Raw genomic sequence first — 57,287 nt, 5'->3', positions numbered from 1 at the left:
CACCGTCGACGTACAGCCTCATCTCCTGCCTGGTGTTGTCGAAGACGCCGACCAGGTGTGTCCACGTCCCCAGCCGTGAGGATGCGCAGGCGGTGTCGCCGGTCGGGCAGGCGGGTTGTGAGGCGCGAGAGATGCCCGGGGACGAGGCATCGACGCTGTGCCGCAGGAACTGCCAGCCGCCCAGCGCCGGGGAGTAGTAGATCTCGAAGCCGCTGGTGTTGGCGCCGGCCTGCGAGAGGGCCACGACCGGGGTGCCTGGCTGGGTGGCGGGCAGCTTGGCCCACGTCGCCACGGAGAAGCTCTTGGCCGTGTTGAGCACCGGGGAGGTGGTGGCGGCGTAGTCATCGGTGCCGTCGAAGTGAAGGCCGTGGCCCACGACTCCATCTCCGCCCGGCGTGGCGCCGTTCAACTGGGCGGGCCACTCCCCGCCCACACCGCTCACCGTGGCCGAGCCGGCCGCCTCGTTGAGCTTCATGTTGAGCCGGTCGGGCTGGCCTGCGTTGACCCGGAACTGGTAGGTGCGGATCTCACTGCCGTTGCCCGCGGTGTCGAATGCCTGCGCCGTGATGAAGTTGACACCGGATTTCGTCGGCATGAACTTCGTCGTCTGCGCGGCGCCGCCGGACGTGGTCAGCGTGTGCGCGCTGGTCGGGTCGCCGTTGATGCCGAACCAGTACTTGGACACGTCCGTGGACGAGGAGTCGATGGCGAAGGTTCCGTACCGGCCCACCCCGTCCAGCCAGGGGTCGTTCGGGTCCTCGGGGTCCGAGGCGGGGTACTGGGTGGAGGTGATCGAGGGGCCGGCGGGCACGCTCGTGTCATAGACCAGGACGCAGTCGGTCGCCGAACCGGAATAGCTCCACGGGGACCACTGCGCGCTGTCGTAGGAGCGCACATGCCAGCCGACGGTCTTGTTCTTGGGGATGCTCGTCGGAAGCGAGGTCGAGAAATCGGAGCCGGACTTCTTGTAGGTGGTCCGGGCCGAGGTCCAGCGTGCCGTGTAGCCCTTGCCGTCACCGGTGTCCCAGGACGCCTGGAACTGCACGGCGATGTTGTCGCCGTCCGGGTCCGTGACGTCGTTCGCCCGGATCTTGGGCAGGATACGGACCCGCTTGGCGGTCGAGGAGCAGGCGCCACCGGGGTCCTGTGTCAGCTGAGACATACGGATCTGCGTCGGCGGACGGTTGTACTGCACCCGCAGCCACGCGTCGTCGGAGAATCGCTTCCACGACAGCGCGTCGTTCTCGTCCCGGGCCTTCAGCCCGAACGTCGTGGTCGACCAGCCATTGGCCGCAGCCTGCTGCACCGCACGCAGCGCCCAGAACTCCAGACTGCCGCCCGGGCAGTCACCGCTGAAGCCCTTCGCCTCGCTCAGCGTCTTCTGCAGATCAATCCAGAAACCGCCGGCGGTCTGCGTGTTCCACGTGGTCGAGGAGTTGATCCCCTTCGTGCGATACAACTGCACATCGGTCTTGGTACAGCTGTAGGAGTGCGTCTCGTTGACCACGAACTCCGCTGACAGGATCGACTTGCCCGCGAAGCGTGAGGTCGGGATCGTGTAGAAGATCCGCTTGATGTCCTCGGGCGCGCAGCGCGCGTCACCCACGCAGTAGCCCATGCCCGAGTCGGAGTTGCCGTTGAACTTCCACTGCGGGGACGAGGCCCAGTAGCGGGAGACGAAGGTCCACCCTCCAGCCTTCGGTGAGTACCACTGCGGGTCTATGTAGACCGGGAACGTGGCGCTCTTCAGCAGCTCCTGGTCCGGCTTCAGCACCAGCGCGTCATCTTCCGGGGGGATGCTCACGCCGATGGGCGCGACCTTCGCGGACTCGCCGGGCCCATGCGTCGGATCGGCGGCCGGGGCCGCCTCTGCCGCCTTCCCGGCCGCCGTGCGTGCGGCGCCGGCGGAGGCGCCCTTGCTGGAGTCCCACATCATCGGCCGCGGGGCCTCGAATACCGATCCTCCGGCGCCCTTGTCGAACGCCGCGAGGCCACCGTCCGGCGTGGTGCGTACGTCCATGCCGTCCGCGTCCATGGCCAGCCTCAGCTCGGTCAGCTCCGGATTCGCCGCCGCTTCGGGTGTCTTGACGACCAGCACCTCCGAGGCGCCGTCGACGCTCGCCTTCACCCGAAGGTCAACGTCCTTCAGCACCGACGGATACGTCGCCGTGTCCCCGTCGATCACCGGCTCCGGCAGCGCGGCCGGCCAGGACAGAGACAGCTTCCGGCCCGCTCGCTCCAGCGTGATCAGCGGCTGCTTCGGCCCACCGCCGGAGAACGCGATACCCATCGTTGTCACCTTGGGCGCGATGCTGCCGTCCGCGCGCTTCTCCAGCGCGGTGTCTACCGCCTTCCACGCGCCACCCACCCTCGCCCGCACCGGGCGCAGATGCTCGACGGCCTCGAAATTGCCATTCGGCAGGGCGTACGTCTCGCTGGATTCGCCACGAAGCGAGGTGATCTCCACCTTGCTTCCCGAACGGGCGGCCTGACCGAATGCGGCGCTTTCCGTGTCTTTCGCCGCCGCGGCCTCCTGGGCCGCCTCCTGCTGCGCCCGCGGAGCGGCGACCGCCACCCCCGTGAAGGCCGGCAGGACCCCGCCCAGCAATGTCAGACCTGCAAAGGCGCTCACTGCGCGTGCAGCGGCGCGGCCCCCTCTGGGAACCCTCATCCCCAGCCCTCCCCAGGACTCATCGCCGAAAGACGATCAAGCTATTCGGCCAGTCGAAGTTAAAGGGGAGGGAACAACCGGTCCAGATCAATGAATAGGCAAATCCCGGGATTTGACCGACAAGCCACATGAAGAATCTACGTGACACACATCACAATATCTACACTTCGCCATTACAACACCGGGAAAGGAAAGCGTAATCCGAAATACAGAAGGCCTCAAGGTGAACCTGACATGTACTGCCTACATCATCGCGGGACCTCGATTCCACAACGGGGCGCCATCACGACTTGCGTGCTGAATCCCCTGAGCTCGACAGAGCCACCGCCGGCAAGCGGGAAACGCGCCTTGCGTCACGCGCCCGTCCGCCTCCCGCACTTCGAGCACACCGCCGTTCCGGGCAGCGGCGAAGCCAGCCTGCCGTTACGGGTCGGGTACCTTCATGCCCGTTTCCCCACAGGGCGCCGCCGGAACCGGCCCCCGCACCACCTCGGCGCGCAGCGCGTTCTTGGCTGCAGCTGGGCCAGGTTGGACGCACCGTGCGACAGCGCGTCCGTGGAGTGACTTGTCCTGCAAGGAACTTGACGGATGCTCACTTTGCCCAACTGACAGCCCATCAACAGCCTCCCCTCCTACGGTGCCGTGTCCATGACAGACACTTCGAGGGAAACCCCCACCACGATCGGCCGCCGCACCGTGCTGATCGCCGCCGGCGCCGCGGCCGCCTCCCTGGCCGTCACCGCCGCCGCACCCGAAGCCCCCACAGCAGAGGCGGCCGAGGCGGCCGACACGGCACCCGTCGCCGCCGCGGCCGTCTGCACCCTCACCAAGGAGATGACCGAAGGCCCCTACTACCTCGACGGACAGCTCGTCCGCGCCGACATCAGCGAGGACAAGACCGGCATCCCGCTTAAGCTCACTCTCACCGTCGTCGACGACGACACCTGCGCGCCGCTGAACAGTGCCCTGGTGGAGATCTGGCACTGCGACGCCCTCGGCGAGTATTCGGGCTTCGTCGGCAACAACGGCCACGACGAGCCGGACAACGGCACGTTCCTGCGCGGTGGCGTGCTCACGGGGTCGGACGGTGTCGCGCGCATCACGACGGTGTACCCCGGCTGGTACCGCGGCCGCTGCGTCCACATCCACGTCAAGGTGCACACCGACGTCACGCTCACCGACGACGGCTCCTTCACCGGCGGCCAGGAACTCCACACCGGCCAGCTCTTCTTCGACGAGACGGTCACCACGAGAGTCGCCGCGCTCGCGACCTACGCCGCCAACACCGTCCCGCGCACCACCCTCGCCCAGGACGGCATCTACGACGACGGAGGCGCCGCGTCCGGGCTCCTCACCCTGACCGCCCTGGGCAGCAGCCCCTCGGCCGGCTACGCGGGGACGCTCACCCTCGGAGTGGAGAGCTGACCCGACCCCAACGGGACCAAGTGCCAGGCCGTGCCCGGCGTCCGCAGCACGCTGCGTCTCACCGGGCACGGCCTGACGTGTCCGCCGGGGGGTTACTTCTCCGGGCACTCCTTCCACGCCAGGTGGTACACCGTGCTGATGTCACCGTCGGTTGAGTCCATGGTCATGAAGCTGACCTTGCTCGGCGAGGACGAGCCGAGGTTCACTCTCAGCTCGGTGTTGATGTTGAAGTTGCGCTGCACTCCGCAGGGCGCCCAGACGAGCTGGGCCCAGTCGGTCTCGTCGGTGGCCTGCCAGTTGTCGTTGAGCGGGCCGCTGTAGGCGTGGTTGCGGAACTGCGTGTTCGGTGAGCCCTGGAAGTAGTACGAGGCTCTCTGTATGGCACTCGCGCCGGGCTGGAGGGCGGCGAAGCCGCGGTAGTCGGCGCTGGCGATGGCGTAGGTGAAGCCACCGGGGACGTGCACGACAAGGCTGAGCTGGCAGTTCTTACGGAACGCCGTGGGGTCGGAGTTGCCGCCGACCTGGGCGAGGTAGTCGCTGTACGTCACCGTGAACGCGGTGTTGTCCTCGGAGACGGCGACGGCGGTGGTGCCCTGGGGGCAGCCGGAACCGTTCACCGTGGCGACCTTGATGACGATCTTGTCCGGCGGCGGGTCTTCGAACGCCGGGGTCGCCTGCGCGGGCAGCGCCGCGGTGAGCAGAGCGGCGAGTGCGCCGCCGCTCAGCAGGAATCGCAGGAGTCCACGTGCCATGGAGCGCTCCTTGGGGATGGGGGGTGGCTGTGCCCCCGGCCCGCGCCCACCTGTTGAATCCTTGAAGAATCAGTGGGGTTTCTGTGAAGGCCGGAGGCGTACGCATCGTAGGAGTTGCGCGAGCGGCCGACAGGGTCAACTCCAGCCATTCACAACGCGGTTGAGCGACGCGTCCCCGGGTGGCCGATTCCGGTCGGTCAGGCGCCGACGGACTGCCGCCCCGGCACGGGCTCGGCCGCGGCCGCCCGCGACTCCTTCAGGTGGGCGCGGATCGAGTACGTCAGGGCGGCGGCCCACAGGCCGTACAGGGCGACGTACACCGCCACGGCCGTAGCCCCGGAAACCGTCAGCCAGTCACTGTTGAGCAGGGTGCGGACGTTGGTGACGAGGATGACGCCGCCCACCGCCGAGCCCAGGACGCGGGGCGGCAGGACGCGCACCAGCCAGGCGGCGATCGGCGCGGCGACCAGGCCGCCGGCGAGGAAGGCGGCGACCCAGACGAAGTCGATGCCCTGCGAGCCCAGCGAGAACAGGAAGCCGAGGCTCGCGGCGACCGCGACCAGAAACTCACTGGTGTCGATCGAGCCGATGACCTTGCGCGGCTCCATCCGGCCGGAGGCCAGCAGCGCCGGAGTCCCGACCGGGCCCCAGCCCCCGCCTCCCGTCGCGTCCAGGAAGCCGGCGACGAGACCGAGCGGGGTGAGGAAGCGGCGGCGCAGGGGCAGGCCCACGCGGTCCTTGGGCAGGCCGCGGAAGGTGAAGCGGGACATGACGTACACGCCGAGGCCGAGGAGGATCAGGGACATCAGCGGGGCGGCCACGTCGGTGGACAGCTTCGACAGGACGGTCGCGCCGAGGAAGGCACCGACCGCGCCGGGCACGCCGATCTTCCCGACGACCTTCCAGTCGACGTTCCCGAACCGCCAGTGCGAGGCGCCGGACATCAGCGTCGTACCGATCTCGGCGAGGTGGACCGTGGCGGAGGCGGCGGCCGGGTTGGTACCCAGGGCCAGCAGCAGCGTGGTCGAGGTCACCCCGTAGGCCATACCGAGGCTGCCGTCCACGAGCTGGGCCCCCAGGCCCGCGAGGGCGAGCAGTATCAGCGTGCGCATGCGGCCGGTCCCGTCTTTCCGAGGTTTCCTACCGGGTTGGTAGGGATGGACGGGACCGGACTTTAGGGCATCTGGCTGGGGGCAGGCCGTGAGTGTCCGAGGTGTGGGACGGATGTCCGAGGCGTGGACCCCCTGCCCCCGGACCCCGCGCCCCGGCCGACCTCAGCCCAGCCGGATCACGTTCCAGGACAGCGGTTCCAGTACGGCGGTGAGGCTGCCGTCCTTCAGCACCGTGCCCTCGACCGGGTGCGGGGCTACCCGCTCGGGGGCGTCGAGGGTGTTGCGGGCGTCAGGGTCGGCGTCCGCGAGGGCGCTGTGCTCGATGACCCGCGTCAGGTCGAGGCCGTTCAGGGCGGCCTCCAGGGGAAGTTCCTCGGTGCGGCTGCGGTTGACCGCGAACACGGTGACCGTGCCGTCCTCGGCGCGTACGGCGGTGGCGTGCAGCAGGTCGGCCTCGCCGTACTTCTTCGTCTCGTACGTCGGCGAGTCCACCCGGACGTCCAGGACCTGGCCGCGGCCGTACTTCGAGGCCTGGGCGAAGGGGAAGAACGTCGTCTGCCGCCAGGCCGGACCGCCCGGCTCGGTCATGATCGGGGCGATGACGTTGACCAGCTGCGCGAGGCAGGCGACGGTGACGCGGTCGGCGTGGCGGAGGAGAGCGATGAGGAGCGAACCGAAGACGACCGCGTCCAGGACGCTGTAGTTGTCCTCCAGGAGGCGCGGGGCCTCCGCCCAGTCCCGCGCGCCGGAGTTCTCGATCTCGTGCCACTCCGAGATGTACCAGACGTTCCACTCGTCGAAGGAGAGGTTGATCTTCTTCTTCGACTTCAGCTTCGCGCCGATGTGGTCGGCGGTGGCGACCACGTTCTCGATGAAGGACTCCATGTCCACGGCGGAGGCCAGGAAGGAGTCGACGTCACCGTCCTCGGGCTGGTAGTAGGCGTGCAGGGAGATGTGGTCGACGAGGTCGTACGTCTCCTCCAGGACCGTCGCCTCCCAGGCGGCGAAGGTCGGCATGGACTGGCTGGAGGAGCCGCAGGCGACGAGTTCGACGTTCGGGTCGATCTGGCGCATGGCGCGGGCCGTCTCGGCGGCGACGCGGCCGTACTCCTGGGCGGTCTTGTGGCCGGTCTGCCAGGGGCCGTCCATCTCGTTGCCCAGGCACCACAGCTTGATGCCGAAGGGGTCCTTGTCGCCGTGCGCGACGCGGAGGTCGGACAGGGCGGTGCCCTCCGGGTGGTTGGCGTACTCCTGCAGTTCGAGGGCCTCGGCGACGCCCCGGGTGCCGAGGTTGAGGGCCATCATGGGCTCGGCCTGGGGGCCGACCTTCTTCAGGAAGGCGATGTACTCGGAGAGGCCGAAGCGGTTCGACTCCGTCGAGCGCCAAGCGAGGTCGAGACGGCGAGGTCGGTCTTGAGCGGGCCCTACCGAGTCCTCCCACTTGTAGCCCGAGACGAAGTTGCCGCCGGGGTAGCGGATGGCGGTGACGCCGAGTTCACGGACGAGGTCGAGGACGTCCTGGCGGATGCCGTCCGCGTCCGCGGTGGGGTGGTCGGGTTCGAAGATGCCGGTGTATACGCAGCGGCCGAGGTGTTCGACGAAGCTGCCGAAGATTCGGGGGTTCACTTGACCGACGGTGAAGGCGGGGTCGAGGGTGACGCGGGCGGTGTGCATGGTCGCCTTTCGGGGTGGGTGGTTCCTGGTGCGTTGGCGGGTGCGGATGGTCGTGGGCTGGTCGCGCAGTTCCCCGCGCCCCTAAAAGACCTTGGGCCAGCCGCTTCTTGTCCAGCTGAGCCTGTTGAGGCCCAGCTTTGGCGTGCCCTCGTCCTCCGCGTCGTAGTAGTGGTACGCCAGGACATCGCGGCCCCTGTCCTTGAACACCGACTCGCCTCCCGTGCCGACGAACCGGCCGTGTCCTGCCAGCACCAGGTCTCCGCCGCCCTCCAGCAGCGGCTTGCCCTGACTGTCGGCGTACGGACCGGTGACCGACGTCGAGCGGCCCACCCTGATCTTGTACGTCGAGTTGACGCCCGAGCAGCACTGGTCGTACGACGCGAAGAGGTAGTAGAAGCGGCCGTGCTTCACGATGTACGGGCCCTCGACGGCGTACGGGGCGTCGGGGCGGGTGGCCAGGTGGTGGACCGGTGCTTGCGTGGCCGCCTTGCCGGTGTCGCGGTCGAGTTCCACCATGCGGATGCCCGTCCAGTACGAGCCGAAGGACATCCAGAGGCGGCCGTCGGCCTGGATGACGGCGGGGTCGATGGCGTTCCAGGTGTCGGTGGTCTCGGAGGTGAGGACCTTGCCGTGGTCGGTCCAGGTGCCGGGCAGGCCGGAGCGGGACGTCGCGACGCCGATCGCCGAGTGGTTGGTGCCCCAGCTGGAGACGGCGTAGTACAGCCAGTACCTGCCCGCGCGGTAGGAGATGTCCGGCGCCCACGGGTCACCCGTGTCGTTGTACTCGTACCACCAGGTCGGCGGCTCGGCGAAGGCGTTGCCCGCGTCGGTCCAGTTCCGCAGGTCCTTCGAGAGGCGGGCGCCGATCGCCCCGCCGGTCGAGTACGCCACGTACTGGCCGGACTTCAACCTCAGGACCGTCGGGTCGTGGATGATCTGCTGGCCGGTGAGGGGCAGCGGGTCGGGGTAACTCTCCGCCGCCTGGGCGGCGTTGGGGAGGAAGGCGAGGAAGGCCGCCGCGACCACGGCCGTCACCGCTCTGCGCACTCTCACTGGCCCGCCAATCCCGTGTGGGCCACGCCCGCCACGATCTGTCGCTGGAAGAAGACGAAGACGACGATCAGGGGGAGGCCCGCCATGAGGCCGCCGGCCATGAGCTGGGCCCACTGGATGCCGTAGGAGTTCATGACGGTCGCGATGCCGTTCGGCATGGTCATCAGGTCGGGGTTGTTGGTCACCATGTAGGGCCAGAGGAAGTTGTTCCAGGAGGCGATGAAGGTGAAGATGCCGACCGCCGCCAACGAGGGCCTCGCGAGCGGGACGACGATCGTGAAGAAGACCCGCCAGCGGCCCGCGCCGTCGATGAAGGCCGCCTCCTCCAGTTCGCGCGGGATGCCCTGGAAGAACTTGTAGAGGATGTAGACCATCGCGGCGGGCGCGCACTGGGGAAGGATCATGCCCCAGTAGGTGTCGACCATCCCCATCTGCTGGACCGTGGTGAACAGCGGGACGCCGAGGACCGCCGGGGAGATCATCAGGCCTCCCATGACGATGCCCATGAGGACGGTCTTGCCGCGGAACTCGGTGCGGGCGAAGCCGTATCCGGCGAGGGCGCTGACGGCCAGCACGACGGAGGTGACACAGACCGACACCACCAGGGAGTTGACGAACCAGTTGGTGATGTTGCCGGTCTCCCACAGCCCCTTCCACGCCTGGGCCGTCCAGTCCTGCGGCAGCCAGTGCGGCGGGATCGCGGCCGCCTCCGCCTCGGACTTGAACGAGGTGAGCAGGGCCGCGGCGATCGGGGCCACGAAGACGGCGGAGACGGCGACGCCGATCAGCGTGAGGACGATCTGGCTGGGCGTCCAGGGCCTGCGGGGGCTCTTGCGGACCTGTACGGCGGTGGTCATCGGCCGCTCTCCTCACGGTTGCGCAGCAGCCACATCCGCGCCAGGGCGACGACTGCGATGATCACGAAGAAGATGATGGACATCGCGGAGGCGTAGCCCACGCGGTAGCTGGTGAAGCCCTGTTCGAGGGTGTACTGGACGAAGGAGCGGGTGGCGAGCTCGGGTCCGGGGCTGAAGTCCATCATCACGACGGCCTGGTCGAAGAGCTGGAGCGAGGCGAGGATCTGGAGCGCGATCACCAGGCCGGTGATGTTGCGCAGCATCGGCAGGGTGATGTGGACGATGCGGTGCCAGGCGTTCGCGCCGTCGAGCTTCGCGGCCTCGTACAGGTGCTCCGGGATGCCCTGGAGGGCGGCGAGGTAGAGCAGGAAGCTGAAGCCGACGGTCCACCACAGGGTCTCGATGACGATGGCGAGCATCGCGTACGACTTGTCGGTCAGCCAGGGCGTGTCGAGCCCGAAGGTCTCGTTGATCAGGCCGATGCCCTGGGTGAACAACCACTGGAACATGTTGGCGGCGACGGTCGACGGCAGCAGGAACGGCACGAAGAAGCACAGCCGCCACAGCCACTTGCCGCGCTCGATGTTGTGGGCGAGCAGCGCGAGGAGGAGGGCGAGGACCGTGATGCAGGGGACGACCAGCAGCGTGAAGTAGGCGCTGTTTCCGAGCGCGTCCCACATCGCCGGGTCGTTCAGGGCCTCGCGGTAGTTGTCGAGGCCGACGAAGCTCGCGTCGTCGCCGGAGATGTTGGCGTCCGTGAAGCTGAGGTAGACGCCACGCAGCAACGGCCAGATCACGAACAGCGCGAAGAGCGCCAGGAACGGCGCGACGAACCAGCCTCCGTGCTGGAAGCCCTGCCTCCGCCGGACGGTCGCGGTGGCGGTGGCGGTCCTGGCGCGTGCCGGTGCCACGGCGGTCTGTGCTCCGGTCGTCATGTGCGCGCTGGTCGTCATGCGACCGCACCTCCCTGCGCGGCGGTTCTGCCGTCCATCGGGTTCTTCGAGGCGAGGAGCTTGGTGAGGTGGCTCTTCATCGTCCCCGCGACCTTGTCCGGCCTCGCGGAGCCCATCGTCGAGGAGACGACGACCGGGCCGAGATCCTGGGCGAGGACGCCCGTGGAGCCCGCGAACCACACCTTCGGCTCGGTGGCCTGGTGGTCCATGGCGCCGACGTACTCGTTCTGCGGGGTGAGCTTCTGGTACGCGGCCGTGGAGAGCGTCGGCGTGTACGCGGGGATGTGGCCGCCGGCCGCCCACTGGAGGGCGTGCTTGACGACGTAGGCGGCGAGTTCGTGGGCGCCCTCGTTGGTGGCGCCGCCGCGGTCCGACTGGTGCGGCAGGACGAAGGCGTGCGACTCGGCGTGGGTGGCCTGGCTGCCGAAGACGGGCGGCAGCGGGGTCGCGCCGTAGTCGAGTTTCGCGCCCGAGAAGACCGGCACGGACCAGTTGCCCTCCCAGGTGAAGGGGGCGCCGTTGACGAACTGTTCGCCGGTGGGGGCGCCGGGGATGACGTAGCCGTCGGTGACGTGCCTGCGGAGGAACTCCAGGACCTGGGTGGCCTTGTCGGTGTCGAAGAGGACCTCGGTGTTGTCGTCGTTGAACCAACGGCCGCCGAGCTGGGTGTAGAAGGCGACGAAGAACCACCACTGGAAGTTCTGGTCGTTGGTCCACAGACCGATCGTCTGAAGGCCCTTCTTCTGGACGGCCTTGGCCCGCTTCAGCACGTCGAACCACTCGTCCGTGGAGGTGACCGGGATCATCCGGCCGTCGTCGCCGAGCAGGTCCGCCTTCTTCAGCACGTCCTTGCGGTAGAAGCAGAGCTGGACGTGGATGTCGAGCGGGAGGGCGTAGAGCTTGCCGTCGATGATGCCGCGCTGCCACAGCTTGGGGTTGAAGTCCTGTTCCCGTACGCCGTACTTGGCGAGCAGGCCGACGTCCCAGGGGTCCAGGAGGCGGCCGGGCGAGAAGCCGGTGACGCGGCCCATGTGCATCACGCCGAGGTCGGGTGCGCGGTTGCCCGCGGCGGCCATGGCGAGCTTGGTGTAGAAGGGGTTGCCCCACTGGAGGGTGGAGTCCTTCACGTCGATGTCCGGATCGGCCGTCCGGAAGGCGTCCAGCATCGCGATCATGTTGGCGCCGTCGCCGCCGCTGAAGAGGTTCCAGTACCGCACCCGCGTACGGGCGTTGGAGGCGAGCGCGTCGGCCCCGGTCCCCAGCGCAGCGAAGCCGAAGCTGCCGGCCACCGCGAGGCCTCCTGCGGTGGCCAGAAGTTGCCTGCGATTCAGGCCAGGTCGTCCCATTCCCCGCCCTAACTATTCGAGATATCGAATGGTGCACGTAACTTCGAACGGGACCGTAGGCGGCAAGCGCTTACCAGTCAATGGGTCGTGCACGAATCACGCGCGGCGGGGTGGGCGGGGCGGGTTCGGCCACAGGCCGACGTCGACCCCGGTCGTTCCCGCTTGAACTACGGCGTCGGATCGCATGACGCGGACACGCAGGGCCGCGTAGGCTCGAACGGCCCGCCGGGCGGCGGGGGAAACAGGGGGTGCGATGGACATCGCGGGCGCGCGCGAGTGGGCGGCCCGGGTCACTTCGGTGCTACGGGCGCGGCGCTCACGCTCCGCTTCCGGAATGCGCGACCTGGCCTCCGATCTGAGCGCCGCACTGCGTACCAGACCCCGTCCTCCGGCCGACGTCCACGAGCTGTGCCAGGCGCTGTGCGCGGAGATGAGCGCGCGGCGCGGCGGGCGGCCCGTCGAGCTGCGGTTCGAGCGGTTTCCCGACGAGATCGAAGTGACCGGGCTGTGGGTGGAGTTCCAGGACTTCGACCTGGTCATCGTCGAGCAGCGGGCCGAGGCCTTGCAGCAACTGGTCATCCTCGGCCATGAGTTGTGGCATCTGCACGCCGGGCACGGCCACCACCACACGGACGGTACGGCCGCCGCCCACGCCCTCGCCGGGACGCCCGGCTGGAAGGACGTCGCCCTCACGGTGGCGGCCCGCAACGGTTCCCGGGAGCGGGAGGAGTCCGAGGCGGACGACTTCGGGCACCGCTTGGCGGCCGCGTTCCGGCCGCTGCTGTCGGGGCGGGGGGCGGAGCCGCCGCTCGGGCCGGTGCAGCGGTCGATGGGGTACCGCGGGAGTGGGAGCGGGGCGGGGAGCAGGGCTGGGAGCAGGAACGGGAGGGTGGAGCGGTGACCTGGGCGACCGGGCCGGCGTCGGAGCCGGCCGCAGCGCTGGCGTCGACCTCGGCGAGGCTCTTCGGTGACGTGCAGATCTCGTTCTGGATCCCGACCGTCGCCCTCACCGCCGCCCTGGCGATCAAGCTGCCCAGCATCGTCCGGATGTGGCGGGACCCGCTGCTGCGCGCCGTGGGCGGTCTGCTGCTGTTCGCCTGCGCCGTGTTCGTCTTCGCCGCCCCGAGCACCATCGCCTGGACCAACCGCGTCACCGGCGTACCGAACATCTCGGCGCCCTGGGTGTACTCGCTCATCACCGCGCTGTGCGCGTCCTGGCTGCTGCTGATCATCGCCTGGCGCAACGGCCTGGCCAACCGCTCGGCCGCGACGCGCCGCGCGACCCGCTGGGTCGTCTCCGTCTACGCGGGCGTGGTCGTCGCCCTGTGGGCGCTCTTCGCCCTCGCCGACGCCCCCGTGGAACGGCTGCGGGACCTGGACACCTACTACGCCACGACGCCGTTCATGCGCGAGCAGATCCTGCTCTACCTGCTCGCGCACACCGTTGCCTGCACGATCACCGCCCGGCTGATCTGGAACTGGATCCGCACCGACGGCCTCGACGGCTGGCTGCGCTGGGGCCTCAGGTTCCTGGGCGTCGGCTACGCGACGAACCTGCTCTTCGACGCGGCCAAGCTCACCGCCGTCACCGCCCGCTGGAGGGGCCACGACCTGGACTGGCTGAGCACCGACCTGGCACCGGCGGCGGCCTGCGTCTCCGCGTCCCTGGTCGCGGTGGGCTTCATCCTCCCGCACACGGGCCAGTACCTGCACGAGCACTGGCGGATCCGGCTGCGCCACCGGCACCTGCGGACCCTCTCCGTGCTGATGCGGTCGGTCAGCGCCGCCCGCGAGCCCTTCACCTTGCGCGGCACCGCGGAACTGCGGCTGATCCGCCGGGAGACGTTCATCCGCGACGCGCTGCTCCAGGTGTCCCGGCACCTCGACGAGAACCTGCGCGCACGGTCGTACGACGCGGCCCTCGGCCTCGGCGTCGGGCCCGCGCGGGCGGAGGCCCTGGCCGCGGCCGTGATGCTCCTGGACGCCGTCGACACCCGGCGGCGGTCCCCCGAGGCCGACGCCTCCCCGTCCGGCCCCGACACCGCGTATCTGCTGCGGGAGATCCAGGCCGTGTCCCGAGCCCTCCGTCACCCCGACGACATCGAGGCGGTACGCGCCCGAGCGACCGCCCCGGCAGAGAGTGCCTCCGCATGAACGAACGCCCCGCCCCAGACGTCAGAACCGCCGTCGTCCTGGGGGGATCCCACACCGGCATGCTCGCGGCCCGCGCGCTCGCCGGTTTCGCCGACCGCGTGGTCGTCGTCGACCGGGACGCCCTGCCCGACGGCCCCGAGCCCCGCAAGGGGCTGCCACAGGCGCGCCACGCGCACATGCTGTGGTCGGGCGGGGTACGGGCCATGGAGGAACTCCTCCCGGGCATCACCGAGGTGCTCCGGGCCGCCGGAGCACAGCGGCTGCCCGTCACGACGGACGTGGTCGCCATGTCGGCCCGGGGCTGGTTCCGCCGCTGGCCCGAGTCGCACCATGTGATCCTGGCCGGCCGGGACCTGCTGGACGCGACGATCCGCGCCCAGGTCCTCGCCGACGACCGGATCGAGCTGGTCGACCGGGCGGAGGCCGTCGGGCTGACCGGAACGGCCGCCGCCGTCACAGGCGTACGGATCCGCACGCACGACGGCACCGAACGCGCCCTGCCCGCCTGCCTGGTCGTCGACGCCACCGGCCGCGGCTCCGGGACTCCCAAGTGGCTCGCGGCGCTGGGCCTTCCCGCGCCCGAGCGCCGCGAGGTCGACTCCGGCCTGGTGTACGCCAGCCGCCTCTACCTCGCCCCCGAGCACGCCCGGGACGGCTTCCCGGTCGTCAACGTGCAGCCCGACCCGCGCGACGGCGGGCCGGGCCGGGCGGGCTTCCTGCTGCCGATCGAGAACGGCCGGTGGATCGTCACCCTCTCCGGCACCCGCGGCGGCGAACCCCCCGCCACGGCCGAGGACTTCGCCGGCTTCGCCCGCGAGAAGCTGCGCCACCCGCTGATCGGCGACCTCATCGAGAACGCCGAGCCGCTGTCCCCCGTCTCCTGCACCCGCACCACCGTCAACCGCCGCCACTTCTACGAGCGGATGCCGGCCTGGCCGGAGAACCTCGTCGTCCTCGGCGACGCCCTCGCCGCCTTCAACCCGGTCTACGGCCACGGCCTCTCGGTCGCCGCCCAGAGCGCCCTGATCCTGCGGGACATGACGCGGCGTCACCCGCCGACGTCCCCCGGCCTGGCCCGGCGCGTTCAACGAGCGGTCACCCGCCCGGTCGCCGCCGCCTGGGACATGGCCATCGGCCAGGACGTCTTCTACCCCGGCGCGACCGAGAACGGCCCCACCCTCAGGGAGCGCCTCGTCGCCGCCTACGTGGCGCGCCTCATGCACACCGCCACCGGCAACGGCCGCATCGCCCGCCGGGTGACCGACGTGACGTCCCTGGAACGCGGCGCCGAAGTCCTCCTGGCCCCGTCCGTCCTCCTCGCCGCCGCGATCGGCCCGCTCAAGCCGGCGCTGAGCGGGCCGCCGCTGACGGCGGAGGAGCGGAAGGCGGGAGGCCTGGTCTGAGGAGGATCAGCCGTCCGGCTGCGGCAGCCCGGGGCCGGCTGTACCACCCCCACCCGGCTGCGACGGCGCGCGGCAGGGCGAGCGGGGGTGTGGGCGGCCGTCAGGGGCCGAGGCCCGGGCGCGTTCGAGTGTCCGGTGTGCGCCCCCGGGCGTCGGGCGGGTCAGCCCTTGAAGGCCGGTTGCGGCAGGCCCTTGCCGGCGCCCGGGACCACGAAGACCGACCCCGCCAGCGCGGGCGGCGACGCGAGGCCGACGCGGGCCGTCGTGATGTACAGGTCGGTCAGGTCGGGCCCGGCGAAGGCGCACGCCGTGACCCGGGGCACCGGAAGCGGGACCACGCGGTCCAGTTCACCGGCCGGCGTGTAGCGGCGTACGGACGCGCCCTCCCACAGGGCCACCCAGACACAGCCCTCGGCGTCGACGGTGAGCCCGTCGGGGAACCCGGCGCCGTCCTCGATCTCGACGAGCGGGCGCCGGTTCACGGCCCGGCCGTCCGTGAAGTCGAAGACGTCGACGCGACGGGTGGGCGAGTCGATGTAGTACATGAGGCTGCCGTCCGGGCTCCAGCCCGTGCCGTTGCTCACCGTCACGTCGTCGAGGATCACCTCGACCGTGCCGTCACCGGTGATCCGGGACAGCGTGCCGCCGCCCGGGGCCTCGTCGTAGCGCATGGTGCCGGCCCACAGGGAACCGTCCGGGGCGACGGCGGCGTCGTTGGCGCGGCGGCCGGGGACGGGCTCGTGGTGCAGCCAGCGAAAGGTGTCGTCCGGGTCGAGCAGTCCGACGCCGTCCCGCAGGTTCAGCACCAGGCCGCCGCCGGCGCGCGGCTTGACGGCGCCGATGTGCTGCGGGGTCGTACGGACCGAGCGACGGCCCGAGACGGGGTCGTACGTGTGGATCCGGGACGTGAGGATGTCGATCCAGATGAGCCGGCCGCTCGCCGGGTCCCAGGTCGGCCCCTCACCGAGCTCCGCCTCGGCCCGCACGGCCACCTCGTACGCGGTCGTCGTCATGCCACGCTCCGGTGTCCGAGCCGCTCCGACAGTTCGGCGGCCCCCTTGGCGGCGAGCTGCTCCAGCTCGGCGCGCCGGTCCTCGCTCCAGCGGATCATCGGGACGGAGATGGAGAGCGCGGCGACGACCTGCCCGGTACGGTCCCGCACGGGCGCGGCGACACACGACACGTCCGGGTTGGACTCCTGGCGCTCGACCGCGATCCCCCGCTGCCGGATCCCGGTGAGGGCCTCGCGCAGGGCGCCCGGGTCGGTGATGCTGTTGGGGGTCATGGCGATGAGCTCGGCGCCGTCCGCGATGCGGGAGGAGAGCTCCGGCTCGGAGAGGGAGGCCAGCAGCATCTTGCCGACGGACGTGCAGTGGGCGGGCAGCCGCCGCCCGGCGGCGGACACCATGCGCACCGCGTGCGTCGAGTCCACCTTGGCGATGTAGATGACGTCGGTGCCCTCGAGGATGGCCACGTGCACCGTCTCGTCACAGGTCTCCGCGACGGACCGCGCGACCTGCTGCCCCTCGGCCGCGAGGTCGAGCTGCTCGGCGTACCGGCTGCCGAGCTGGTACGGCCGCACACCCAGCCGGTACCGTCCCGGTTGACCCGGGACCTGGACGATGTACGACCGGGCTGCGAGCGTGGTGACCAGCTCGTGCACGGTGGTGCGCGGCAGCTGCAGCTTGCGCACGATGTCGGGGGCGGACAGTGTCCCGTCCCCGTCGAGGAAGAGCTCGAGAATGTCGAGAGCCCGGGTCACGGCTGGTACGAGGCGTCCCACGTCCGGCACCCTCCCTTGGGTGTCAGGCTGCGTTCGAAATTTCAACAGCCGATCGGAATAACGAACACAGGCTACTCAATCTCCTTTTCCCCCGGCAATGGCCTTGCGCCGACCAGCTCGAAAGCCGCGCCGGCAGCTACTCCGCGCGACGGTTTCCGCATCGGGTTCTCTTCTGTTCGTGACGGCGCGGGCTCGGGGGATGGGCAGGGAAGCTCGGGCGGAGCAGCTTCGATGCCGCCGCATACGCCCACGCCAGTACACCGGCTTACTCCCCCGGTAAGACGTGCCCACCGCCCGCCCCCGGCACCGTGTAGTCCATGTCTTCCACAAGCTCTCCCCCGTCCGCCAGGAAACTGAGCCGCCCCGTCCGCCGGGCCGTTCTCGTCGTGCATGTCGTCGCCTCCGCCGGATGGCTCGGGCTCACGCTCGGGTTGCTGGCGCTCGCGGTCACCGCGGCGGCCACCGGGTCGGCGGTGACCGTGGAGGCGTCCGTGCGGGCGATGAAGCTGTTCGCCGACTGGCTGTTGCTGCCGGTGGCGTTCGTCACGTTGGTCAGTGGGCTGGTGCTGGCCCTGGGGACGCAGTGGGGGCTGGCGCGGCACCGGTGGGTGTACGTCAAGTTCTGGCTGACCCTCGCCACGACGACGGCGACGGCGTTCGCGCTGCGGCCCGGACTGGGGTCCACCGTGTCCGCTGTCGCCGCGGGTGGGCCGCTGCCGGATGCCACCGGGCTCATGATGGGGCCGATCGTGTCGTTGTCCGCGTATGTGTTCATGACGGTGATCTCGGTGCTCAAGCCCTGGGGCCTGACCCGCCGCGGCCGCCGCCTGCGCGCCGGGACCGCCCGCTCACGGTCCGCCCGCCCCGAGCCCGGCCGGCCCGCCCGGCAGAATGCCTGACCCGCCTGCCATGGCCGGCAACCTCCACGGCCCCGGCGGCAACCAGGCAGGTGAAGTCCCGTCCCCCACCAAGGGAGTTCACCATGCGCACCCGTCTCGCACGGCTCGGTGCCGTCATCGCCGCGATCTTCGCGTTGATCGCCGCGCCCGCCGTCACCGCGGCCCCCGCCCAGGCCGCCGACCAGTGGTCCCCGCCGGCCAACCTCGTCCAGCCCCTGGGCGAGGTCTGGAACCACGTCGAGTCGACCTACCCCGACCTCTACGGTTTCCGGAACTACGGCTGGGACCAGATCATGGCCAACCGGGGCAGCGTCAACTACTGCGTCCGCTGGGAGTCGGACGCCCCGGTGAGCGTCGCCCTGCGCGACCAGGTCCACGCCGCGCTGAAGAAGCAGTTCGGCAAGTGGATGGCCGCGATGGTCGAGAGCAACGGCGCCGGGCACAACGCCTGGCCGTACACCAGCGTTCCCGTGAACGTCGTCGGCTGGGCCGTCAAGAACCGGTCCACCCTCCAGTGGAGCGACAACTCCGTCGACATCTACGCCGGCCGGCTGGACGGCGAGGGCGCCCCGCAGTGCGCGCCCGAGTGCGGCCGGTTCTTCCACCAGGACGGCGACTACTCCAAGTGCCCGGGCGGTGCCGCGCGCCACTACGACCAGTCGCTCTGGCTGACGAAGGGGTTCCAGGGCGGGGCCGGCGGCGACTGGGGGCAGCGGGTCGGGCAGGAGTACTTCACCTCGGCCCTGGGCCAGGAGAACATCCACATCTATCTGCATGAAGTCGGCCACACCTTCGGGCTCGACGACTTCTACGACTGGTCCCCGACCGGGCAGTGCTGCTTCCTGATGAAGGCCGGATCCGCCGCGCAGATCACCGAGTTCGACAAGTGGATGTTCCGGGACTTCTGGCGTCATCTGAAGAGCCGTTACGGGCTCTGAGCCGGACAGAGGCACAGCACCGCGGGCCACGGCGGCTGGCGGGGGGCTAGCGGGGGCTCTCGCCGAGGGCCCCCCTCAACCGCTGTGCCCGCAACACCAGTTCCAGCTCGAACCGCCGGTCCGGGTCGTCCATCTCGTCGCCCCACAGCTCCCGGATCTGCCGTAGCCGATAGCGGACCGTCTGGGGATGAACCCCCAGGCGGGCCGCCACCTCGGGCGCCCCGCCCCTGGTCTCCAGCCACGCCAGTAACGTCTCCGCGAGGCGTCGCCCGTGTGTGGGACCGCAGTGCCGCAGGGGCGCCAGGCAGCGCACCGCGAGGTCGTCGATCAGTTCCTCGGGCTGGAGCAGCACCAGCGCCTCGGTGTGCTCGGTGCAGTACAGGACGTCCCCGGCCGGGAGCAGGCGCCGTTCCATGAGGCGTACGGCCGCCTCGGCCCAGCGCAGGGACTTCGCGGCGTCGGCCAGCGGGACGGGCGGGCCGATGGCGCCGGACCAGCCGGCCAGGGCCCGGTGGAGGAGTTCGGGGCGCCCGCCGGCGTCGGGTTCGGGGACGACCATGCGCGGTTGCTCGTACTCCATGTCGAGCAGCACTCCCTGTCCCACGGCCGGTGCCATCGCCTCGCGCGCCGGGCGCAGAAGGACCCCTACGGCGACCTTCTCGGGCAGTGGCCAGCCGATGCGGGCCGCCCGCTCGGTCAGGGCGTCCGCCGGATCGCCTCGATGGTGTTCCGCCAACAGCAGTTCCATCAGGCGGCGTTGGAGGCGTAAGCGTTCGCCGGCCTGGCGGGCGGCCGCCTCGGCGTAGCCGCGCACGGACTGGTCGACGAGGCCGTCCAGGTATTCGTAGCCCGCGTCCACCAGCTCGTACATCGCGGGCGGCGGTATGTCGACGCGCTGCCCGATCTCGGCGAAACGGCGCCAGGCCAGCCGTACGCCCATCCGGTAGATGGCCTGGAGGGAGTCCAGGGAGCGGCCGCCCAGGCCCTCGCCGCGGCCGAAGTCCTGGAAGACGCCGGGCGGGACGGTCGGGCGGCCCTCCGAGGTCTCCAGGTGCTGGACGAACACCTCGATCGCGCGGCGGATGCCGACCAGGGCCATCGGTTCGCCCGACTCGTCGAGGACCAGCGGCAGATGCGGGTACTCGCGGCGGATCTCGCGCAGGATCTCCTCGGCGAGGGCCGGGGCGTCCGCCATCGCCAGCTCCGCGAAACGGCGGACCTGGAAGCGGGGTACGTCCCGCCAGGCCGAGCGGGTGACCGGGGGCGAGGCCGTCTCGGGGGTGGCGGGGGTCGCGGCCACGGTCAACTCCCCTGGCCCGCTTGCTCGTAGGTGATCAATGGTGTGTTGGGCTGGTCGGGCGTCGCTTCCAGCAGCGCGACGACGCCGAGCGCGGCGCCCACCGCGAGTACGGCGGCGAGCGCGACGGTCAGCGCGGCGGCGAGCAGTCTGGACATCGCAGGGTCAGCCTCTCTGCATCCGGAGGTCGTCCCCACCCCGGTGGTATCAGCCTGTTCCGGCCCCTGCCTGTCGGGTTCAGTCTCGACAAGCCGGGTCGGGCCGTCAAGACATTGACACTCCGTCAAGGGGCGCCTACGGTTCCCGGCCCAAGAACGGCCAGGCAACGACCGTGTGTCAATCCCCAGGAGTGCCGGATGCGCCGTACAGCCTCACCTCTCTCCTTGATCCTGCTGGGCCTCGGCACGTTTCTGCTGGTACTGGCGCCGATGCTCGCCTGGTACGTGACCCCGCGTGCCGCCGTGAACCCGATCGACATCGACACCACCGCCGTGTACGAGGGCACCGGCAGCGTCTTCGACACGGACAGGATCGAGACCGTGCCGGACCAGAAAATCACCGTCACCCAGCGGGTGCGCGGCAATGTGGCGGAAAGCGAGCGCAGCGGCAACGCCGTCTGGGACGTGATCACCACCGTCGACACGGACAAGTCGCTGCCGGCCGCCGACCCGCACGACGCGCTGGACTTCACCCCGCACCGCTGGGTGATGGACCGGAAGACGACCAGGCCGGTGCACTGCTGCGAGGAGTCGCCGTACATCGAGGGCGAGGCCTATCTGAAGTTCCCGTTCGACGTGCAGAAGCGCTCCTACCAGTGGTGGGACAACACCGGCGGCACCACGATCACGATGCGCTACGACGGTACGGAGAAGGTCCAGGGGTACACGGGCTACCGGTTCACCGGCACGGTCGCGCCCCGCAAGGTCGGCACCCGGCTCGTCCCCGGCAGCCTCGTCGACGAGCCGGACCGGCCGCAGGTGCTGGCCGAGGAGTGGTACTCCAACCACGGGTTCAAGCTCGTCGTGGATCAGGCCACCGGCCGGGTCGTGTACGCGCAGACCGGCCCGCGCCGCACCCTGCGGGCGCCCGGCGGCGACAAGGACGCGGCGGTGCTGCTGGACAGCGAGCAGATCGGGTTCACCACGGCCACGCAGAAGGAGGCCGTACGGCAGGCGAAGCGGGACAGCGGTCAGCTGCGCATGGTGGGGGAGACGCTGCCGGTCGGGGCTGCCGGGGCGGGATTCGTGCTTGCGGCGGTGGGTGCCGTTTTGGTGGTACGCGGGCGTAAGCGGCCTGAATCCGCCGGTACAGTCGAGATGCCCCAGCCCACGCTCACGATATGACGTGACGTCAGCTCTAACAAAGCCGGAAATTGTCACGTCGGTGAGTAGCCGTGGCGAACTGCTGGGCGAAAACTGTCCACCCCCACCCGGACACAGCCTGTCCACACCCCACGCACAACGACCGTAAGCAGTCCAGTACCTTCCAAATCCCCCCACGGGAACCCAAACCCTCCCCACCCCCACGCTGAGTTCCGCACCCTGAGACGAGTTGGAGCGCTGATGCCCCAGCACGTGCCCTCCCCTCTGCGCGCCGCCCTCCCCTGGGCGTCGCAGCAACCTTCCTCGGCGCTTCCCCCACATCCGCGCCGAATCGTTTTTCTCGCCCATCGAGACCTGGGCAACCGGTCCGCCGGCGGCTCCGAGCTGCTGGTCGACCGGCTCGCCGACGGCCTCACGAGACTCGGCCACCAGGTCACCCTGCTGTGCGGGGGTCCGGCGGCCTACCGCGACTACCGGGTCGTGTCGGCCGGCGGCTCGTACGGCCACTACCTGCGCGCCAGATCGGCCTTCGCCCGTCAGGTCGGGGACTGCGATCTGCTGGTCGAGGTCTGCAACGGGATGCCGTACTTCGCGCCGCTGTGGCATCGCGGGCCGACGTTGTGCCTGGTGAACCATGTGCACACGGATCTGTGGCCGATGCGGTTCGGTGGGGTCATGGCCCCGGCTGCCCGGCTGGGGCGAAGACTGGAGCAGTGGGCGCTGACGGGCGCTCGGCAGCGGGGTCTGATGGTTGCCGTTTCCCCGTCCACCGCGCAGGCGCTGCGCGGGATCGGGGTCGAGCGGGAGCGGATCCGTGTGGTGCACAACGGGGTCGAGGAGCCCGGGCCGCTCGGTGACCGGTCTTCCGAGCCCTTGTTCGTGGCTGTCGGGCGGCTGGTCGAGTACAAGCGGATCGATCTGCTGCTGCGGCTCTGGGAGCGGGTGCGGCCCGTGACCGGGGGGCGGCTCGTGATCGTCGGGGACGGGCCTGAGCGGGCGTCTCTTGAGCGGCTTGCCGGGCCCGGTGTCGAGTTCGTCGGTCATGTGCCGGAGGCGGAGAAGCATCGGCTGCTGTGTGCGGCGTGGTTGTTGCTTCATCCCTCGGCCGTGGAGGGGTGGGGGCTGGTCGTCACCGAGGCCGCGGCGCGGGAGACGCCGACCGTTGCCTTTGATGTGCCTGGGCTTCGGGATTCGGTTGTGGACGGGGAGACCGGGGTGCTGGCCGCGGGTGAGTCCTCGTTCGCGGCTGCGTGGTGCACGCTCGCGTTGTCGGGGCATCGGCGGGAGTTGATGGGCAAGGCTGCGCGGGATCGGGCCGCGGGGTATCGGTGGGATCGGACTGTGCGGCAGTTTCTGGCGGTTGCCTCGGAGGCGGTCCATCGTGGCGCCTAAGCGGTGGGGGGGTTCGGTTGTCTCGCGAGTGCCGGTTCGTCGTGGCTGGTCGCGCCCACGCGGCGGAGCCGCAAATGTCACAGCCCCGCGCCCCTTAACGGCGTCACCTCAACGGCGTTTCAAGGATCCCTCTCTCCAGCGCTCCTTTGCCCTCTTCCGGGCCTTCCTCCATGAGCAGGACGATCCCGAAACCTGCTACTCGCTGCTTGCCCGGGACTCCGTCGATCAGGTCGAGGCCTACTGCGGGGCCGTCGATGGGCGGACTGTCGTGGACGTCGGTGGGGGGAGTGGGTACTTCACCGAGGAGTTTCGGCGGCGGGGGGCGCAGGCCTATCTCTTCGAGCCTGACTTGAGCGAACTCGGGGTGAAGCCGCCCGGTGGGGCCGTGGTCGCCGACGGGTATCTGTTGCCGCTGCGGGACGGGGTCGCGGACGTCACGTTCTCCTCGAACGTGCTGGAGCACGTGGCGGATCCGCAGACGTTCCTGAGTGAGCTGGCGCGGGTCACGCGGCCCGGTGGGCTGGTCTACGTGTCGTTCACCAACTGGCTGTCCCCTTGGGGCGGGCACGAGTGGGCGCCCTGGCACTACCTCGGTGCCGAGCGGGCTCGGGCCCGCTATCAGCGGCGTACCGGGCGGGCCGCCAAGCACACCCTCGGCGAGAACCTGTTCGCCGTGCACATCGGCGCCACCCTGCGGCAGGTGCGTGCGCGGGACGACGTGGAGGTCGTCTCGGCGCGCTCCCGCTACTGGCCGTTTCTCGCGGAGGGCGTCGTGAAGGCGCCGGGACTGCGCGAGTTCGCCACCTGGAACCTCCTCCTCATCCTCCGGCGGTGTCCACCATGACGACGACCACGGTCCAGGCTCCTCCCCCGGCAGCCGTGCCCACCTCCGCGCCCGCGTCGGGGCCGCCGGAGGGGCCGCGGTCGCGGCGCTGGCTGCTGGGGTTCTGGGCCGTGGTGTTCGTGCTGTTGCTGGCGGTGCGGCCGGGGCGGCAGACCTTCGACACCAAGCTGGGTGTGACCGTCGATCCGGGGCGGTTCCTCGCCGATCTCGGCCAGTTGTGGTCCGACCAGGGCGGTTTCGGCGGGATCCAGAACCAGTACTCGGGCTATCTGTGGCCGATGCTGCCGTTCTACTGGCTGGCCGATGTCGTACGGCTGCCGGTGTGGCTGGCGGAGCGGCTGTGGCTGTCGCTGATCGTGTCGGTCGCCTTCTGGGGTGCGCTGCGGCTGGCGGAACGGCTGGGGGTGGGCAGTGGCGGGTCGCGGCTCCTCGGTGCTGTGGTCTATGCGCTGTGGCCCGTCTTCACGATCGTCGTCGGGTCCACGTCCGCCGCCGCGCTGCCCGGTGCGTTTCTGCCGTGGGTGCTGCTGCCGCTGACCAACGAGCGGTACGCGGCGCGGGTCGCCGCGCTGCGGTCGGCCCTCGTCATTCCCTTCATGGGCGGTGTCAACGCCGCCTCCACGCTGGCCTCGTTGCTTCCCGTCGGGCTGTATCTGCTGTCCCGGCCGCCGGGGCCCCGGCAGCGGAAGCTGATCGGGTGGTGGGTGCCGGGGGTCGTGCTGGCGACCGCCTGGTGGGTGATCCCGCTGTTGCTGCTCGGGACGTACGGGGAGAACTTCCTTCCGTACGTGGAGAGTTCGCAGACCACGACCGAGACGATGTCGGCGACGGAGGCGTTGCGCGGCGGGGGGAACTGGGTCGCCTATCTGCACTTCGGTGAGGCGTGGCTGCCGGCCGGGTGGACCGTCGCGGCGTCCGTCGTCGTGATCGTGTGCTCGGCGCTCGCGGCCGGGCTGGGGCTCGCGGGGCTGGCGCGGCGGGACATGCCGGAGCGGCGGTGGCTGGTGCTGACCGCGGTGACGGTCGCGCTGATCCTGCTGGCCGGGTACGGCGGGGCGTTCGGGGCGCCGTTCCACGGGGTCGTGCAGGACTGGCTGAACGGCGGTCTTGTGCCCTTCCGGAACATCTACAAGTTCCAGCCGGGGCTGGCTCTGGCGCTGGTGCTGGGCCTTGTCCATCTGGTGGGCGTGGCGGCCGAGGCGCGCGGGGCGCGGCCGGTGCGGGGGCGGCGGTTCGCGCCGCTGATCGCGGCCGTGCTGGTGCTGCCGGGGCTGACCTGGCCGTATCTCAACGGGTCGATCCTCAACCCGGGGTCCTTCAAGGAGATCCCCAAGTACTGGCAGACCACGGCCGACTGGATGGAGAAGTACTCCCCCGACGCCCGCGCCCTCGTCGTGCCGGCCACCGCGCACGGCATCTACACCTGGGGCTCCACCATCGACCAGCCGCTGGACGTCCTCGCCGACTCCCGCTGGGCCCAGCGGGACTACGTCCCGTTCGGCACGCCCGGCAACCGGCGCGCGATGGACGCGGTCGAGCAGGCGCTGACGAGCGGGGGTGAGGTGCCGGGTCTTGCCGACTTCCTGAGCCGGGCCGGTGTGTACTACGTCGTCGTCCGCAACGACCTCGATCCCGACCAGATCGGCCAGGTGCCGACCACGACGGTGAAGCGGACCCTGGAGCAGTCCGGGTACGAGCGAGTGACGGGCCTCGGGCCGGTCATGACCGGCGGGACGATCGCGCCGGACACGCCGCTGCAGGTGGAGGGGCTGTATCCACGGCAGCGGGCGGTGGAGATCTACAAGCCGGTGAGCGCGGACGTGCCGCGTCCGCATCAGGCCGGGCTTCAGCCGGTCGCCGACACGGCCGTGGTGTCGGGCGGGCCGGAGGCGCTGTTGCCGCTGGCGTCCGAACTGCGGGGCCGGGCGAGCGTGTTGACCGGCGACAACCATCCCGGGCTCGGCTCGCCGCAGGTGCAGGTGGTCGGCGACGGGCTGCGGCGTGCGGACACCCGGTTCGGGCTGATCAACGCCAACACGTCGTACCCGTACACCCGTGACGAGCGGAACGCGCCCGACGCCGCCCAGGACGCGGGCGAGAAGCCGCACCAGATCCTGCCGACGACCGGCCTCGACCACCAGACGGTGGCCGAGCTGCGCGGTGCGCGGTCGGTGACGGCGTCGTCGTACGGCAGCTGGCTCTTCCATCTTCCGCAGTTCGACCCGGTGAACGCCTTCGACGGCAATCCGGACACGGCGTGGACCGAGGGGTCGGAGGGGTCGCCGGAGGGTGAGTGGCTGCGGATCGGGTTCGCGGGCGGGTCGTACGACATGCCGAAGGCGTTCAAGGTGACGCCGTTGCCGCAGGAGGGCGTGCGGGAGGCGGCGACGCGGGTGCGGGTGGAGACGGAGAAGGGGGCGGTGAGCTCCTTCCTCCGGGCTGACGGTTCGACGCAGGCGGTCAAGGCGCCTGCGGGCGCGACGAGTTGGATGAAGCTGACGATCACGGACTCCGTGGCGCGGCGGGCCGGGCTGACCGGGGCGGGCTTCTCCGAGGTCGACCTGCCGGACGTCCAGGTGACCCGGCTGCTGCGGCTGCCCACCGACGCCGAGGACTCCGGTGCCGCCGCCGAGATCGTCTCCCTGTCCCGAGCGGCCGACCCGACCGGTCTTTCCCCGACGGGCACGGAGGCCGGACTGCACCGGCGCTTCACGACATCCACGGCCGGGACGTACGAGGTCCGGGCGAGTGCGGTGCCGGTGGCGGGCGAGGAGCTGGACGAGCTGCTGTACAAGGTGGCGCCGGAGCAGCGGAACCGGATCGTCGCCACCGCCGACTCCACGGCGCGGCTCGGGGCGGGCCTGTCGCCGCGCAACCTCACCGACGGCGACCTGACCACGGCGTGGATCGCGGGCGACCGGCCCACGCTCCATCTGCGCTGGCCCGGGAAGCAGGCCGTGGGAGAGATCGTGCTGGCACCGGCGGGCGGCCTCTCCACACGTCCGACCGAGGTGCACATCAGCTCGCCGGACGGTGCGGTGATCGCCGGGGTCGACGAGAACGGCTGGGTCCGCTTCCCGGCCATCACGACCGACCGCCTGGACATCACGATCACGCAGACCGCCCCGCTGACCCTCTACAACCCGATGGTGGGCGAGGACCTGCGGCTCCCGGTCGGCCTGACCGAGGTCTACGTCCCGGCCCTCGACCAGTACCGGACCCCGCAGCCGAGGGGCACCCGGCCGTTCTCCCTGCCGTGCGGTCAGGGGCCGGTCGTCGCGGTGGACGGGGAGCTGTACCGGACGAGCGTGCGCGGGACGGTGCGGGACCTGATGGAACGGCGCCAGGTGGAGGTGACGCTCTGTCAGCGAGGGCGTGCGGACGCCGGGGTGCGGCTGCCGGCCGGTGACCACCGGGTCGAGTCCGGGGACGCCGGTCCGCTCACGCTGACCGACGTGACCCTGACCCGCGGCACGGTCGCCGAGCCTTCCACGGCCGCGCGTGACCTGGAGATACGGGACTGGCTCGGCGACCGGCGCGCGGTGACGGTCGGCTCGGGAGCGGCGAGCTACCTCACGATGTACGAGAACTTCAACGACGGCTGGCACGCCACCCTGAACGGCAAGGAGCTGACGCCGGTCCGGCTGGACGGCTGGCAGCAGGGCTGGCGCATCCCCGCCGGGACGGCCGGCACCGTCGAGCTGTCGTACGAGCCCGCCGTGCTCTACGAGGGCGGGCTGATCGGCAGCGCGGTCGCCCTCGCCGTGCTGGCCGGCCTGGCGCTGTGGCGCCGCCGCGCCCCGAACCCGGACGAGCCCCAGCCCACTCCCCCGCTGCCGGGGCTGTGGCTGGGCACGGTCGCGGTGACGGTGGTCGCCGTGGTCGTCGCCGGCTGGTTCGCCCTGCTGGTACCCGCGCTGGCGGTGGTGGCCTGGCGCAGGCATACGTTGCTGGTGCCGATCGCACTCGCCGCCCTCGCCGGGGCCGGGGTCGCGGCGGCACTCGGCGCCGGGGAGCCGGTCGGGGCGCGGGAGGGAACGTTCGGTCCGGCGGCTCAACTGCTGGCGCTGATCGGGCTGTTCGCGGGAGTCGTGGGGGTGCGGGAGCCGCTGGGGGCCGCCGGGGTAGCGGGCGGTTCAGGCATGTCCGCGGGCGGACCGGGAAGTCCGGGCGGCCGGGGAGGCCCCGAACCCTTCGCGAGCGCCCCAGGCGGATCGGCAGGCGCGGGCGGTTTCTCGACCGGCCCAGGAGGACCGGGCGGCGCGAGCGGACCGGGCGTATCCGCAGGCGGCGCGGACGGGCCAGGCGCACCCGCAGGCACCCGGGAGATACCGGGCGCACCCACGACCAACCCCAACCAGCCAGGCCCACCCGCAAGCACCCGGGAAGCACCGGGCGCACCCACGACCAACCCCAACCAGCCAGGCCCACCCGCAAGCACCCGGGAAGCACCGGGCGCACCCACGACCAACCCCGACCGGCCAAGCACACCCGGCACATCCCCCGGCACATCCGCGACCAGCCCGTTGCCGGGCCCGGTGCCGGGCCCGGTGGCGGGCGGGCCCGGTGCCGCGGCTGTGGTGTCGCCCGGCGCCGGAGGCGGCGGCCTTCCGGGGCCCGCCACAGCGCCATCACCCACGCGGCCGCTGCCGCAGCGTCGGCGTGGGCGCAGTGCGATGGGGACGGAGCCACCCGTTTCGGCGAGCCCTGCCCCCGGTCCCGGCCCCGCCGCCACCCCTCGGGCCGAATCCGGTCCGACCGTCTCCGCACGCGGCCCCGGTGGGCCTGACCCGGATCCGCCGACCGCGCGCATCGGCGGGACGCGGAGGTTCCGGACGAGGCGCCCCGACGACACGACGCGGGCGCAGGGCACGCCGGAGCCCGGGGGCCCGCCGGAGCCCGAGGACCCTCGGAAGGGCGACACCACATGACCGCACTTCAGCAGCCCGCACGCGCCGGCGGTCCGCCGCGGCCGACCGTACGGGTCCCGTTCCCCGTCGTGGACGAGGTCGCCCGGCACTGTCTGCAGGAGGAGGAGCCGGAGACGGTGCACATCGAGGTGCATCTGCCGGGGCGGCTGGACGCGGGACGGCTGCGCACGGCGTTCGCCGAGGCGTTGCGGCGGCATCCGCGCATCCTGATGCGGCAGGCGCCGGGGCGGTGGTACCGGCGCCGGTACGAGTGGGAGCTGACGGCGGAGCCGGACGTGGAGGTGGTGGGCTTTCCGGCGCCGGGGCGGGACGCGTTGCGGGACGCCCGGACCCGGGCGCTGACGCAGGCGCCGCCCCTGTCGCTGTCGCCGCCGATCCGGCTGGAGGTGGTGGACGGAGCGGGGGCGGGTCCGGTCGAGGGGAGCGAGGCCTCCGACGCCGTGGGAGTACGGCCGCGCGCAGCCGACGGCGGTGCACAGCCACGTACCGCACCGGGCACCGTCCTCTTCCTCACCATCAACCACACCGCGCTCGACGGCCCCGCCTGCCTCCGCGTCCTGGCCACGGCCGCCGAGCTGTACGGCGGCAAGGACAACGCCCCCGCCGCACCCCCCGTACGCGCGGCTTCCGAAGCGCCGCCGCCGCCCGAGGACACCCCGTCCAACTGGTCCCGCCCGGCGCGGGTGGCACCCGGCAGCCCCGAACCCTCCCCCGGCAACGGCATGCTCGTCACCGAGCTGCCCCTCCCCCACCGGCCCAAGGGCTCCCCCTACACGGTCAACGACCAGCTCATGGTCACCACCGCCCTGACCATCGCCCACTGGAACCGGGAGCACGGCGCCCGCCCCCGCCCCCTGCGCATCACCATGCCCGTGGACGACCGCCCCCGGGACGCCTCCATGCCCATCGGCAACGGCACCCGGCTGGTCGAAGTGCCCTTCTCTCCCGAGGAGTTGGCGGCCCACGACCCGGCCGGCATCCCCGCCCTGCTGCACCGCACCGCCACCCGCACCCGCGCCCTCAAGTCCCTCCCCCGGCCCCAGCTCGGCCACGGCGCCTCCCTCCTCACCGCGCCCTGGGCCCCCGTCGCCGTCCGTGCCGCCCTCACCCGCGGGCTGCGCCGGGCCGCCGCGCCCTGGACCTCCACGACGCTCCTCAGCAACATCGGCCGCATCCCCTATCCCCTGGACTTCGGCGAGGGGGCCGGCCGGGCGCACGCCGTGTGGTTCTCGGCGCCGGCCCGGATGCCCCGCGGCCTGACCGTCACCACCGCCTCCACCGCGGGCCGTCTGCACCTGGCCCTGCGCTGGTCGCGCGCGCTGCTCAGCCACGGCGACGGCGCCCATCTGCGGGACCTCTTCGAGCACTATCTGCACACCACGGAGGCGACCCCATGACCACCTCCTCCGTGCAGCCGCGCGAACTGCGCGACTTCTACGAGAACCCCGCCGTCCCCGTGGCCTCCGGCACCCCCCGCAGCCGCCGCCAGGCCCGCATGCTCGCCGAAGCCCTGGGACCGGCAACCGGCAACCCCCGCACCGTCCTCGACATCGGCTGCGGCGACGGCACCGCCGCGGCCACGGCGGCTCCCTTCCTGACCGGCCACCGCCTCGTCGGCATCGACTGGTCCCAGGACGCCCTGCGCCGCGCCCGCACCCGCATCCCGTACGCCATCCGCGGCGAACTGACCGACGACGGGCTGCCGCTGCGCACCGGCTCCGCGGACGCCGTACTGTTCAGCGAGGTCATCGAGCACCTCGTGGACCCGGACGCCGCGCTGGACGAGATCCGCCGCGTACTGTGCCCCGGCGGTCATCTCATGCTCTCCACCCCGAACCTGGCCGCCTGGTACAACCGCGCCCTGCTGGCGGCCGGCGTACAGCCGGTCTTCTCGGAGGTCAGCCTGCGGGCGATCCACGGCCGGCCGGGACGTGAGGTCGTCGGCCACCTCCGGCTCTACACCGCCCGTGCGCTGCGGGAGTTCGTGGCCGCTTCCGGCTTCGAGGTCGTACGACTGCGCGGCGCTCCCTTCCACGGCGTGCCGCGCCCCCTGCGCCCCCTGGACCGGCTGGCCTGCGCCAGGCCGTCGCTGGCGTCGATCCTGCTGCTGCACGCCAGGAGGAAGTAGGCCATGTGGTGGGGAGTGGCGGCGGCGTTGCTGGCGAACACCTTGTACAGCCTCGGTTTCGTCCTGGAGAAGCGTGCGCTCACCGCACTGCCGCAGGTGAGCATCCGGCAACCGGCCCGGCTGCTGCGGCTGGTGCTCGGCAGCCCGCTGTGGATCGGCGGTTCGCTCGCCCTGGCCGCCGGGTTCGGCGCCCAGCTCGTCGTCTACCGCACGCTGCCGATCGCCGCCGCGCAGGGCATCTTCGTCTCGGGGCTCGTCCTGCTCGTGCTGCTCTCCGCGCGGCTGCTGGGCGAGGAGACCAGCGGCCGGGAGCGGTACACGCTCGGCGCGATCCTCGCCGCGCTGCTGATGGTGGTGCTGTCGCTGCGGGAGGGCACCGAGACCGTGAGTCAGGCCGCGCCGTACCCCCTCATCCTCCTCGTCTGCGTGCCGTCGCTCGCGGCGGGCGTCTGGCTGTACAACTCGGCCGAGCGCAGGACCCGCCACCGGCACCGGCTGCCGACGACGGGCGTCGAGTACGGCGTGGCGGTGGGCCTGCTCTACGGGGTCAGCTCGCTGGCGATCAAGGGGGTGTCGAGCCATCTGACGACGAGCGGGGTCGGCGGCGCGCTGCTCGACCTGCTCCGCTCCCCGTACCCGTACCTCCTCCTGTTCACCGGCGCGTTCGGCCTGGTCATGTCGCAGGCGGCGCTGCAGCGCTGCCGGGCCTCGCTGATCGTGCCGGTGTGCACGACGGTGACTTGCGTGTACACGGCCGTGCTCGGCACGCTGTCGTTCGGCGAGGCGCTGCCGGAGGACCCGCTGCGGCTGGCGCTGCGGGTGGCGGGCACGGCGCTCGCCCTGGCCGTACTGATGTCGATGCCGCGCCACGACCGGCGGCCCGCCGCACCGGCTCCCCAACACCCCTCACCGGCCAAGGAGTTGACCCCACCGTGAAGCCCGAAGACCCCCTCCTGCGGATACTGGCCTGCCCGCTCGACAAGGGCCCGCTGCACCTGGTCCCGCCGGACGACGCGCTGTACAACCCGCGGCTGCACCGCCGCTACCCGATCATCGACGGCATCCCCCAGCTGCTGCCCGCCTCCGGCGAGCAGGTCTCCGACGACGAGCACGAGGAACTCCTCAAACGGATGGCCCCATGACCCTGGCCGCGCACATCGCCCCGCTGCTGCCCACCCGGCTGGTCGCCGCCCTGGCCCGGGCCGTGTACCCGCGTTTCGAACCCGAGCTGGCCCGGCTGGCCGAGCTGTGCCCCGCCGGGTGCGGGACGGCCGTCGACGTCGGCGGCTGGTACGGCCCGTGGACGCGCCGCCTGTCCCGGCGGGCCCGCCGGGTGGTGACCGTGGAACCGGTCCCGCATCTCGCGCGGCTGCTGGCGGCGACGGCCCCGCCCAACGTGCGGGTCGTCCAGGCCGCGGCGGCCGAGCGCCCCGGCGCGGCCCGGCTCTGGCTGCCGGCCCACGACGCCGGCGACCGCGGGGTGTCCTCCCTGGTCCGGCGGAACATCCACGCCCAGGCTCTCCCGGTCAGCCTGGTCACCCTCGACGAACTCGGCCTCAAGGACGTCGGGTTCGTCAAGGTCGACGTGGACGGCAGCGAGCTCGCGGTGCTGCGCGGCGCGACCGGGATCCTCGCGCGCGACCGGCCCGCGCTCTTCGTCGAGCTGGAGTCCCGTATCCAGCCGATCGGCCCGGTGGTGACGTATCTGTCGCTGCTCGGCTACGACGGCTGGGTCCTGCCCGGCCGCGACTGGGTGCCGCTGAGCCGCTTCCCGCTGGAGACCCACCAGGCGGAGACCTCGTACGTCGTCACCCAGGGCCTGCTGCGCCGGGTGCTGCCCTTCCGGGGCCCGCGCTACGTCAATTCCGTGCTCTTCCTGCCCGACGGCCGCCGCCCGGTCGGCGACGATGGAACGCATGCCCTCCGGAAAGCACCCCGCTAGCCCGTTCACCCCGCTCGACTTCCAACTGGTGCTGCTGCGCCGCATGGCCGACCACAACCCGGACCGGGTGGAGGAGGCCCGCCGCGGACTGGGCGTCTCCCTCGCCGACATGCGTGAGGCGAACAAGCGCTGGCAGGCCATGGTCCGCTCCCCGCGGGCCCGCGGGGCCGCCTCCCGGTACCGCTCGGTGCTGGGCGCGCCCGACGCCGTCGTCACCCGCAAGGTCGGCGACCTGGACTGCGAGGCCTGGCTGTGGCCGGTGCCGCTCTGGCCCGACCTGCGCTTCGAGGTGCTGCTCGCCCCGAACGGCGCGGTGTGGAACGAGTGGCTCGTCCGCGCCCCCGGCGCCGCGGGCCCGCCCCTGCGCACCCTGTCCGACCTCACCCCCTGGTCCTGCACGGTCGACGAGGCGGCCCGCGCGTTCGCTCCCGCCCGGCCGCTGGAGGGGACGGCGCCGACGCGGTGGGGGCTGGCGTTCACGGCGCCGGACGGGGAGGGGGTGCGGCGGGAGGTGGTGGCCGAGTTCACCTGGGGGTTGTTGCAGCGGGTGGCCGTTCGGTAGGGGCGGCCCGGTGGCCGGGCGGGGCGTCAGAACGGAGGCAGCGCGCCGGAGACGATGTCGCGGACCTCCGCGCGCAGCCGCGCCGCCTCCTCGGACCGGCCGTGCGTGTCCAGCCGGATGGAGAGGGTGTTGACGCTGCGGGCCAGGGCCCGCCGGTACCTGCCCGGTTCGGCGGCGAAGAGCTTGCGGTAGAGACCGACCGCCTGACGGGCCGCGTCGATCGCCCGCGGCCTGCCCTCACCGAGCAGGTCGAGGGCCCAGGACCACATCTCCAGGGCGTCCGCCAGGTCGGCGCGGTGCAGGCCCTCCTGCTCGGCCTCCAGCTCGCGGTAGTGGCTCACCGCCTCGGCCGCCGCCGACACCGCCTCCGCGGGCCGGCCGAGGGTGCCGAGCCACAGGGCGAGGTTTCGCTGGGTGCGGGCGAGGGGCTGGCGGAGGTCGACGGCGCCGGCGGCGACGAGTTCCCGGTAGATGGAGACGGCCTCGCGGGCGGGGACCGGCGCGCGGTCGACCTGGCCCAGGTCGGCGAGGCTGACGGCGAGGCAGTTGAGGCTCTCGGCGTACTTCGGACGATGGACCCCGGGTCGCTGGGCGGCCAGTTCCCGGCGGATGCTCACGCACTCGGTGATCGCGGTGTGCGCCGCGGCCGCGTGCCGCAGCGAGCGCTCCCAGTACCAGCGCACATGCAGGCTGCGGGCCAGGTCGGCGCGGCTCTCCGGGTCGGACTGGGCCTGCGCCCGCCGGATGGCCTCCGCCTGGACGGCGGCCGTCAGGGCGTGCTCGGGCAGGCCGACCTCGCCGTAGCGGTTGGCGAGGCTGCTGAGGCAGACGGCAAGGGCCGCACGGTGCGTGTCCGGGTCGTCGGCGGTGAGCCTGCCCAACAGGTCGGCCGCCTCGACGGCCGCCTCCAGGGCCGGCTGGTGCAGACCGGTGCCCCGCAGCACGAGCGACCACAGGTGCAGGCTCTCGGCCAGCCGGGGCCGCTGGTCCGGCCGGGTCTCGGCGAGCCGGCGGCGCAGCGCCACCGCCTCCTCCACGAACGGCCGCGCCTGCGCCCACCGGTAGGCGTCGCACAGCAGGCCGGCGAGGCCGTACAGCGAGGCCCCCAGGGCCTGGTGGGCGCTTTCGGGCCGTCGCCCGGCGAGCGGCCGGAGCAGGTCGATCGCCTCTTGGTACGCGGCGACGGCGTCGGTCCGGCGGCTTGCCGCCGTGAATCGTTCCGCCAGGTCGGTCAGGGCGACGGCGGCCTCGATGCCGCGGTCCGGGCCCAGCAGCAGCATGTTGGACACGGCGCGCTCCCGGTCCGCGGGCGAACTCGCGCTGTCCCTGATCACCTCGCCGAGGAACGCGGCGGCCTCCTGCGCGTAGGCCTCCCCGAAGTCGGCCGGGTGCACGCCGTCCGGGAAGCGGCGCAGGGCGTAACGGGGGTTGGGGAGCAGCTCGCGCGGGACGCCCGTGGCGAAGTTCCGCGGTGTCGACGGGTACTCGCCGGGCCAGTCCAGGTCGACGGCCCGCATGAGTTCGCCGCCGGTGATGAACCGGTCCCGGGGCGACCAGCCCCACCCCTGGGGGCCGGTCTCCGGGCCGCTTTGCAGGAGCCGCACCAGCCAGGAGCCGAACAGCCTGTCCCAGCCGGCGTCGTGGGGCACCAGGACGGAGATCTGGCCCGTCCAGCTCGCCGTTCTCAGTGTCCTGGCCATCGGCCCGTAGACCCAGTCCTTGCCGCTGCCGGGCGCTCGCACGCTGTCGAGCAGTACGAGCACCTGGTCGGCGCCCGCCTGGCCGGCGAGGCGGCACAGTTCCTCAGCGGCCAGCAGGGTGCCCGGCCGGCCGGGGTCGCTGTCGCGGAAGGCGAGCTGCGGACCGGCGGCGGCCCCGCCGCGCAGGGCGTAGCCGTGGAGATAGACCACCAGCGGACCGTCGTGCGGCCGTGCCGCGAGCCGGGCGAGCCGCTCGGTGACCGCGGTGCGGGACGGGTCGGTGAGGTACTCCGTGGCGTAGGTGTCACCGAACGCGGCGCCCACCTCGCGGCACAGGTCGGGCGAGTGGTCGAGCGGGGGCAGCCCCTCGTGGTCGTAGCGGGCCGAGGAGATCCCGAGGAACCGCCCGGCGGGGCCGGCGCCGTGCTCGGGTACGGCGGCCCGCTCGTGCAGCAGGAAGACCTGGCCACGTGCGCTGCGCAGCAGCACCGGTCCGGAACCGACGTGGACGCGGAGCTGCCAGTCCACCGGCACGGACAGGTCCTTCTCCCGCATGCGCGGGCCACCGGCCAGGAGGGTCAGTACACGCGGGTCCGTGTCGGGCACGGGGAGGGCGTGGGCGCCGGGCGGCATCCCGGTGGTGGCTTCGGGGTCGACGGGCCGCCCGTCGATCTCCAGCTCGTCGCCGTCCCTGCGTACGGTGATCAGGACGTCGTCGAGGACACGGGCGAGGTCGCCGAGCCGCCGGGCGGGCAGCGGGGCACGTTCCACGCCGAACGGGAAGCGCCGGGCCGGGAAGCGGGGGCGTACGGTCTGGGCGAGCTGCCATGCCGTGGGCGAGTCCCGGACCGCCTGCGGCAGTCGGTCCCAGGCCGTGGCGAACCACTGTCTGAGGCTGTCGCGGTTCTGCCGGGTGATCGCCTTGAACGCGGGGGCCAGCGCGTCGTCGATCTCACCGTGCCGTCCGCACACGGCGAGCCAGGTGACCTCTTCCTCCAGCAGGAGGGCCGGAGAGAGGTCGGCGTGGACGTGCTGGACGATGCGCCACAGCGAGTGGACGGGTGCTTCCGGCCGCTCCCGCTGCTGCCGCAGCCATCGCTGCAGACGGGCCTGCAGCCGGTGGCGTTCACCGGTGTCGAAGACGAGGCCGCTGGGCCCCTGGGTCCGGGCGAGTCTGCTGAACCACAGCTCGGACTCGGTCTCCACGCCGAGCCGCGGGAACACCTCCAGCCGTACCGCCCGGATCAGTTCGGGCTCCACGCGCACCGCCACGCTGAGCGCGGTCGCCAGCTTCTCGACCGCGTCGACGGGCTGTCGGTCGCGGGGCACGGTCACCGCCGGCTTCCCACCAGTGCGGCGACCGTACTCACCGTCGTGGTCCGGTCCCAGGTGAGCGCGGCCAGCAGCGGGGTCAGCTCGGGGGGCACCCGGGTGACCGGGTAGGGCACCAGCGCCAGCACCGTGCAGCCGGCCCGGACGATCTCGTGGCAGACCTGGTACCACTCGGCGACCGAGGCGCGCCGTGGATGCAGCAAGGGCCCGCCGACCCCGAGGTCGGAGACGAGCAGCACCCGCGTGCCCGGGCTGGGCGGCCGGTACGGCTGCCAGGTGCGCGGGGAGGCCGGTCCCGTGCCCCGGTTGGGGGCGTCGGCGAAGTAACGGATCTGCGTGAGTTCGGCGCCGACCAGGCCGGTGATGCGGCGGGCGAGTTCCTGCTGGTCGCGACGGTAGGGCTGCATACCGTCGCCCTGGTCGATGAGGACCTGGACGCCGAAGCGGAGCGTGGGGCGGGCTGCCCTGGGCAGCCGGGTGAGCGGGATGCCGCGGGCGAAGGCGTCGACCAGGGCGTCGATGTCCGGTTCGCCGTCGTCGCGGACCAGGGTGGTCAGGGCGGCGTTGAGGATCGCGGTGGAGGACCGTTCGGTGAGCAGCGGCGCCAGCGGTGGCCGGGCGGGGCGAGGACGGTCGGTGGCCGTGGGGAGGGTGCGGACGGATTCCCAGTCGGTGGGGTCGGGGGCGTCGTAGCGGACTGGTTGCAGCACGGGCGGGCCGACCGGGCGGGCCCGGTCCGCGTACGGTACCGGGTCGGCGTACGGCACCGGGTCGGCGGCGGGGGCCGGTGGCTCAAGGAGGGAGTCGGCGTGGCCGGGGAGCCGGCCGGGCGGGGTGAGGGGCGCCTCCTCGGCCGACGGGGCGAGAGGCCGCGCCTCGGCCGACGGGGGGTGCGCGGGCTCACCGGCCGCTGGGGCCCGGCGTGCTCCGGGAGGCGGTGGTTCGGTGCGTGGTGAACCAGGGGGCGGTGGTTCGGTGGGTGGTGGCCCGGTGGTCGGTGGCTCGTCACCGAGGCCGAGCAGCCGGGCGACCCGGTGCCGCCGGGCCGGGTCGTCGCCCACCGCGGCCAGGGCCCGGGCCAGGTCGGCCAGCCAGATCTCGGGGACGTGTCCGGTCACGTCACGTTGTCCTGCTTCAGCAGGGCCATCCGGCGCAGGGTCTGCCACCGCTCGTCGCTGTCCGCGACCCGGATGCCCAGTTGCCGGCAGGCGTGGAACGCGTCCAGGAACTCGGCGGTGCTGGGCTTGCGGTGCGCCCTCCTGTCCGCGTCCTGCCGCAGACTCTGCACCACGTCCGCGAGTTCCATGGCGAGGAACCGGTCGTCGTCCGTGAAGGGGCCGTCATAGGCGTCCACATGGGCGCGGGCGACGTCGACCAGTTCCCGCGGTACGGGATGTTCGAGTTTCACGACCAGGCAGCGCCGCAGGAACGCCTCGGGCAGTTCGCGCTGCTCGTTGGTGGTGATCACCACCAGGGCCTTCGCGTCGTCCTCGGGATCGATGTCCCGGCCGGTCTGGGAGAGGGTGAAGCGGCGTGAACCCAGCGGGACGAGCAGTCCGTTGGGCAGTTCGGGGTCCGCCTTGTCGATCTCGTCGATCAGTACGACCGACCGGGTGCGTACATCGGTGGCCTCCGCCGCGCCGCTCCGCCGGACGACGGTCAGACAAGCGCCGTCGTCGCGGGCGCGCAGGGTGTGGGCGCGGGCGGAGCGCGGCGCGAACGCCTTCCACAGCACCCCGGGTTCCACATACGACTCGATGGGCCTGAGCCGCTGGGCCTGGGCGTCGGCCAGCCGCAGCACGTGGTCGAAGGACCACAGCAGGTCCGGTGCCTGGGTGCGGGAGGTCACCACGTGCTCGTGGTACGCCCAGCGGTTCTGCCACGCCACATGCGCGGCGAACGACGACTTGCCGGAGCCCGGGTCGCCGCGCAGCAGCAGTGGCCGGCCGGTGGCGAGGGCGACGTCGACGGCCAGGTCGAGGTCGCCGCGTACGACGTAGGCCCGGCCGTCGGGGCGATCGGGGGCGTTGCGCACGCTCGGTTCCGGCGGGATCGGCTCCGAGATCACCACACCTGGTCCTTTCCGCGGCCGTTGCGGTCGGCTCGGATCTCGTCCAGCGCCAGCCGGGTGCGCGCCACCCGCCGCTCGGCATCGGGGTGCAGCGGAATGTGCAGGGTGCGGCCGAGCTGGGCACCGAGGCCGGCGGGGTCGTCCTGGTCGGTGAGGACGATGACGTTCAGCCAGGGGAAGCGGTCGATCAGGGTGCGCACCAGGTTTCCGACGACGCCGAGTTCGGTGCCGGCCGGGTCGATGACGAGGAACAGCACCTGGCCCTCCAGGGGCAGCTCGTCCTCGTCCTCCGTCTTGAGGAGAGCACGCACGGCCGTCAGGCAGGCCTCCAAGTGCTCCTCTTCCTGGGCCTCGCCCGCCACCAGGGAGACCGCCTGGATGCAGTAGTCACCCGAGAAGTACGAAGCGCGATGGATGTGCTGTCTGGCCGTGTCGGTCCAGGCGCCGGCCAGGGTCGCGACCACGTGACGGCCGCCGGAGACCAGCGGTCGTACCCCCGCCGGGTCGATCCAGGTGGGCAGCAGCATGCTGATGAGGTTGTTGAGCCGGTCCAGCGCGAGAAAGAACTCGACCTCCTTCACGGCCCCCGGCACCCTCTGGGTGGGCACCTGCGTCAGGCACTGGTGCGCGATGAGGCGGCGCCCCTCCGAGGCGGTGGGAAACATCCACTCCGTCGTGGAGCCGAGCGCACGGGCCATGTTCCTCAGCGGAAACCGGTCGTTCACCTCGCCCAGACAGTGTTCGATCTTGACCGTCATCGAGCGCATCGCCGCGGTGGAGGCGCACGCGCCCAGCTCCCCCAGACGTTCGGCGACACGGGCGGCCACGGCCTCGCCTGCCATGTCCCCCTGCACGATGCACTGCGGATCGGCGAGCCGGGATATCTCCGACCGACGCAACTCCCCCGTCGTGTATCCCCGCAGCACCACGGGCACGACGGTCAGGCCCGCACCCGCCGCCCGTCGGTGCAGCAGGATCTCGACCTCGCGCTTGAACCAGGGCGACTTCGGCCAGTCCCTGCTCACCAGGACGACGGCCGCGTCACACTCCTCGAGCCACTGGTGAAGGACCCACCGCCAGTCCACTCCGGGCGGGAGCTGGTCGTCCACCCGGACTTCCCAGCCGAAGTCCGGCAATCGTTTTCTGAGTTCGCCCCGCACCGAATCGACGTTCGCCTGGTCTTCTTCGGTCTCCGCAGAGCTGTGACTGATGAAGGTGATCGCCATCGACCACTTACCGTCCTGCCGCACGTGCCCAGTAGGGACTCAGCCGTCCCTGTAGGACGGAGAGGTTGACAGGTGATAGGGACATAGGTCAACTCGGAACTATGTCGACGAATTGACGGTCCGTAAATAATCCGATCACGTGTGGCCGGCCCGGCGACCGGAAAGCCTCCCGGTGGCAGCGGACCGACCGGTCGAGTGAGAAACGGGGGAACGGCAATGGTGCCGCCCGACAGCGCACGTCCGGTGGTCGCGATCGTCGGCAGCGTCGATCCCGGCCGAACCTATTCGCCCGAGCTGAGGCACCCCGGATCCGCCCCCACCGCCTGCCGCGAGCTGGGCCGTCAACTCGCCCTGGCCGGTTACGACCTGGCCGTGTTCTCCGCGAACCCGAGGTACGTCGAGCACGACGTCGTCCACGGGTACGCCCAGGAGGACGGCGCGGTCTTCGCGCACGTCCCGCGCCACCGCGACGCCGACTTCGGCCTGCCGCCGGGCAGCCCGGCGGCCGTGCACACGGTGCGGGACACCGGCCCGGAGTGGGAGGTGTCGTTCTACCGGACGCTGCTCACCTGTGACGCGCTGCTGCTCGTCGGCGGCGGCCAGTCGACCCGGGTGGCCGGGGTGATCGCCCTGTCACAGCGCATCCCGATGCTGCCGGTCGCCGCGTTCGGCGGCGGCGCGAGCCAGGTGTGGGTCAACCTGGACAAGGTCCGCAACGACACGACCGACGACGACATCACGCTCCTCGGGCAGGACTGGCGGCCCGACTCCGCCCGCCGGCTCGTCGAGTGCCTGGACGGACAGCGGCTGCGCCGCGCCCAGTGGCTGCGGGAACGCGAGCGCGCCGGGCGCCGGGCCTCGCTCTCCACCGGCCTGGGCCTGACGGTGGCGCTGCTGTTGCTGGTGTGCGCGCTGCTGGGCTTCGGGCTGGCCGGTGAGCCCGGCCCGGCGACGGGGCGTCGGCTCGCGGTCCTGGTGGTGACGCCGTTGCTGGCCGCCATGGCCGGCGCGGTGATCCGCAGCTCCTTCGAGGCGGCCGACCAGTGGCCGAGGTCGGCGGTCCGGGGACTGGGCGCCGGGGTCGTCTCCGTCCTGCTGTACGTGGCGTCGCAGCTGCTCACGGTGCCGTCGCTGCTCGACGAACTCGACGTGCGCAGGCTCCTGTTCTTCACGCTGCCCCTCGGGTTCAGCGCCGGCTTCACCTTCGACCTCGTCTTCGAACGCCTGCGCTCGGGAGCGGCCCCCGATCCCCCCGCGCCCCCGGCCGGACAGCCGCCCGGGCCCGGCCCGGCCGACCGGCCGTGACCACGCCTCAGCGGGCCGCGGCCGCCACGATCGCGTCGACCACCCGCGGCACCGACCCGGTGTGCAGCGACAGGAACAGATTCGGCTCGACGAGTTCCAGCTCCATCACCCGCGGCGCCCCGTCCTCCCCGTCGACGAGGTCCACCCGCGCGTACAGCAGCTCCGGAGCCTGCGGTACGGCGGCCAGGGCGCGTTCGGCGACGGCGAGTTCGGCCGGGGTCGGGGTCCAGGGCTCCAGGCCGGGGTGGGCGACCTTGCGCTCGTCGTAGGGCGTCCCGGGGGTCAGGACGGCGCCCTTGCGGCTGGCGTGCAGGAGCCGGCCGCCGTAGAACTGCAGCGCCCGTTCGCCGCTGACGTCGATGCCCTTCACATACGGCTGCACCATCGCGGTGAACCCCTCGGCGTGCATCCGCGCGAGCTGCCGTACGGCCGTGTCGTGCTCGTCGGCCGTGTACCGGGCGGCGAACCGGGCGCCCGCGCCCGAGGTCGGCTTGACGACGTACTCGTGGTCCACGGGAGGCCGTCGGCGCCGTCGCCGGGGGCGAGGTAGCGGGTGGGCACGACGGGCACGCCGGCGGCGGCGAGCTCACCGAGGTACCGCTTGTCGGCGTTCCACCGCACCACCTCGGCCGGGTTCGCGAGCCGCGTGGCCTTGCCGCACCGCTTTGCCCACGCCAGGAACTCCGCCGCACGCCAGCTGTAGTCCCAGGTCGACCGGATCACCGCGAGGTCGTACCCGCTCCAGTCGACCGCCTCGTCGTCCCAGTACACGGCGTCGGCCCCGGCCCCCGCCTCGCGCAGCGCGCCCACCAGCACGGGCAGGTCGCGGTCGACGCTGATCTCGGGACCGGGGCGGCAGGTGACGAGGGCGATACGGGGCACGCCGGGCTCCTCCGGATGGGACGTATGTGCGATCGGCAGGTTAACAAGCACTTCCGGAACCGGGACAGACCGGAGCCCTCCCCTCCCGCCTCGGCCATTCCCCCGGCCCCGGCCCCGGCCCCGGCCCCGAAGAGCGCCGGGTCGTCCTCAGACCCGCGCCGTAGCCGGCCCGCCCTACGGCTCCCGCTCGTCCTCCGGCTCCCAGTCCAGCAGCCGCACCTTCGCGACCGTACGGACATGGCGGCGCATGGCGGCCGCCGCCTGCCCCGGCCGCTGGTCGGCGATGGCGTCCAGGATGGCCTGGTGCTGGGCGAGGGAGCGGGCCGGGCGGTGGGGCTGGCGCAGGGACTCGGTGCGGCTCTCGGCGATCTGGTCGGCGATGGAGCGCATGAACTCCGCGAGGATGCTGCTGTGCGCGGCGGCGGTGACCGCGGCGTGGAAGAGCCGGTCGCCCTCCACTCCGTGGCCGTCGTCCTCGACCTCCTTCGCCATGTGCGCGAGGGCCGACCGCATCGCCGCGAGGTCCTCCTCCGTGCGGCGCTCGGCGGCCAGTTCGGCGAGCTTCGTCTCCAGGGCCTCCCGCGCCTCCAGGACGTCGGGCAGCCGCCGCCGGCGCTCGACCATCCGCTCCACCGGCTCCACGTCGAGGCTGTCCCGCACGAGATACGTGCCGCCCCCGTGCCGCACCTCCACCAGGCCCTGGACCTCCAGGACCACGATCGCCTGCTTCACCGAGGCCCGGCTGACCCCCAGCCGCTGGGCGAGGTCCCGCTCGGTCGGGAGCCGGTCCCCGGCGCCGAGGCCGCCCTCGGCGACATACGCGCGCAGCCGGTCGAGCACCTGCTCGTAGAGGCGCTGCTTGGTCATGGGGCGCAGGGCGTCGTCGGTCACGGGGTCCCCCTCTCGCCGGGAGCGTAGCACCGGCGCGGTCGAGTGGTCCGGGGGTCGGGTGGTCAAGTGGCTGAGCCAATTCTGCGCCACCCCTTGACGTCCGGCCCCGGCGCGCCCACGCTATCCAGCCATCACCCCGATGTCGTCCGAAGTGGCTCAGCCACTCAGCCACTGAGGGGGTGTGAACCCGCAACCGCCCCGGGACCCAACGACGGGAGCCCGTATGTCCCCCGAACTCATCTCGATCCTCGTCCTCGCCGTGGTGTTCGTCATCGCCACCACCCGCTCGATCAACATGGGCGCGCTCGCGTTCGCCGCCGCCTTCGCAGTCGGCACCCTCGTCGCCGACCTCGACGCGGACGGCATCTTCGCCGGCTTCCCCGGCGACCTGTTCGTCGTCCTCGTCGGCGTCACCTACCTCTTCGCCATCGCCCGCTCCAACGGCACCACCGACTGGCTGGTGCACGCCTCGATCCGGCTCGTCCGGGGCCGCGTGGCCCTCATCCCCTGGGTGATGTTCGCCCTCACCGGCGCGCTCACCGCCATCGGCGCCGTCAGCCCGGCCGCCGTGGCGATCGTCGCCCCGATCGCGCTGAGCTTCGCCGCCCAGTACGGGATCAGCCCGCTGCTGATGGGCGCCATGGTCGTACACGGCGCCCAGGCCGGCGGCTTCTCCCCGATCAGCATCTACGGCTCGATCGTCAACGGCATCGTGGAGCGCGAGAAGCTGCCGGGCAACGAGGTTGCCCTGTTCCTGGCGTCCCTGGTCGCCAACCTGATCATCGCCGGGGTGGTGTTCGTCGTCTGCGGGGGACTGGGGCTGTGGCGCCAGGACTCACTCGCCAAGGGCGCGGGAGACGCCCCCAAGGGGCGCGGGGCTGCAATCGATTTGCGGCTGCCGCCGCGTGGGCGCGACCAGCCCCAACGGCGCGACACAGGGACGACAACAGAACCCGCCCCCCACCCCTCCCCCACAACCACCACAACCGTCACCCGCGAAACCACCCCCACCCCCGCCCTCCCCCTCACCCCACCCCGAATCGCCACCCTCCTCTCCCTCATCGCCCTCGTCGTCGCCGTCCTCGCCTTCGACCTGGACGCGGGCCTGACCGCGATCACCCTCGCCGTCATCCTCAGCGCCCTCTGGCCGGACGACAGCCGCAAGGCGGTCGGCGAGATCGCCTGGCCAACGGTCCTACTGATCTGCGGCGTCCTGACCTACGTCGGCGTACTGGACGAGATGGGCACCATCACCTGGGCCGGCGAGGGCGTCGGCGGCATCGGCGTCCCGCTGCTGGCCGCCGTACTGCTCTGCTACATCGGCGCGATCGTCTCCGCGTTCGCCTCGTCCGTCGGCATCATGGGCGCCCTCATCCCGCTGGCCGTGCCGTTCCTGGCCCAGGGCGAGATCGGGGCCGTCGGCATGGTGGCGGCACTCGCGGTGTCGGCGACCGTCGTGGACGTGAGCCCCTTCTCGACGAACGGCGCGCTGGTGCTGGCCGCGGCGCCGGACGTGGACCGTGAGCGTTTCTTCCGCCAGCTGATGGTGTACGGGGGGATCGTGGTGGCGGCGGTGCCCGCGGTGGTGTGGCTGGCACTGGTCGTGCCGGGCTGGGGGTAGACCCGGGACGACGGCAACCGTGCGGAATGGTCGAGCAGTTGAGCAGTTGAGCAGTTGAGCAGTTGAGTCGAGTACCTAAGGAGTACGACGCGTGTCCTCTCTCTTCCCGGCCCTGACGGGCGCCCCGGCGGAGCGGGCCGCCCTGCGGTTCGGTGACCGCTCCCTGACGTACGGCGGCCTCGGCGCCGCCGCCGGTGCCCTCGCGGCGCGGATCGGCGGGGCGGGCAGAGTGGCCGTCTGGGCGACCCCGGCGCTGGAGACGGCCGTGGCGGTGGTGGCGGCGCTGGAGGCCGGTGTGGCGGCCGTACCGCTCAACCCGAAGTCCGGGGAGAAGGAGCTCGGGCACATCCTGTCGGACTGCGGGGCGTCGGCGGTGCTGGCCGCGCCGGGGGACGAACTCCCCTCCTCCCTGGCCGACTTGGACCGTATCGACGTCGACGTCGACGTCGACGTGCGGGCGACCGGCCCGCTCGCCGCGGCACCGGCGTCCGACGAGGACCCGGCGCTGGTCGTCTACACCTCCGGCACCACCGGCCCGCCCAAGGGCGCGGTGCTCCCGCGCCGGGCCGTCTCCCACACCCTGGACGCGCTCGCCGACGCCTGGCAGTGGACCGGCGAGGACGTACTGGTCCACGGTCTGCCCCTGTTCCACGTCCACGGCCTGGTCCTCGGCATCCTCGGCCCGCTGCGCCGCGGCGGTTCCGTACGGCATCTGGGCCGGTTCAGCACGCAGGGGGTCGCGCGGGAGCTGGACGACGGCGCGACCATGGTGTTCGGCGTGCCGACGATGTACCACCGCATCGCCCAGGCCCTCCCCGACGACCCCGGGCTGGCCCAGGCACTGGGCAAGGCGCGGCTGCTGGTCTCGGGCTCGGCGGCGCTGCCCGTGCACGACCACGAGCGGATCACGGCCGCGACCGGGCAGCGGGTCGTCGAGCGGTACGGCATGACGGAGACGCTGATGAACACCAGCGTCCGGGCGGACGGCGAGCCGAGGCCCGGCGCGGTCGGCGTCCCGCTGCCCGGTGTGGAGCTGCGGCTGGTGGAGGAGGACGGGACGCCGATCGCGTCCTACGACGGCGAGACCGTGGGCGAGATCCAGGTGCGCGGCCCGAACCTGTTCACCGAGTACCTGAACCGCCCCGACGCGACGGCCGCGGCCTTCACCGGGGACGGCTGGTTCCGCACGGGCGACATGGCGGTGCGCGACCCCGACGGATACGTCCGGATCGTCGGCCGCAAGGCCACCGACCTGATCAAGAGCGGCGGTTACAAGATCGGGGCGGGCGAGATCGAGAACGCGCTCCTCGAACACGCGGGGGTGCGGGAGGCGGCGGTCACCGGCGAACCGGACGCGGACCTGGGCGAGCGGATCGTGGCGTGGATCGTCCCGGCGGACCCCGAATCGCCGCCCACGGCCGACGAGCTGGCGTCCCACGTCGCAGCCCGGCTGGCCCCGCACAAGCGCCCCCGCAAGGTCCACTACCTCGACGCCCTCCCCCGCAACGACATGGGGAAGATCATGAAGCGGGCCCTGACCCATGACTGAGCGGCGCCTGTCGGCACGCGAGGTCATCGCCCTGGTCGCCGACGAGACCTCGTTCGCCGAACTCCCCGCCCCGGAGCGGGAGTCCTGCTCCGAGCCGGACGGCCCCCTGTCCTGGCAGGGCTACGACGCCTCCCACGCGCGCGCCCGGGAGCGCACCGGCGAGGCGGAGTCCGTCATCTGCGGCACCGCGACCGTGGGGGGCACGCCGGCCGTGCTGCTGGCGTTCGAGTTCGGCTTCCTGGGCGGCTCGCTCGGCGAACGCACCGGCGACCGGCTGGAGTCGGCGTACGCCCACGCCCGCGCCCACCGCCTCCCGGTCGTCCCCCTGGTCGCCACGGGCGGCAGCCGTATGCAGGAGGGCATGCTCGCCCTCACCCAGCTCCAGCGCGTGGCCCGCCAGTCGATACTCACCAGAGAGGCCGGCCTCCCCCAGATCGCCGTCCTCCGCGACCCCACCACCGGCGGCGGCTGGGCCACCCTCGGCGCCGGCGCCGACATCACCCTCGCCCTCCCCACCGCCCAGATCGGCTTCGCCGGCTCCCGCGTCCGCCCACCGGACGCCGACCCGACGGCGTACACGGCGGAGGCGCAGCTGGCGGCGGGGGCGGTGGACGCGGTGGTCCCGGCGGAGGAGCTGCGGGGGGTGCTGGGTCGGTGGCTGGGGCTGCTGGCGGGCGAGGCGGCGCGGGGCGCGCCTCGGTCGGCGGTTCAGGGTGATCCCGAAGCGGCGACTCAGGACGCTTACGGCCCGCCCCAGGACGCTGCCGACACGGCGGGCCCGGAGGCTGCCGGCCCGACAGCCCAGGACGCTGCCGGCACGGCGGCTCAGGACCCTTCCGGCCCGACAGCCCAGGACCCTTCCAGCCCGACAGCTCAGAACCCATCCGGCCCGACAGCCCAGAACGCTGCCGCTGCGGCGGCCCCGGAAGCTGCCGGCCCGACAGCCCAGGACGCTTCCGGCCCGACCCAGGCCGCTGCCGACACGGCGGGCCCGGAGGCTGCCGGCCCGACAGCCCAGGACCCTTCCAGCCCGACAGCTCAGAACCCATCCGGCCCGACAGCCCAGAACGCTGCCGCTGCGGCGGCCCCGGAGGCTGCCGGCCCGACAGCCCAGGACCCTTCCAGCCCGACAGCTCAGAACCCATCCGGCCCGACAGCCCAGAACGCTGCCGGTGCGGCGGCTCCGGAAGCTGCCGGCGCGACCGCTGCGGGGACTCCGGGCCCGACAGCGCGACGCCCTGCGCCTGAGGCCGCCGCCGGGCCCGCCCCGGCACAAAGAGCGCCCCTGGACCTCGCCCCCCACGCGACCGCGACCGCGCCCCCGCCCCCGTCCCCCCTCGGCGTCACGGACCTCCCGGCCACCGGCTGGGACGCGGTTCAGCGTGCCCGGGCGGCTCGGCGTCCGCGTGCGGAGGCGTATCTGGCGGCCTATTTCGAGCACCGTGTCCTGATCAGCGGCGACCGGTGCGGTGGCGCCGACCCGGAGGGCATGCTCTGTGGGTTCGGTGCGCACGAGGGCCGTACGGTCGCGTACGCCGCGCAGACCGGCACGGCGACCCGCCCGGCGGGCTACCGGACCGCCGCCCGGCTGATCCGGCTCGCGGACCGGCTGGGGATCCCGGTGCTCACCCTGGTGGACACGCCGGGGGCCGCCAACGACGCGGAGGCCGAGCGGCAGGGGGTGGGCGCGTCGATCGCGGACCTGTTCGGGGCGGTGGCCGGGGCGCGTGTCCCGATCACCACACTCGTCATCGGCGAGGGCGGCTCGGGCGGGGCGCTGGCGCTGGCGGCGCCCGGCAACACCTGGGCCACGCCGGACAGTTACTTCTCCGTCATCGCACCGGAGCCGGCGGCGGCGATCCTCAAACGGGGACCGGAGGAGGTGGAGGCGACGGCGGACCAGCTACGGATCCGGCCGCAGGACCTGGTGGAGCTGGGGGTGATCCGGGGAGTCGTCGGCGGGCCGCCGAGCGAGGGCACGGCGTAGAGGAGCACGGCGTAGAGGAGCACGGCGTAGAGGAGCACCGGGTAGAGGAGAGCACGGCACCCCGGCCCATACCCGAAGCCCCCGCTCCCCCGCCGCCGACACGCCCGCCTGACCCCCCATCAGAAACAAAACCCCCCATTCAGCCGCACCCCACCCGGCCCCCTCCAAAAGGCGCCCCCCACTGGGCAGACCGCACGATCGGAGTCAAGGAGGTCCGTCGCACGGCGGCCCCGCGCCATCGACCCCACACCCCAAGCGAGGCCCGCCACCCACCCGGCGGACCCATGGTCTGCGTTTTCGGGAGGCCCCCCATGACCGCCACGCTGGAGCAGCTCCGCCGCTGCCACTTCGCCGTCGACCTGGGGGCGGCCAGGACCCGCGTCTATGTGAGGGGCGCCGGACTCGTCGTCGACCAGCCCTCCGCCGCGGCCGTCAACACCCGGACCGGCGCCCTCATCGCGGTCGGCGAGTTCGCGGAGAGGATGACCGGCCGTACCCCGGACTACATCCGTGTCGTACGGCCCGTCTCCGGCGGCACCGTCGTCGACATCGAGATGGCCCAGCGCATGCTGCGGCACCTGCTCGGCGACAAGATGCGCCGCGCCCTGCGCCGCAAGCCCTTCCTGCGGGCCGCCGTCTGCACGCCGCACGACGCCGACCCGCTCGCCCAGCGCGCCGCCATCGAGACCCTGGTCGGTCTGGGCGCCCGGCGCGTCGAACTCGTCGACACGCTCATCGCGGCCGCGGTCGGGTGCGGACTGCCCGTCGAGCAGCCCGAGGCCAGCATGATCATGGTGTGCGGGGCCGCGGCGACCGAGGTCGCGGTGCTCTCCCTCGGCGCCATCGTCACCGCCGAACGCATCCGCGTCGGCGGCGAGGCCGTGGACCACGCGATCGTGCAGCACCTGCGCCACCAGCACGAGCTGATGCTGCCCAGCCAGAACGTACGCCCCCTGCAGCTCGCCCTGTCCGGCAACGGGCTCACCGCCCAGGGCCCGACCTCCACGGAGATCCACGGCCGCGACATCTGCACCGGCCTCGCCCGTTCCGTCCAGGTCGACACCGCCGCCGTACGGGACGCCATCCAGACCCCGCTCACCGCCGTGCTCGACAGCATCGGCAAGGTGCTGCGCGACTGCCCGCCCGATCTGGTCGCCGACCTCGCCGACCGCGGGATCATGATGGTCGGCGGCAGCGCGCTGCTGCCCGGCTTCGACGAGATGCTGCGGCAGGCCACCAGCATGCCCGTGCACATCGCCGAGCGCCCCGACGTCTGTGCCGTCCAGGGCCTCGGCACCATGCTGGAGGGCAAGATCGCGGCCATGAAGCTGGACCAGGGCCAGAACGACGAGGACCAGGACCAGGACCGGCCAGGACCAGGATGAGGCCCAGGACCCTGTCGACTGAGCCGGGCTAGTACGGCAGGATCCGCCCCGAGGGTGTGCGCCGGTCGATCTCGCCCCTGGTGTCGCGGGGAGCGGCAGGCCGGCGGGTGACACGAACGCGAACGTGGGTCTGGCGGTTCATGGCGCCCTCCTCGTATCCCGGGTCCGTTGCGACCAGCCTTCTCTCCGCAACCTTTCGGCACATCGTGCCCACGGAGGCACTTGTCATGCCTCCGTGGGAGGAGCGGATGGGCGCACGGCTACGTCCCCCGGAGGAGACCGCCCCCGAGAGCGGGCCGCCGACCTGCGCTGGACCCGGCCCCGCAACAGGCGCACGCTCGTCTGTAGGGCCCTCAACCCGTACGGAAGTGATCTCGATGGCAGACAAGCAGAAGGACTGGACCGTCCGGATCCGCATCACCGAGGACGGCGACGACACCCGCGCCGAGGCCGTGCTGAGCACCGAGGACGCGGCCGAGGAGATCTCGCCCGTCACCGGCCGGGGCGTGGCCCACCGCAACCCGATCGACCGGCCCATCCCGGAGGTCGGCGACGAACTCGCCGCCAGCCGCGCCCTGGAGGACCTGGCGATCAGACTGCACGACATCGCCTCCGACGACATCGTGGAACTGGCCGGCCCGGTCGACCAGGGCGGCAGCCGGGCGTGGGAGCGGCCGTAGGGCCCTTGCGGCTCTCAGGGCCCTCAGGGTCTGTCCAGCCAGCTGTAGCGCCGTTCCGGGCGGCCCGCCTGCCCGTACCGCAGTGACACCTCCGCCTGCCCCGTGACGCTGAAGTGCTCCAGATAGCGCCGGGCACTCACCCGGGACACCCCGAGCCGCGCCGCGCACTCCGCGGCGGAGAGGCTGCCGTCGGTCGCCCGCAGCTCGCGTTCGATCAGCTCGGCGGTCTCCACGCTCATGCCCTTGGGCAGGGCTGCCGCCGGGCCGGACGGCGCCGCGCCCCGCGCCAGCGCCCGGTCCACGTCGGACTGTCCGCTGACGACCGCCGCGTAGAGGTTGCTGCGCCGTGCCGCGTACCGCTCCAGACGCGCCCGCAGGTCGTCGGCGTCGAACGGCTTCAGCAGATAGTCGACGACCCCCTGGCGCACGGCGCCCCGCACCGCGTCGGACTCGCGTGCGGCGCTGATCACCATGACGTCGCAGTCGTGTCCGGCGGTGCGCAGCCGGGGGATGATCTCCAGCCCGAACATGTCGGGGAGGTAGAGGTCGAGCAGGACCAGGTCGGGCTGCAGCTCGGCGACGGCGGTGAGCGCCTGTTCCCCGCAGTTCGCCGTGCCGATCACCCGGAACCCGTCGACGTCGTTGACGAATCCGCGGTGGATCCGGGCCACCATGAAGTCGTCCTCCACGATCAGCACATCGATCATCGGACCTGCTCCATCGCTCGGTCGGCCGGACGGCCGACGGACATCCGGGCGGTGAACATGGCGCCCGCCGGCGTGTTGGCCACCGACACCTCGCCGCCCCGGCGTTTGCACACCAGCCGGGTCAGGGCCAGGCCGATCCCCCGGTCGCCGCCCTGTGCGGCCTTGGTCGTGAACCCGTGCAGGAAAACCTCCTGCGCCAGCTCGGGCGCCACGCCCGGCCCCGAGTCCCGTACGACGATCTCCACGCTGGAGGCGTCCTGGCGCAGCTCCACCTCCACCCACGCCCCGGCCTCGCCGTCCTCCGTCCTGGAACCGCTCGCGGCCGCGTCGACGGCGTTGTCCACGAGGTTGCCGAGGACGGTCGCCACGTCCGCGGAGTCCGTCGGCTCCAGCCGGTCCAGTGCCGTGCGCTCGGAGATCCTCAGCCGTACCTTGCGCTCGGCGGCCAGCGCCGACTTGGCCATGAGCAGCGCGGCGACGGCCCGGTCGCGGACCCGGCTGGTGAGGTTCAGGTCGAGCGACTCGCGGTGTTTGCGCAGGGCGCGGACGTACCGTACGACCTCGTCGTGCTCGCCGATCTGGATGAGCCCGGAGATGGTGTGCAGCTGGTTGGAGAACTCGTGGGCCTGGGCGCGCAGCAGCTCGGTGGTGCTGCGGAAGGAGCCCAACTCCCGTTCCATCTGGGCGAGTTCGGTGCGGTCCCGCAGGGTGGTGACGGAGCCGAGGCGGCGGCCGTCCTTGGTGACGTCCATCCGGTTCATCACCAGGACCCGGCCTCGGCGTAGGACGACCTCGTCGCGGGGCGCGGGATCGCCGGGCTCGCCCTCGCGCGGGGTGCCGGCGAGGACGTCGTACAGCCGTCCCTCGATGCCCAGGTCGGCCAGGCTCATCCCGACGCAGTTCTCGGGCAGGTCCAGCAGACCGCGGCCGACGGCGTTGACGAGCGTGAGGCGCTGCTGCGGGTCGAGGGCCACCACGCCCTCGGCGATCCCGAAGAGCATCGCCTCGCGGTGTTCGGCGAGCCCGGCGATCTCGCTCGGCTCCATGCCGAAGGTCTGGCGTTTGATCCGCCGGGCCAGCAGCCAGGAACCGGCGATCCCGAGGACGCTGGCGACGCCGAGGTAGACGAGCAGATAGGACGAGGCGCCCACGAGCCGCTGCCAGACCGACGGCGAGGCCCGGCCGATCATCACGGTGCCGAGGTGGTTCCCGGCGTTGTCACCCGCCGCGCCGAGTACCGGCGCCTGCGCCACCAGCTCGGTGACGCCGTCGACCGGCAGCTCGCCGGACCAGCCGCGGCCCTCGGTGACCTGCGGGCCGTCGGACGGCATCCGAGTGCCGACGAGGGTGGGGTTCGTCGAGGCGACGATCTCGCCGCCGGCGTCCGAGACGGTGGCGGAGGTGACGCCGGACCGGGTGAGCGTGGACTGCAGGAGCGGCGCGAGCATCTCGGCCGGGGCGGGCCGCACCAGCTGGGTGCGGACGAGCGGGTTGCCCGCCAGCTCCTCGGCGAGCGCGGTCACCCGGCGCCCCTCGACCCGGTCGAAGGTCGCCTTCGACTGCGCCAGGGACACCCCGGCCACGGCGGCCAGCACGATCACGACAATGGCGAGCTGCCATACGAGCAGCTCACCGGCGAGCGTCTGGCTCCGTCTGTGCCGTTGGCTCCGCTTTTGCCGTGCCGTTATGACCACTATGAACTCAACCTTCAATGGTCACAGAACCGAGACGGGGTGTCTCAGGAATCGCACAATCATGGCGCCGGAACGGGCCGAGCGAAAGAGATGAGCCATGAGAACTCGACGAGCCGCAGTTGTCGGAGCTCTTGCCGCCGTGTCGATGGTCGCGGTCAGCGCCTGTGGCGCCACCGCCGACAAGGAGGAGGGCGGGGGCGGCGACGGCAAGCCCGTGACGGGACTGCGCCTCATGGTCCCGAACACCCCGGGCAGCGGTTACGACCTCACCGCCCGCACCGTCACCCAGGTCATGCGGGACACCGACGTCGCCTCCGGCGTCCAGGTGTTCAACCTGCCCGGCGCCAGCGGCACGGTGGGCCTGCAGCGCCTGGTGAACGAGAAGGGCAACGGCAGGATGGCCATGCAGATGGGCCTCGGTGTCGTCGGCGCCTCGTACACCTCCAAGTCGGAGGCGACCCTGACGGACACCACGCCGATCGCCAAGCTGATCGAGGAGGCCGGCGCGATCGTCGTGCCGAAGAACTCGCCGTACAAGACGATGGACGACCTCGTCACCGCCTGGAAGGAGAACCCCAAGAAGCTCGCCGTGGGCGGCGGCTCCTCGCCGGGCGGCCCCGACCACCTCCTCCCGATGCAGCTGGCGAAGGCCGTCGGCATCAAGCCGAAGGACGTCAACTACGTCTCCTACGACGGCGGCGGCGAGCTGCTGCCGGCCATCCTCGGCGACAAGATCGCGTTCGGGGCGAGCGGCTTCGGTGAGTTCCTGGACCAGATCGAGGCCGGTCAGGTGCGGGTCCTCGCGGTGACCAGCGAGAAGCCGATCGACGCGCTCAAGGACGCGCCCACGCTCAAGGACCAGGGCATCGACCTGGTCTTCACCAACTGGCGCGGCATCGTGGCCCCTCCGGGCATCACCGCCGAGCAGAAGAAGACCTGGGTCGACTCGCTGACCAAGATGCACGACTCCGACGAGTGGAAGGCGCAGCTGGAGAAGAACGGCTGGGTCGACTCCTTCGTCACCGGCGACGAGTTCGGCGCCTATCTCACCGAGCAGGACAAGGCGGTCGCCGACATCCTGGCCGAGCTCGGTCTCGCATGAGCTCCGAGGTGAAGGACGAACGGACCGTGGAGGACTCCCCTCCGCCGCGGGAGGGCGGGGACCGCGCGCAGTACGGCGTGTGCGTGTTCCTCGCCCTGCTGGGCACCGCCGTGATCGTGGACGCCCTCGGCATCCCGCACATCACCAGCGGCACCGACCCGGTCGGCCCGCGCGCGGTCCCGCTGATGCTGGGCGGTCTGCTGGTGCTGCTCGCGGCGCTGTACGCCGTGGACGTGGCCCGCGGCGGCCGCGGTGAGCCGGAGGGCGGCGAGGACGTCGACCTGACGAGCGGCAGCGACTGGCGCACCGTTCTGCTGCTGATCGCGGTGTTCGTGGCGAACGCGCTGCTCATCGAGCGGCTCGGCTGGGTGATCAGCGGGGCGCTGCTCTTCTGGGGCACGGCGTTCGCGCTCGGCAACCGCCACTACTTCCGCAACCTGCTGATAGCGGTGACGCTCTCGCTCACGACCTTCTACGCGTTCGCGATCGGCCTGGGCGTGAACCTCCCCGCCGGTGTCCTGCAAGGAATCCTGTGAGGCCTGGCCCGTGACGGACAACCTGAACAACCTGATGCAGGGCTTCGCGGACGTCATGGCCCCGCTGAACCTGCTGCTCGCCCTGGTCGGCGTCGTCATCGGCACCGCGGTGGGCGTCCTGCCGGGCATCGGCCCGGCGATGACGGTGGCCCTGCTGCTGCCGGTCACCTACGGCATGGAGCCGGTGCAGGCGTTCATCATGTTCGCCGGCATCTTCTACGGCGGCATGTACGGCGGCTCGACGACCTCGATCCTGCTGAACACCCCCGGCGAGTCCTCGTCCGTGGTCACCGCCATCGAGGGCAACAAAATGGCGAAGGCGGGCCGCGCGGCCCAGGCCCTGGCCACGGCGGCGATCGGCTCGTTCGTGGCGGGCACCATCGGCACGCTGCTGCTGGTCCTGATCACGCCGTTCGTGGTGGACTTCGCGGTCAGTCTGGGCGCACCCGACTACTTCGCGCTGATGCTGCTGGCGTTCATCGCCGTGACGTCGGTCCTGGGCTCGTCCCGCGTCCGGGGCTTCATATCCCTGCTCCTGGGCCTGACGATCGGCCTGGTCGGCATCGACTCGGTCTCCGGCCAGCAGCGACTCACCCTCGGCATACCCCAGTTGGCCGACGGCATCGACGTCGTCGTGGTCGCGGTCGGCATCTTCGCGGTCGGCGAGGCGCTGTGGGTGGCCGCGCACCTGCGGCGCAAACCGGCCGAGGTGATCCCGGTCGGGCGCCCATGGATGGGCAGGAAGGACTGGAAGCGGTCCTGGAAGCCCTGGCTGCGCGGAACGGCGTTCGGCTTCCCGTTCGGCGCGCTCCCGGCCGGCGGCGCGGAGATCCCGACCTTCCTGTCGTACGCCACGGAGAAGCGGCTCACCAAGCACCCCGAGGAGTTCGGCAAGGGCGCGATCGAGGGCGTGGCGGGCCCGGAGGCCGCGAACAACGCCTCCGCGGCGGGCACCCTGGTCCCGATGCTGGCGATCGGCCTCCCCACCAACGCCACGGCGGCCGTGATGCTGGCGGCCTTCCAGTCGTACGGCATCCAGCCCGGCCCGCTGCTCTTCGAACGCGAGGCGAGCCTGGTCTGGGTCCTGATCGCGAGCCTCTTCGTCGGCAACCTGCTCCTGCTGCTGCTGAACCTCCCGCTGGCCCCGGCGTGGGCGAAGCTGCTGCAGATCCCGCGGCCGTACCTGTACGCGGGGATCCTGTTCTTCGCGTCGATGGGCGCGTACGCCGTCAACGCCCAGCCCCTCGACCTGTTCCTCCTCCTCACGCTGGGTCTCCTCGGCTTCGCCATGCGGCGTTTCGGGCTCCCGGTGCTGCCGCTGATCGTCGGGGTGATCCTGGGTCCGCGGGCGGAGTTGCAGGGCCGGCGTTCCCTTCAGCTGTCCGGCGGCGAGTTGTCGGGTTTGGTGGGCGGCCCGGTGTCGTACTCGGTCTACGCGGTGATCGTGCTGGTCCTGCTGTGGCCGCTGGTTCACCGTTTCGTGGTAAGCCCCTTGCGTGCGCGAAACGCCGCCGCCTGAGACGTCTGGAGTGCAGAGATGACCATCCTGGTCGGCTACGTCCCCTCCCCCGAGGGCGAGGCGGCCCTACGGGCGGGGATCGACGAGGCCCGCCGCCGCGGCGAGAAACTGCTGGTGGTGAACACGACCAGGGGTGACGCCCTGGTGGATCCGCGCTTCGCCCAGGAGCCCGATCTGACCCATGTGCGCGAGGACCTCGCGGCCCTGGGCGTCGACTTCGACATCCGTCAGGTCCTCGGCGCGCGGGACGCCGCGGCGGAGATCATCGACCTGGTGGAGCAGACGGACGCGTCCCTGGTGGTGATCGGTCTGCGCAAGCGCAGCGCCGTCGGCAAACTGATCATGGGGTCCGCGGCCCAGCAGATCCTGCTCGGGGTGGACTGTCCGGTCCTCGCCGTGAAGGCGGCGGGGTGAGGTGACGATGATGCTGCGAACCTTCGGCTGGTCGTTCGCCATCACGGTGCTCGGCCTGACCTTCGCCGCGTGGCAGTGGGGCTGGGAGGCCTTCGGGATCGTCCTGATCCTGTCGATCCTGGAGATCTCCCTCTCCTTCGACAACGCGGTCGTCAACGCCGGGATCCTGAAGAAGATGAACGCCTTCTGGCAGCGGATCTTCCTCACGGTCGGCATTCTGATCGCCGTGTTCGGGATGCGGCTGGTCTTCCCGGTGGTGATCGTCGCGATCAGCGCCAAGGTGGGGCCCGTGGAGGCGGTCCAGCTCGCCCTCGACGACCCCGACCGCTATCAGGACCTGGTCACCGACGCCCACCCGGCCATCGCGGCCTTCGGCGGCATGTTCCTGCTGATGATCTTCCTCGACTTCATCCTTGAGGACCGGGACATCAAGTGGCTGACCTGGCTGGAACGCCCGCTCGCCAAGCTCGGCAGGATCGACATGCTGTCGGTCTGCGTCGCCCTGGTCGCCCTGCTGGTGACGGCGATGACCTTCGCCACCCAGGCCCACGTCAGCACGGGGCACGCGGACAAGGCGGCCACGGTGCTGCTGTCCGGTGTGGCGGGCCTGATCACGTATCTCGTCGTCGGCGGCCTCTCGTCGCACTTCGAGGAACGGATCGAGGAGGAGGAGGAGCAGGAGGAGGCGGCGGAGAAGAAGGCCCGGGCGGAAGGCAGGCCGGTCTCGACGGTGGCCCTCGCCGGCAAGGCCGCGTTCTTCCTCTTCCTCTACCTGGAGGTCCTGGACGCGTCCTTCTCCTTCGACGGCGTGATCGGCGCCTTCGCCATCACCAACCACATCTTCTGGATGGCCCTGGGCCTCGGCATCGGCGCGATGTACGTCCGTTCGCTGACCGTGTACCTGGTCCGCCAGGGCACCCTCGACGACTACGTCTACCTCGAACACGGCGCCCACTACGCCATCGGCGCCCTCGCCGCGATCCTCCTGGTCACCATCCAGCACCAGATCAGCGAGATCATCACCGGCCTGATCGGCGTCGTCCTGATCACCGCGTCCTTCCTGGCCTCCGTCCGCCGCAACAGGGTGCTGGCGGCGGAGGGGGCGGACGGGGTGCCCGAGGAGGAGAAGGGAGAGGTGCGGTCGGGCGCGTGAGGAGCGGCCTCCCCCCGGCCAGGCTGCGACCGGCCAGCCCGCCCGGCTGTGGGCAGCCGCCCCGCCAGCCAGGCTGTGGGCAGTCGTTCCGCAGA

45 protein-coding genes and 3 pseudogenes (1 of these 48 running past the window's edge) are annotated in these 57,287 nt (G+C 71.9%); 28 read left to right on the top strand and 20 right to left on the bottom strand.

The annotated features are described in order from the left end of the window. A protein-coding gene (locus tag AQJ67_RS39100; protein ID WP_244190747.1) for a LamG-like jellyroll fold domain-containing protein crosses the window boundary here: on the bottom strand, positions 1–2,632 show its 5' portion. 1,631 nt of this gene lie to the left of the window's left edge; only the first 2,632 of its 4,263 coding nucleotides appear in the window; the start codon lies at positions 2,630–2,632; its stop codon lies beyond the left edge, outside the window. A gap of 687 nt (positions 2,633–3,319) precedes the next feature. Here AQJ67_RS39100 and AQJ67_RS39095 point away from each other — a divergent pair. Continuing rightward, positions 3,320–4,096 (top strand): intradiol ring-cleavage dioxygenase, encoded by a 777-nt coding sequence (locus AQJ67_RS39095; RefSeq protein ID WP_062724249.1) that lies wholly within the window; start codon positions 3,320–3,322, stop codon positions 4,094–4,096. A 92-nt stretch (positions 4,097–4,188) separates the two neighbouring features. Here the strand turns inward: AQJ67_RS39095 and AQJ67_RS39090 are convergent, their stop codons facing one another. From AQJ67_RS39090 to AQJ67_RS39060, 7 genes are all read right to left on the bottom strand, one after another. Beyond that, complete coding sequence (locus AQJ67_RS39090; protein WP_062724248.1) at positions 4,189–4,848, bottom strand: DUF4360 domain-containing protein; 660 nt, start codon at positions 4,846–4,848, stop codon at positions 4,189–4,191. Between the two features lie 197 nt (positions 4,849–5,045). Beyond that, entirely contained in the window at positions 5,046–5,960 is a 915-nt protein-coding gene (locus AQJ67_RS39085) for a sulfite exporter TauE/SafE family protein (protein WP_062724247.1), read from the bottom strand. 162 nt (positions 5,961–6,122) lie between these two features. After that, positions 6,123–7,634, bottom strand: coding sequence for an arabinosylfuranosidase ArfA (gene arfA, locus AQJ67_RS39080; RefSeq protein WP_062724246.1), 1,512 nt, complete (start codon positions 7,632–7,634; stop codon positions 6,123–6,125). 81 nt (positions 7,635–7,715) lie between these two features. Continuing rightward, positions 7,716–8,687 (bottom strand): arabinan endo-1,5-alpha-L-arabinosidase, encoded by a 972-nt coding sequence (locus AQJ67_RS39075; protein ID WP_062724245.1) that lies wholly within the window; start codon positions 8,685–8,687, stop codon positions 7,716–7,718. Continuing rightward, on the bottom strand, positions 8,684–9,544 hold the full coding sequence (locus AQJ67_RS39070) for a carbohydrate ABC transporter permease (RefSeq protein WP_062724244.1): 861 nt from the start codon (positions 9,542–9,544) through the stop codon (positions 8,684–8,686). Before AQJ67_RS39070 ends, AQJ67_RS39075 begins: the two co-directional genes overlap by 4 nt. After that, positions 9,541–10,479 carry a carbohydrate ABC transporter permease gene (locus tag AQJ67_RS39065; RefSeq protein WP_062724328.1) on the bottom strand — a complete coding sequence of 313 codons (939 nt, stop codon included), beginning with the start codon at positions 10,477–10,479 and terminating at the stop codon, positions 9,541–9,543. The genes AQJ67_RS39070 and AQJ67_RS39065 overlap by 4 nt, the downstream gene beginning before the upstream one ends. Before the next feature lie 14 nt (positions 10,480–10,493). Continuing rightward, positions 10,494–11,843, bottom strand: coding sequence for an extracellular solute-binding protein (locus AQJ67_RS39060; protein ID WP_062724243.1), 1,350 nt, complete (start codon positions 11,841–11,843; stop codon positions 10,494–10,496). Between the two features lie 253 nt (positions 11,844–12,096). On the opposite strand from AQJ67_RS39060, the gene AQJ67_RS39055 reads away from it, so the two are divergent. The 3 genes from AQJ67_RS39055 (at position 12,097) to AQJ67_RS39045 (ending at position 15,400) form a co-directional block, all read left to right on the top strand. Further along, positions 12,097–12,744, top strand: a complete 648-nt coding sequence (locus tag AQJ67_RS39055) for a toxin-antitoxin system, toxin component family protein (protein ID WP_208615119.1) — start codon at positions 12,097–12,099, stop codon at positions 12,742–12,744. Positions 12,745–12,815: 71 nt separating this feature from the next. Beyond that, on the top strand, positions 12,816–13,997 hold the full coding sequence (locus AQJ67_RS39050; protein WP_425264221.1) for an MAB_1171c family putative transporter: 1,182 nt from the start codon (positions 12,816–12,818) through the stop codon (positions 13,995–13,997). Next, the gene (locus tag AQJ67_RS39045) at positions 13,994–15,400 is read left to right on the top strand and encodes an FAD-dependent oxidoreductase (RefSeq protein ID WP_208615118.1); all 1,407 of its coding nucleotides are present in this window, start codon (positions 13,994–13,996) and stop codon (positions 15,398–15,400) included. Before AQJ67_RS39050 ends, AQJ67_RS39045 begins: the two co-directional genes overlap by 4 nt. A gap of 161 nt (positions 15,401–15,561) precedes the next feature. Here AQJ67_RS39045 and AQJ67_RS39040 read toward each other — a convergent pair whose 3' ends face one another. Continuing rightward, positions 15,562–16,413 (bottom strand): SMP-30/gluconolactonase/LRE family protein, encoded by an 852-nt coding sequence (locus AQJ67_RS39040; protein ID WP_062724242.1) that lies wholly within the window; start codon positions 16,411–16,413, stop codon positions 15,562–15,564. Then, positions 16,410–17,183: an IclR family transcriptional regulator gene (locus tag AQJ67_RS39035; protein ID WP_062724324.1), complete on the bottom strand. Its 774-nt coding sequence runs from the start codon at positions 17,181–17,183 to the stop codon at positions 16,410–16,412. The genes AQJ67_RS39040 and AQJ67_RS39035 overlap by 4 nt, the downstream gene beginning before the upstream one ends. A gap of 317 nt (positions 17,184–17,500) precedes the next feature. Here AQJ67_RS39035 and AQJ67_RS39030 point away from each other — a divergent pair, with 317 nt between their 5' ends. Together AQJ67_RS39030 and AQJ67_RS39025 are read left to right on the top strand one after the other, a co-directional pair. After that, positions 17,501–18,082 carry a hypothetical protein gene (locus AQJ67_RS39030; RefSeq protein ID WP_062724241.1) on the top strand — a complete coding sequence of 194 codons (582 nt, stop codon included), beginning with the start codon at positions 17,501–17,503 and terminating at the stop codon, positions 18,080–18,082. An 83-nt stretch (positions 18,083–18,165) separates the two neighbouring features. Further along, complete coding sequence (locus AQJ67_RS39025) at positions 18,166–19,020, top strand: hypothetical protein (protein ID WP_062724240.1); 855 nt, start codon at positions 18,166–18,168, stop codon at positions 19,018–19,020. 46 nt (positions 19,021–19,066) lie between these two features. On the opposite strand, the gene AQJ67_RS39020 is transcribed toward AQJ67_RS39025, so the two are convergent. Together AQJ67_RS39020 and AQJ67_RS48445 are read right to left on the bottom strand one after the other, a co-directional pair. Beyond that, positions 19,067–20,320: a PucR family transcriptional regulator gene (locus AQJ67_RS39020; protein ID WP_062724239.1), complete on the bottom strand. Its 1,254-nt coding sequence runs from the start codon at positions 20,318–20,320 to the stop codon at positions 19,067–19,069. A 2-nt stretch (positions 20,321–20,322) separates the two neighbouring features. Beyond that, positions 20,323–20,475, bottom strand: a complete 153-nt coding sequence (locus AQJ67_RS48445; RefSeq protein ID WP_167348315.1) for a hypothetical protein — start codon at positions 20,473–20,475, stop codon at positions 20,323–20,325. 198 nt (positions 20,476–20,673) lie between these two features. Here AQJ67_RS48445 and pgfA point away from each other — a divergent pair, with 198 nt between their 5' ends. The 10 genes from pgfA to AQJ67_RS38970 all read left to right on the top strand — a co-directional run bounded on the left by pgfA (position 20,674) and on the right by AQJ67_RS38970 (position 33,438). Then, a complete protein-coding gene (pgfA, locus tag AQJ67_RS39015) occupies positions 20,674–21,660 on the top strand; it encodes a cell envelope lipid trafficking protein PgfA (protein WP_062724238.1) in 987 nt (328 codons plus the stop codon). A gap of 219 nt (positions 21,661–21,879) precedes the next feature. Continuing rightward, positions 21,880–23,031, top strand: a complete 1,152-nt coding sequence (locus AQJ67_RS39010; RefSeq protein ID WP_062724237.1) for a glycosyltransferase family 4 protein — start codon at positions 21,880–21,882, stop codon at positions 23,029–23,031. A 28-nt stretch (positions 23,032–23,059) separates the two neighbouring features. Beyond that, the gene (locus AQJ67_RS39005; protein WP_079056463.1) at positions 23,060–23,875 is read left to right on the top strand and encodes a class I SAM-dependent methyltransferase; all 816 of its coding nucleotides are present in this window, start codon (positions 23,060–23,062) and stop codon (positions 23,873–23,875) included. After that, complete coding sequence (locus AQJ67_RS39000; protein WP_244190746.1) at positions 23,872–28,806, top strand: DUF3367 domain-containing protein; 4,935 nt, start codon at positions 23,872–23,874, stop codon at positions 28,804–28,806. The genes AQJ67_RS39005 and AQJ67_RS39000 overlap by 4 nt, the downstream gene beginning before the upstream one ends. Continuing rightward, positions 28,803–30,203: a hypothetical protein gene (locus AQJ67_RS38995; protein WP_062724236.1), complete on the top strand. Its 1,401-nt coding sequence runs from the start codon at positions 28,803–28,805 to the stop codon at positions 30,201–30,203. The genes AQJ67_RS39000 and AQJ67_RS38995 overlap by 4 nt, the downstream gene beginning before the upstream one ends. After that, entirely contained in the window at positions 30,200–30,934 is a 735-nt protein-coding gene (locus AQJ67_RS38990) for a class I SAM-dependent methyltransferase (RefSeq protein ID WP_062724235.1), read from the top strand. The genes AQJ67_RS38995 and AQJ67_RS38990 overlap by 4 nt, the downstream gene beginning before the upstream one ends. A 15-nt stretch (positions 30,935–30,949) precedes the next feature. After that, a complete protein-coding gene (locus AQJ67_RS38985; protein ID WP_062724322.1) occupies positions 30,950–31,870 on the top strand; it encodes a hypothetical protein in 921 nt (306 codons plus the stop codon). Beyond that, complete coding sequence (locus AQJ67_RS38980) at positions 31,867–32,076, top strand: Trm112 family protein (RefSeq protein ID WP_062724234.1); 210 nt, start codon at positions 31,867–31,869, stop codon at positions 32,074–32,076. The genes AQJ67_RS38985 and AQJ67_RS38980 overlap by 4 nt, the downstream gene beginning before the upstream one ends. Then, positions 32,073–32,876, top strand: coding sequence for an FkbM family methyltransferase (locus AQJ67_RS38975; RefSeq protein WP_062724233.1), 804 nt, complete (start codon positions 32,073–32,075; stop codon positions 32,874–32,876). The genes AQJ67_RS38980 and AQJ67_RS38975 overlap by 4 nt, the downstream gene beginning before the upstream one ends. Beyond that, a complete protein-coding gene (locus tag AQJ67_RS38970) occupies positions 32,842–33,438 on the top strand; it encodes a hypothetical protein (RefSeq protein ID WP_062724232.1) in 597 nt (198 codons plus the stop codon). Before AQJ67_RS38975 ends, AQJ67_RS38970 begins: the two co-directional genes overlap by 35 nt. A 26-nt stretch (positions 33,439–33,464) precedes the next feature. On the opposite strand, the gene AQJ67_RS38965 is transcribed toward AQJ67_RS38970, so the two are convergent. Genes AQJ67_RS38965 through AQJ67_RS38950 form a run of 4 tightly spaced genes read right to left on the bottom strand, consistent with a single transcriptional unit; the run spans position 33,465 to position 39,767 of the window. Continuing rightward, on the bottom strand, positions 33,465–36,473 hold the full coding sequence (locus tag AQJ67_RS38965) for a tetratricopeptide repeat protein (RefSeq protein WP_062724231.1): 3,009 nt from the start codon (positions 36,471–36,473) through the stop codon (positions 33,465–33,467). Beyond that, entirely contained in the window at positions 36,470–37,588 is a 1,119-nt protein-coding gene (locus tag AQJ67_RS38960) for a hypothetical protein (RefSeq protein WP_062724230.1), read from the bottom strand. Before AQJ67_RS38960 ends, AQJ67_RS38965 begins: the two co-directional genes overlap by 4 nt. Beyond that, complete coding sequence (locus AQJ67_RS38955) at positions 37,585–38,541, bottom strand: AAA family ATPase (RefSeq protein ID WP_062724229.1); 957 nt, start codon at positions 38,539–38,541, stop codon at positions 37,585–37,587. Before AQJ67_RS38955 ends, AQJ67_RS38960 begins: the two co-directional genes overlap by 4 nt. After that, entirely contained in the window at positions 38,535–39,767 is a 1,233-nt protein-coding gene (locus AQJ67_RS38950; protein WP_062724228.1) for a toll/interleukin-1 receptor domain-containing protein, read from the bottom strand. The genes AQJ67_RS38955 and AQJ67_RS38950 overlap by 7 nt, the downstream gene beginning before the upstream one ends. A gap of 216 nt (positions 39,768–39,983) precedes the next feature. Here AQJ67_RS38950 and AQJ67_RS38945 point away from each other — a divergent pair, with 216 nt between their 5' ends. Further along, complete coding sequence (locus AQJ67_RS38945; protein ID WP_062724227.1) at positions 39,984–41,072, top strand: hypothetical protein; 1,089 nt, start codon at positions 39,984–39,986, stop codon at positions 41,070–41,072. A gap of 7 nt (positions 41,073–41,079) precedes the next feature. Here AQJ67_RS38945 and AQJ67_RS38940 read toward each other — a convergent pair. Then, a pseudogene (locus AQJ67_RS38940) lies at positions 41,080–41,954 on the bottom strand (ATP-grasp domain-containing protein). 174 nt (positions 41,955–42,128) lie between these two features. Continuing rightward, on the bottom strand, positions 42,129–42,821 hold the full coding sequence (locus tag AQJ67_RS38935) for a FadR/GntR family transcriptional regulator (RefSeq protein ID WP_062724321.1): 693 nt from the start codon (positions 42,819–42,821) through the stop codon (positions 42,129–42,131). Positions 42,822–43,068: 247 nt separating this feature from the next. On the opposite strand from AQJ67_RS38935, the gene AQJ67_RS38930 reads away from it, so the two are divergent. The 6 genes and pseudogenes from AQJ67_RS38930 (at position 43,069) to AQJ67_RS38905 (ending at position 50,067) form a co-directional block, all read left to right on the top strand. Then, positions 43,069–44,466 (top strand): SLC13 family permease, encoded by a 1,398-nt coding sequence (locus tag AQJ67_RS38930; protein WP_062724226.1) that lies wholly within the window; start codon positions 43,069–43,071, stop codon positions 44,464–44,466. A 91-nt stretch (positions 44,467–44,557) separates the two neighbouring features. Continuing rightward, positions 44,558–46,015 carry an acyl-CoA synthetase gene (locus AQJ67_RS38925; RefSeq protein WP_062724225.1) on the top strand — a complete coding sequence of 486 codons (1,458 nt, stop codon included), beginning with the start codon at positions 44,558–44,560 and terminating at the stop codon, positions 46,013–46,015. Continuing rightward, a pseudogene (locus AQJ67_RS50855) lies at positions 46,008–46,722 on the top strand (carboxyl transferase domain-containing protein); the annotation flags it as partial. The gene AQJ67_RS38925 and the pseudogene AQJ67_RS50855, both read left to right, overlap by 8 nt. A gap of 614 nt (positions 46,723–47,336) precedes the next feature. Continuing rightward, positions 47,337–48,002, top strand: a pseudogene (locus AQJ67_RS50850) (carboxyl transferase domain-containing protein); the annotation flags it as partial. Positions 48,003–48,313: 311 nt separating this feature from the next. Next, the gene (mreB, locus tag AQJ67_RS38910) at positions 48,314–49,387 is read left to right on the top strand and encodes a rod shape-determining protein (protein WP_062724224.1); all 1,074 of its coding nucleotides are present in this window, start codon (positions 48,314–48,316) and stop codon (positions 49,385–49,387) included. A 377-nt stretch (positions 49,388–49,764) separates the two neighbouring features. Beyond that, a complete protein-coding gene (locus tag AQJ67_RS38905) occupies positions 49,765–50,067 on the top strand; it encodes a DUF1876 domain-containing protein (RefSeq protein ID WP_062724223.1) in 303 nt (100 codons plus the stop codon). Positions 50,068–50,090: 23 nt separating this feature from the next. Here the strand turns inward: AQJ67_RS38905 and AQJ67_RS38900 are convergent, their stop codons facing one another. Beyond that, complete coding sequence (locus AQJ67_RS38900) at positions 50,091–50,774, bottom strand: response regulator (RefSeq protein WP_062724222.1); 684 nt, start codon at positions 50,772–50,774, stop codon at positions 50,091–50,093. Further along, positions 50,771–52,468: a sensor histidine kinase gene (locus AQJ67_RS38895; protein ID WP_425264217.1), complete on the bottom strand. Its 1,698-nt coding sequence runs from the start codon at positions 52,466–52,468 to the stop codon at positions 50,771–50,773. The genes AQJ67_RS38900 and AQJ67_RS38895 overlap by 4 nt, the downstream gene beginning before the upstream one ends. A 97-nt stretch (positions 52,469–52,565) precedes the next feature. On the opposite strand from AQJ67_RS38895, the gene AQJ67_RS38890 reads away from it, so the two are divergent. The 5 genes from AQJ67_RS38890 to AQJ67_RS38870 are packed head-to-tail and all read left to right on the top strand — an operon-like array spanning position 52,566 to position 57,192. After that, entirely contained in the window at positions 52,566–53,570 is a 1,005-nt protein-coding gene (locus tag AQJ67_RS38890) for a Bug family tripartite tricarboxylate transporter substrate binding protein (RefSeq protein WP_062724221.1), read from the top strand. Then, on the top strand, positions 53,567–54,106 hold the full coding sequence (locus tag AQJ67_RS38885) for a tripartite tricarboxylate transporter TctB family protein (RefSeq protein WP_062724220.1): 540 nt from the start codon (positions 53,567–53,569) through the stop codon (positions 54,104–54,106). Before AQJ67_RS38890 ends, AQJ67_RS38885 begins: the two co-directional genes overlap by 4 nt. A gap of 34 nt (positions 54,107–54,140) precedes the next feature. Next, positions 54,141–55,625: a tripartite tricarboxylate transporter permease gene (locus AQJ67_RS38880; RefSeq protein ID WP_062724319.1), complete on the top strand. Its 1,485-nt coding sequence runs from the start codon at positions 54,141–54,143 to the stop codon at positions 55,623–55,625. Between the two features lie 18 nt (positions 55,626–55,643). Next, on the top strand, positions 55,644–56,039 hold the full coding sequence (locus tag AQJ67_RS38875) for a universal stress protein (RefSeq protein WP_062724219.1): 396 nt from the start codon (positions 55,644–55,646) through the stop codon (positions 56,037–56,039). Positions 56,040–56,046: 7 nt separating this feature from the next. Continuing rightward, complete coding sequence (locus tag AQJ67_RS38870) at positions 56,047–57,192, top strand: DUF475 domain-containing protein (protein ID WP_062724318.1); 1,146 nt, start codon at positions 56,047–56,049, stop codon at positions 57,190–57,192. Positions 57,193–57,287: the final 95 nt, after the last annotated feature.

The organism is Streptomyces caeruleatus (assembly GCF_001514235.1).
Taxonomy (GTDB): domain Bacteria; phylum Actinomycetota; class Actinomycetes; order Streptomycetales; family Streptomycetaceae; genus Streptomyces; species Streptomyces caeruleatus.
The sequence above is the reverse complement of the archived record's forward strand: the minus strand, read 5'-3'. Positions and strand labels throughout refer to the sequence as shown.

Excerpts from the sequence above, each read along its gene's own strand:
- AQJ67_RS39095 (WP_062724249.1), top strand. The coding sequence starts at position 3,320 with ATGACAGACACTTCGAGGGAAACCCCCACCACGATCGGCCGCCGCACC.
- AQJ67_RS39090 (WP_062724248.1), bottom strand. The coding sequence starts at position 4,848 with ATGGCACGTGGACTCCTGCGATTCCTGCTGAGCGGCGGCGCACTCGCC.
- AQJ67_RS39085 (WP_062724247.1), bottom strand. The coding sequence starts at position 5,960 with ATGCGCACGCTGATACTGCTCGCCCTCGCGGGCCTGGGGGCCCAGCTC.
- arfA (WP_062724246.1), bottom strand. The coding sequence starts at position 7,634 with ATGCACACCGCCCGCGTCACCCTCGACCCCGCCTTCACCGTCGGTCAA.
- AQJ67_RS39070 (WP_062724244.1), bottom strand. The coding sequence starts at position 9,544 with ATGACCACCGCCGTACAGGTCCGCAAGAGCCCCCGCAGGCCCTGGACG.
- AQJ67_RS39065 (WP_062724328.1), bottom strand. The coding sequence starts at position 10,479 with ATGACGACCGGAGCACAGACCGCCGTGGCACCGGCACGCGCCAGGACC.
- AQJ67_RS39060 (WP_062724243.1), bottom strand. The coding sequence starts at position 11,843 with ATGGGACGACCTGGCCTGAATCGCAGGCAACTTCTGGCCACCGCAGGA.
- AQJ67_RS39055 (WP_208615119.1), top strand. The coding sequence starts at position 12,097 with ATGGACATCGCGGGCGCGCGCGAGTGGGCGGCCCGGGTCACTTCGGTG.
- AQJ67_RS39045 (WP_208615118.1), top strand. The coding sequence starts at position 13,994 with ATGAACGAACGCCCCGCCCCAGACGTCAGAACCGCCGTCGTCCTGGGG.
- AQJ67_RS39040 (WP_062724242.1), bottom strand. The coding sequence starts at position 16,413 with ATGACGACGACCGCGTACGAGGTGGCCGTGCGGGCCGAGGCGGAGCTC.
- AQJ67_RS39030 (WP_062724241.1), top strand. The coding sequence starts at position 17,501 with ATGTCTTCCACAAGCTCTCCCCCGTCCGCCAGGAAACTGAGCCGCCCC.
- AQJ67_RS39025 (WP_062724240.1), top strand. The coding sequence starts at position 18,166 with ATGCGCACCCGTCTCGCACGGCTCGGTGCCGTCATCGCCGCGATCTTC.
- AQJ67_RS48445 (WP_167348315.1), bottom strand. The coding sequence starts at position 20,475 with ATGTCCAGACTGCTCGCCGCCGCGCTGACCGTCGCGCTCGCCGCCGTA.
- pgfA (WP_062724238.1), top strand. The coding sequence starts at position 20,674 with ATGCGCCGTACAGCCTCACCTCTCTCCTTGATCCTGCTGGGCCTCGGC.
- AQJ67_RS39010 (WP_062724237.1), top strand. The coding sequence starts at position 21,880 with ATGCCCCAGCACGTGCCCTCCCCTCTGCGCGCCGCCCTCCCCTGGGCG.
- AQJ67_RS39000 (WP_244190746.1), top strand. The coding sequence starts at position 23,872 with ATGACGACGACCACGGTCCAGGCTCCTCCCCCGGCAGCCGTGCCCACC.
- AQJ67_RS38995 (WP_062724236.1), top strand. The coding sequence starts at position 28,803 with ATGACCGCACTTCAGCAGCCCGCACGCGCCGGCGGTCCGCCGCGGCCG.
- AQJ67_RS38990 (WP_062724235.1), top strand. The coding sequence starts at position 30,200 with ATGACCACCTCCTCCGTGCAGCCGCGCGAACTGCGCGACTTCTACGAG.
- AQJ67_RS38975 (WP_062724233.1), top strand. The coding sequence starts at position 32,073 with ATGACCCTGGCCGCGCACATCGCCCCGCTGCTGCCCACCCGGCTGGTC.
- AQJ67_RS38970 (WP_062724232.1), top strand. The coding sequence starts at position 32,842 with ATGGAACGCATGCCCTCCGGAAAGCACCCCGCTAGCCCGTTCACCCCG.
- AQJ67_RS38950 (WP_062724228.1), bottom strand. The coding sequence starts at position 39,767 with ATGGCGATCACCTTCATCAGTCACAGCTCTGCGGAGACCGAAGAAGAC.
- AQJ67_RS38945 (WP_062724227.1), top strand. The coding sequence starts at position 39,984 with ATGGTGCCGCCCGACAGCGCACGTCCGGTGGTCGCGATCGTCGGCAGC.
- AQJ67_RS38935 (WP_062724321.1), bottom strand. The coding sequence starts at position 42,821 with ATGACCAAGCAGCGCCTCTACGAGCAGGTGCTCGACCGGCTGCGCGCG.
- AQJ67_RS38930 (WP_062724226.1), top strand. The coding sequence starts at position 43,069 with ATGTCCCCCGAACTCATCTCGATCCTCGTCCTCGCCGTGGTGTTCGTC.
- mreB (WP_062724224.1), top strand. The coding sequence starts at position 48,314 with ATGACCGCCACGCTGGAGCAGCTCCGCCGCTGCCACTTCGCCGTCGAC.
- AQJ67_RS38905 (WP_062724223.1), top strand. The coding sequence starts at position 49,765 with ATGGCAGACAAGCAGAAGGACTGGACCGTCCGGATCCGCATCACCGAG.
- AQJ67_RS38900 (WP_062724222.1), bottom strand. The coding sequence starts at position 50,774 with ATGATCGATGTGCTGATCGTGGAGGACGACTTCATGGTGGCCCGGATC.
- AQJ67_RS38890 (WP_062724221.1), top strand. The coding sequence starts at position 52,566 with ATGAGAACTCGACGAGCCGCAGTTGTCGGAGCTCTTGCCGCCGTGTCG.
- AQJ67_RS38885 (WP_062724220.1), top strand. The coding sequence starts at position 53,567 with ATGAGCTCCGAGGTGAAGGACGAACGGACCGTGGAGGACTCCCCTCCG.
- AQJ67_RS38880 (WP_062724319.1), top strand. The coding sequence starts at position 54,141 with ATGCAGGGCTTCGCGGACGTCATGGCCCCGCTGAACCTGCTGCTCGCC.
- AQJ67_RS38875 (WP_062724219.1), top strand. The coding sequence starts at position 55,644 with ATGACCATCCTGGTCGGCTACGTCCCCTCCCCCGAGGGCGAGGCGGCC.
- AQJ67_RS38870 (WP_062724318.1), top strand. The coding sequence starts at position 56,047 with ATGATGCTGCGAACCTTCGGCTGGTCGTTCGCCATCACGGTGCTCGGC.